This is a genomic window from Duncaniella freteri, assembly GCF_004766125.1.
Taxonomy (GTDB): Bacteria; Bacteroidota; Bacteroidia; order Bacteroidales; family Muribaculaceae; genus Duncaniella; species Duncaniella freteri.
The window spans coordinates 55,936-101,617 of the sequence record NZ_SJSA01000003.1 but is presented as its reverse complement, the minus strand read 5'-3'; the positions used below and the strand labels follow the sequence as shown (position 1 = coordinate 101,617).

Sequence of the window (45,682 nt, the reverse complement as noted above, 5' to 3'; positions counted from 1 at the left end):
CAAGGCTTTCAATGACTCGAATCTTGCTGAACGCCTTAAGGAAAACCCGGAAGAAGAAAATCTCTTGTGAAAGAATATTTCCACTGCGGATAATAAACAACTACATGTATAAATTATGGATGTGTCGTGATCAATACAATTGCGACACATCCTTTTAGATTACAACATTAATGACCCCATCAGAACGAATCAAAGAGCTGAGAGAACAGCTCAACCGCCACAACCGACTCTATTATGTAGAGAATGCGCCCGAGATAGATGACCGCCAATATGACATGCTCATGAAAGAGCTTGAAAAGCTTGAGCATGACAATCCGGATCTCGATGATCCGCTGTCACCAAGTCATCGTGTGGGCTCGGACCTTTCCAAAGGATTCACCAGGTAACGCATTCACGCCCCATGCTGTCGCTCGGGAACACATATTCTCTGGAGGAGGTGAACGACTGGATCGACCGATGCAATGATTCGCTCGGAAACTCGGGAGGACTGCTGTCGGTCCCTCTGGTGGGAGAGATGAAATATGACGGCACAAGCATCTCGCTTACCTATGAACATGGCAGACTTGTGCGTGCCGTGACACGTGGCGACGGAGAAAAAGGTGACGATGTCACTCTCAATGTCAAGACTATACGAAGCATACCTTTGGTACTTCCGACCGGTGACTGGCCTGAGACATTCGAGATACGCGGCGAGATCGTGCTCCCCTGGAAAGAGTTTGACAGGCTCAATGAGGAACGCGCATTCAATGAAGAACCTCTTTTCGCAAATCCGCGAAACGCTGCCGCAGGGACACTCAAGATGCTCGACTCATCAATCGTTGCAAAACGCGGGCTTGACGCTTACTTCTACTACTGCTGTCGGATGAACTCCCTGTCGACAACCATTACGAAAACATGCTTAAGGCACGGGAATGGGGCTTCAAGGTAAGCGACGTGATGACTCTTCTACACAGCGCGCAGGAGGTCGATGACTTCATAAACAGATGGATATCGAACGGCGTAATCTTCCGGTTGCAACGGATGGTCTTGTGTTCAAGGTCAATAATCTGCGCCAGCAACTCAATCTCGGATACACAGCCAAATCCCCAAGATGGGCCATAGCCTACAAGTTTGCCGCCGAGAGAGCCCAGACACGGCTCAGAGAGGTGTCGTTTGAGGGTAGGACGTATGGGGGTGATCACTCCGGTAGCAAATCTTGATCCGGTCCTTCTATCAGGCACAATAGTAAAGCGCGCATCGCTCCACAACGAGGACATAGTCAAGAACCTTGACATCCACGAGCATGACATGCTATATGTGGAAAAAGGCGGCGAGATAATCCCCAAGATCACAGGTGTAGATACAGACGCCCGCGAAGCAGGAAGCAGACCGGTGGAATTTGTGACACATTGCCCGACTGCGGCACTCGGCTTATAAGAATTCCGGGAGAGGCCGCATGGCTGTGTCCTAACAAATATGGGTGCCGCCCACAGATAATAGGCCGTCTGGAGCACTTCGTGGGGCGCAATATGATGGATATCGAAGGCGTCGGCGACGAAAACTGTTCGCTGCTATATGACGCAGGACTTGTAAAGGACATAGCCGATTTCTATACACTGACCACACCGGCTCTCAGGGAACTGGACCGAGTGGGCCCGCGCACTGCCGACAGGATTCTTGAAGGAGTGGAAGCCTCAAAATCAGTCACATTCGACCGTGTGCTGTATGCCTTGTCAATCCCTATGTTGGAGCCACCCTGTCAAGAAAGGTAGCGCGAGCCGCAAAGAACATAGATGCCATCATGTCAATGAGCCGAAGAGCTTATAGCCATCGACGATGTGGGACCGCGAATCGCTGACTCGATTATAGAGCATTTCGCCTACCAACCCAACCGTGTACTTGTAGAAAGGCTGCGTGAGGCAGGAGTGCAGATGAGCATGCCTGAAGAGGATACCTCCGACCACACTACAATCCTTGATGGTAAGAGCATAGTTATAAGCGGCGTGTTCGCATTGCATTCCAGGGATGAATATAAGGCACTCATCGAAAAGAACGGAGGCAAAAACGTAGGATCAATCTCAAAAAAGACTGACTATGTACTTGCCGGGGACAATATGGGTCCATCCAAACTGGAAAAAGCCCAAAAGCTCGGAATCCGATCATCAACGAGAGCCAGTTCCTTGAAATGATCGGCCAAGCATAAAACGGCAACATATATTATAAAGCGTCAGCGGTATGGGTAAGGCTGTTAGCCATTCCATACCGCTGACGGCTTTTATTTATCAAACAATATTACTTCACAGCCTTGAAGCTCATATCAAGTCCCTTGACAGAATGAGTGAGGGCACCCACTGATATGAAGTCCACTCCACATTCACCATATTCACGGAGAGTGTCGAGAGTTATACCTCCTGACGACTCCACTTCGGTGCGACCATTGATAAGCTTCACCGCTTCCAGAGTACGCTCAGGAGTAAAATTATCAAGCATAATGCGATCGACCTGAGCATCAAGAGCCTGGTTGATCTCATCGGTGTTACGCACCTCTACCTCAATTTTCAGATCCTTGCCTTAGCCTTGCAATAATCCTTAGCCGCCTTCACAGCCTGAGGAATGCCTCCGGCAAAGTCAATATGATTATCCTTGATAAGAATCATGTCAAAGAGGCCTATACGGTGGTTGCATCCTCCGCCGATACGTACAGCCTCCTTTTCGAGCATACGCATACCGGGAGTGGTCTTGCGAGTGTCAAGCACTTTAGTCTTTAACCCCTCAAGACGCTGCTGATACTTTGCAGTCTGGGTGGCAATACCGCTCATACGCTGCATGATGTTGAGCATCACACGCTCGGTCTGAAGGAGCGAGCGCACTTTGCCCTCCACCTCAAATGCTACATCGCCAGGCTTCACATGCATACCGTCATTGATGTAGACTGTCATATTAAGCTGGGGTCGAATTTCTCAAACACTTTTCGGGCTATTTCGACACCGGCGATTATGCCCTCTTCCTTCACAATGAGACGCTGTACTCCACGCTCAGTATCGGGGATAGTGCTTAAAGTAGTGTGATCACCGTCGCCCACATCCTCGGCGAATGCCAAGGTGAGCAGATCATCGATAAGTTGGTCGGTTGTTTTCATATTTTTTGATTAACTTTGAAGCATGAAAATAGTATTGATAGCTGTGGGAGGACATCCACACAATATATCGCTGATGCCACAAGCGAATTCCTCAAACGAGTGAACCGGTATGCACCGATGGACATTGTCATCATACCTGATCTGAAATCCACCCGCGGTATCACAGAAGAGGTCCAGAAACAGAAGGAGGGAGCCGGAATAATGGCTTCACTTCAACCGGGCGACCATGTGTGCCTGCTTGATGAGCGCGGCATTGAAATGACTTCAAGGGAATTCGCCACCATGATCGACCGCCGAATGAACCAGGGGTTAAAAAAGACTCGTTTTCGTTATCGGCGGACCTTACGGATTCTCGCAGGAGGTGTACTCCCGGGCTGACAGTAAAATGTCGCTTTCACGAATGACATTCACCCACGAAATGGTGAGGCTGTTCTTTGTCGAGCAAGTGTACCGGGCAATGACCATACTGCGAGGAGAGCCGTATCATCATGACTGACATGTGGGTATAAAAGGCGAGAAAGCCTTTCATAGGTCATTTCTTTATCCCGCCTTTCACTCCGCCTTTGACGCCTCCGGAGAGGGAGAATATATTCTGGTCGTAGCTCACGGTTTTCTGCCTTGCTCACGCTTACGCTTAAGAGCGAGCTTGACAAGTGTATCCATAAGAGCATCAAACGACAAGCCTGTAGCTTCCCAAAGATAGAAAGAAAGAGACCCCGGAATAGTGTTTATCTCATTGACAAAAATCTCCTTGGTGTCATCGTCAATGATAAAGTCAATCCTGCTCACACCATGGCAACCGAGCACTCGGAATGTCTCACCGGCAAGGAAGCGGATGCGTTCGGTCATCCCGGCTGGGAGATCGGCTGGGATACGTTTCTGCGATGCCTGCATACCTTTGGCTCCCTTCGTTCCGCCCATGTACTTGTCCTCATACGAGAGGATCTCAGCACTCTTGATTGGCTCTTCGAGCACAGATGAGCGATATTCGTCACAATCACCGAGCACCGAACAGTTGATTTCCTTAAGATTGTCGACCATATGCTCCACAATGATACGTGAAGAATATTTCTCTGCAATCTCAATCTTCCCGATCAGCTGCTCGCGATTTGCAGCACGACCTATGCCCACACTCGATCCGAGATTGGCAGGCTTGACAATTACAGGATAACCGATCTTATCTTCAATCCGGGCGATCAGCTCATCACGTTTCTTGAACCACTCCTTGTCAGTGAACCACACATAATCGATCACAGGGACACCACACTCCCGAAGAATCATCTTCATGGTGATCTTATCCATACCGTTGGCACTTGCAAGAGTGTTGCATCCTGCATACGGAATACCTATGGTCTCAAGAACCCCTTCAAAGATTCCATCCTCGACGTTGGAGCCATGAAGCACAGGGATCACAACATCAAGCGTGGTAAGCACAGCCGATCCGAACATCGGTTTCTTCACCCGGTAGAGATTGTAATCGCCATATGACGGCTCCATATACACCTGGGTGCACTTGGCAAGAAGCGATGGAATATCACGATAATTAGCCACATCAAAAAGAGCGTCACCTGTGTAGAAACGTCCCTGCTTGGAGATGTATATAGGTGTGACATCATACTTGTCACGATTGATGGCGTGCATTGCCTGCGATGCCGATATCACCGAGATCTCATGTTCGGTGGAACGGCCGCCGAAGAATACTCCTATATTGGTTTTCATAATTTATTCAGCCCATGGCTGAGGATTATATGTTTATTTATCTTTGGAAATTTAAGCTACTTGAAGGTGTCAGGAAGATCATTCTCATAAAGCACCGTGTCACCTGGACGGAGAATGGAACCCAACAGACTCTGTGAGTCAAGGAATGTAGGAACAGTGTGGACCTCAGTCGCCGACGATGCATCTTTCTCTTTACTTTCATTGATGCCGTCGACTATTGCTTCCCTGTTGTATTCACCCACGACAATGGCAATGTCAGCTGATGCAGCAATCTTTTGCCCGAAATTACGGTTCAGCTCCTCCTGCCTGTCACCAAGCTCAATCATACCAGGAGTGACCACAATACGCCTTCCCTGTGTCATCATTGCGAGCACATCGAGAGCCATTGAGGATCCGGTGGGATTGGAATTGAACGCGTCGTCAATAATGGTGACTCCTCCGGGGGTACGTTTCATGTTCAGGCGATGTTCCACTTGCTCTATCTGTCCCACAGCATATCTTATCTTATCCTCAGGTACACCAAGACGCATGGCGACAATGACTGCCGCAAGGAGATTGCTCACGTTGCACTCCCCTACCAGACGCGTGGAGAATTCCAGAGACGCACCCTGAGGTGTCCTTACAGTGAATTGCGTCCCGGCAGGTGTATAAGTGATGTCAGTGGCAACATAACCTGCATTACCAGGATTGGACACTGCATAACGCACACACTCCACATTGCTTACCGGACGATTTGCCACATATGGGAAATCATCATTGATGACAGCAAGACCTCCGTCGGAAGGGAGCGAGTCAATAAGCTCAAACTTGGTACGCTGCACATTCTCTATGCTCTTGAACGATTCAAGATGCTGCTCGCCGACTGCTGTCACAATCCCCACAGAAGGATGAACAAGGTCGCAAATCTCTTTGATATCCCCTATCTGCTTGGCACCCATCTCAACGATAAACACCTCGTTGTAAGGCTTCAGGTATTCGCGCACAGTACGTATCACACCATTGTTGTGTTATAGCTTCCGGGAGTCATCATGACATCGAAATGCTCGGAGAGTATCCTGTTAAGATAATGCTTGGTGGAAGTCTTGCCGTAACTTCCTGTCACTCCTATTATCTTCAGGTCAGGCATTGAGCGCAGAATCCGTTCGGCATCCTTGTAATAACGTTGTTGATATGCTTCTCCACCGGCTTGAGAAGCCAGTTGGCTGACATTGAGAAAAGATGAGAGAAGCAGAACACACAGAGCGATGCCACTGCCGCATATTCGAATCCTTTACCGTACTTCCACCCTACAATTCCGGTCGACACAACAATCACAACCGCAAGGATAAGCATCACCGAGAAAATACGCCAAGCCCTGTTGGTCATCACAAGCGGCTTCTTGTACCTGCGTCTGACAAGGATAATAACATTGACGGCTGAGACAAATGCTATAAGCGACATCGACACTACAGGCACTGATAGTGTCGACATTGATGCGAGAACCACAGCTCCACTCACAAGACGCATGGCAGAGGTGGTGTCCTGCGAAGCACGCAGCCAACGGCTGTAACGTTCGTTGCGGTAGGAGTTCTGCTGAAGCATCATAAGATCACGCCTAAACTCCACGAAAAAACAGGCTATGGCGAGAAGAGCAGCAATTGCGCTTAGGATTGTTTCATGTCTTTTCCTTAATACTTATGACTAAAATCTATACTATTTTTTTGCAATCTCTCCAAGAAAACTCCTCAGGACTGCGGCGAATTGAACCGGATTATCAAGGAAGCTGTAATGACCGCATCCCGGAACGAAACAAGTCCGGCATCGGGTATCAGACGCTCCATGGTGCGGGCATCAGACAGCGGTGTGGCTGTGTCATTCTCGCCCCATACAAGCAGCACAGGAACCTTGACGAGCGGAAGACGGTCAGTAAGGTCCTCATTAACGACACGTGACAGTATGCGACGCATCATCGGTGAAGCAGAGGCATAGTCACTCGACCCGGCTTTGGCACGGCGTGCATCAAGTTTCAGCTCAGCCTTTGACTTGCCATATATGAGATACATCATCCGCTTTATAGCCTTGAAAGTATACACTTTCCGATAATAACTGAACGAACGTCTGGGCTTTATCCCGGCTGCATCCACAAGTATCATAGCCTTGACTCGGGATGACGAGAGGCATAAAGAATGCCTACACGTCCACCGAAAGAGTGACCTAACAGCACAGGATTCCTGATGCCGAGAGCCTCGATGAATTCCTCCATGGCACAGGTGTAATCCTCCACCCCCCATACCGCACAAGGCTCTTCAGATTTGCCGAACCTTGAAAATCCACATTGACAACGCGATATCCGGACTTAAGAGCAACACTCTCCACCGAAGCCAAAGTGGTGTGGTCACACCCCATCCGTGCATAAGGATGATGGTCGGCTCCCAAACACCGCGGTCAGATGTCACGACGGTCGCCGCAGGACCTCCGGAGGGACGGTTGTCGGTATAATGGAAGCGCAATGAACGTATTGTTATGTCCTTTTCCATAATCGACAACAAAATTATAAAAATCCGCCACGTTATGCAAAAAAAATAGAGTACAGAGTTTAGAAGTGCCGAAGCACATGTACAGGTTTTATCAAACAGTATTCTCATCTTACAAGCCTGTATATTTCCGATGTTAGAGGTCGCCCTGTACATGGGTCAGTGAGAGTGAGGCTGCGGAGCTGATAATAATAGTACCAGTACTGGAATAACTGATTGATATAATCGCAACGTGATTCATCATTCCTGATATGTGAATCATTGAGATCAAGTACCGACAACTTACCTATCATGAATGTCTCCACATTGGCGGAATAGCGTCGGCCGGCTGTCTCACCAGCCTTAGAAGCTATCGCCACTTGCTCGCGCTGGTTGTTGTGATCGCTCCACAAGCACGAATATATCCTGACTGAAATCGAGAGATTCCCTGACATGTTTCACAATCTCTTTTCCGGAAATATAATAAGCCGCTATATCGCGGTCCATCCGCCGTCAGCGGCAATTATCTGACCTGTGATATACTTCGCTCCATCCGATACGAGGAAGAGACACAGCGGGGCTATGTCGTCAGGATTGCCCATACGTTTCATGGGACAACGGTGATTATAGTTCCTTACGAATTCCTCACGCTGGTGATCCCATATGCCGCCCGGGCATACGCAGTTGACTCGGATACCGTATTTCCCCAAATAGGATGCCATATATGCGTGTGAAATTTATTATTCCACCCTTTATGGCGCAATATTCCACAGGGGATGTGCCTCCGTAGTCCTCATAGATCGTGAAATCATTGCCTACGATACCGTAAATGGAACCGAAATTGACTATAGAGCCGTAGCCCTGACGCTCCATCACGAGCGACACCTGACGATCGATGTAGAACACAGAGTTCAGCTGCAATCTCACATTCTCCTCCCAGTGCTCAAACGGCGTATCCTCAAACCGGTATCTCCCCCAATCCTTGGTGTGTGGATATGCAGCATTGATGAGTCCGTCGATACGTCCGTAATTATTGACTGTAAACTCTATCAGACCGTCAATAGACTCATTCGATCCCATGTCAAGTCCATAAGTGCCTTTATCGCATCTGTCTCACAGTCTCACAGAGATATCGGCATCCACCACTCTTGCTCCGTGGTCATTCAATTCCCTGACTATCTCGCGCCTATCAGGCCGCGTCCGCCTGTAACTATGATTACTTTATCTTTCAGATTCATCGTCCAAACATATTTTAAGCACACTGAGAGCATCACCCACAGTGTTAAAGGATTCTTTCTTATTGTTTCTTACAAGATCTGCAAAATATCTTAACTGCGCCTCGTACGTATCAAGTATTGAATCATCCGACCGGAACAACACTTGACCGTCGGATGTCCGGACGACCATATTCCGGGCGAGATCACATAACCATGTCTCGTCCTCCCATACAATCTCCAAAGTCCGTTTATAGTCACGCCGATAGTAATTCAACACCACACTCGCACAGAAGTTGCCGTAGTCCATTGTATAGTTGGCATAGTCCACGGCTCTAATGCCAAGAGAGGAACCGTTCCTAAGGACCTTGACGACGCTTTCCGGTATGCCAAATATCCAGTAAAGGTAATCAATCTCATGAATAAGATCAATATTGACACCTCCACCCATCTCCGGGACAGATGAATACACCTTCCGGAAATCGGCATCCTTACGCCATTCTGGCAGATAGGACCCGCAATATACGTTCACCTCATTGACTGCCACTCCACGTGTCTCTACGGCGTTCTTGATGAAACGGATGGAATCAAGAAAACGAAGATTGCACGCAACATAGGTCAATACACCTGACGACATGAGCTCTCGCACAACAGATTCGCATTCAAGCGTATGATGCACAGGCTTCTCTATAAAAAGAGGACAATCCAATTCTCGTGCAGCCATAAGCGACCTTAGATGCTCGGAAGTAGGAGTGGATATGATTGCGAAATCTATCTTTGTCCCCTTTATCGCAGAGATGTCATATATATCACGCACACCATCACAGGATGGTGCTCCAATGGATGAGCGCAGAGCCAGGATCTCTGCTTCCGGATCAATATTCCTCAGGGCTGCGATGTGCTTACGTGCAATTGAGCCTAAGCCTATTACGAGCACCCTCATCGTCACAACTCTATTTTACCTGTCTCTATAAGATAGGCGAGGTAATCATAATCGGACGGTTCGTCAAGATCGAAACACACATGGTCCATAACATAAAACAATGACTTATCAGTCACGGCTCTGGGATGCTCACACATCAGTGCCTCGGGACGGTATACATAGATCGACGCGTTCATATCATATACCTTCGGAGCACTTTGGCGCGTGGTGTATTTTCCTCCAAGCACCACTTGGCAATATCCATTCCCATCTTCCTGGACCTGATTGAAATAAGGATTGCGGGCACATGGATTAACCGAAAATATCGTCTTGGCTTCAGGATTGGCAATAATAAGCCTGAGACAGGCCTCAACATCTTCGACCGTACGGATGGGTGACGTCACATCAAGATCTATCACATAGTCGTAATTCCTGCCATAGTGTTCCTGAGCATAGCATAGCACATCACGGATGGCATCAGGCTTACCACAGGTGTCATTCGCAAGATAGTCAGGACGTACATAATCGGTAGAAAGTCCATACTCCCGCGCCACACTCTTGATAGCTTCAGAGTCGGTGGAAAGCACTGTGTCCACACCATTATTCCCATCCGAGTCCTTTTGCGAGGCAAAACGATCGGAAAAACGCCTTGCCGTCTCAACAGAATATGCCAGCAACGGTTTTCCTCCAACCGGTTTTATATTCTTACCGGGAATCCCTTTCGACCCCCTCGCGCACATATGGTAATCAGAATATTCATAATTCATCTATATTTTCTGTAGGAATGCCCAAAAGGCTCATCCCATACAGCTTGCAGGAAACAAAGTTATACACATTCCGGCGATTATGCAAATGTTGGAAATGCAAAACTCAATAACACACATGTACGTTATTATTAGAAACAACCGTTTCAACCATGCCAACCGACACCCCTAACAACACCTGCGACAACACATATGCCGAGCCGCAATGGCAGCTTGGATCTTTGCCTCCGTCTGTATCGCTGTATGTACTTGCGGCACTCGTAGGACTTATCACTGGTGGATGCGCATTTCTGCTTAAATCCATCATCAGATGGCTGTCTATACTGGTTGTCAACCATTTCAGCATTGTCGGTGTCAACTGGGCACTTCTCATTGTGCCACTCGCAGGAATCGTACTCACAGTGGCACTCCAACGCTACGGTTTCAGACGTAATATCGAGCATGGTCTCGATAAGATCGATGCAATGGTGAAACAGAAAATCTGTGATATCCCGGCCACATATACCTATGGTCCGATAATGGCATCCACACTGACCCTTGGATTCGGAGGGTCAGCAGGAGCCGAAGGTCCTATAGCCTCCACCGGAGCAGCACTCGCGAGCCAACTTGGGCGATGGGTGGGACTACCGCCTCGACTGATGATGATAATCATAGGATGCGGCGCAGGAGCAGGAATCGCTGGCATATTCAAGGCACCGATAGGAGGGATGATGTTCACGCTCGAAGTCATGGGGATGTCAATGTCCACTGTATCGATGATAGCTCTGACCATAGCATGTGTCATAGGCGGTATGACAAGCTATGGCCTCACAGGATTCACTCTCGACGTCCCATTGACTCATCCTCAGTACTTCGACCCTCACATGAGCGGATGGATCATTGTGCTGGGTGTGCTCTGCGGCGTATACTCGATATTCTATTACCGGATGGCAGGATGGACCGGCACACTACTTGAAAAGTTACGCTCGCCATGGGTAAGAGCCCTGGTATCCGGCGGCATCCTTTCGGTGCTTGTATTTATGTTCCCATCACTCTATGGCGAGGGATATTCCACAATGGCTAATCTTATCGACGGAGACCTGCACACAATGACCGAATTCTCATTCTGGCACAAGCAAGGAATGCCCACTGTTGAGACTGTGATGATAGTGTGTGGTGCGGTTGCAGCTGTGAAGGGTGTAGCATGTGCAGCCACTAACAGCGGAGGCGGTGTGGCAGGAGACTTTGCCCCACCCTTTTTGCAGGGTGTATGGCAGGATTCTTTTTCGGTGGACTGCTCAACCATCTTTTCGGGCTTCAACTGCCTCTCGGCAACTGCGCACTTATAGCAATGGCGGGCACTATGGCGGGAATAATCCAGGCTCCGCTCATGTCAATGTTCATTGTAGTGGAGATGACCGGATATTATGGAATGATGTTTCCTGTGGTCATATGCTCCGTGGTATCATATGCCACAGTATGGTGCCTGTCAATCCGGAATAAAAGATAAGGCACAGATAATAAATATATCGGGACAGACCGCCACTGACCCGGTCTGTCCCGATTGATTATTGCTGAGACTGCTGAACGTTAAGAGAGATTTTTCAGCAAGATTGTACGAAAAAATCTAACCTTTAATTATATCTGATATATGATTAGGTTTGTACTAATCCTGTGTCCAGCGTTAAGTATTCTATTCATCAGCCTGGCTCTTCTCGGCGTACTCCTTGAGAAGCTTGTCCTGAACATCGGAAGGAACAAGTTCATAGGATGCGAACTTCATGGTGAATGCCGAACGCCCGCCTGTGATCGATGACAGAGCTGTAGAGTAACTGCCCATTTCCTTGAGAGGAACTTTAGCAATAATCTTCTCAAAACCGTTATCACTTTCCATGCCCATGATTATGGCTCGACGTCCCTGAAGATCGCTCATCACATCGCCCATCACATCACCCGGCACCATAACCTCCACATCATAGATAGGTTCAAGTACCTTAGGATTGGCATTGCGGAATGCTTCGGAGAAAGCGTTGCGGCCTGCCAGACGGAAAGAGATCTCATTTGAGTCAACAGGATGCATCTTGCCGTCGTAGATACATACTCTTACATCACGGCATAGCTACCTGTCAGCGGACCCTGTTCCATACGGTCCATAAGCCCCTTGACTATGGCAGGAATAAACCGGGCATCAATGGCACCACCAACAATACAGTTGTGGACCACAAGTTTGCCACCCCATGACAGAGGTATCTCCTGAGTGTCACGTACACTCATCTTGAATTCCTGACTGCCGAACTTATATGTGTCAGGAGCAGGCATTCCCTCTGTATAAGGCTCAATGATGAGATGTACTTCACCAAACTGACCTGCACCACCGCTCTGCTTCTTGTGACGATAGTCGGCACGTGCTGCCTTGGTGATGGTCTCACGATAAGGTATGCGCGGCTCCTCAAACATGATCGGGAGCTTATCGTTGTTCTCCACACGCCACTTGAGAGTGCGCAGATGGAACTCGCCCTGACCTGAAAGAATAGTCTGTTTCAGTTCCTTACTCTGCTCGACAACCCATGTGGGATCCTCTTCATGCATACGGGTAAGAATAGTCATCAGTTTCTCGGCATCACTTTCAGTGACAGGACGGATAGCCCGGCGATACTTAGGTTCGGGATAACGGATGAAATCGAAACGATAATCGCAATCCTTGGCATCAAGAGTGTTGCCGGTGCGCACATCCTTAAGCTTGACCGTAGCTCCGATGTCGCCGGCACAGAGCTTATCCACCTGAGACTTAATGCCTCCGCACACACAATAGAGCTGCGCGATACGTTCTTTCGAGCCTCGTGTCACGTTGTCAAGATCGACACCTGGAGTAAGCGTACCCGACATCACCTTGAAATAGCTGACCTCACCGATATGAGGCTCCACAGTCGTCTTGAAGAAATATAATGAAAGAGGTGCATTGCTGTCAGGCTTGACCTCGACATTGTCTGTAGTTACCGGAGCAGGCATATCATTGACAAAAGGCACCACATTGCCAAGGAATTCCATCATACGCCTCACACCCATGTCCTTAGCTGCACTTACGCAGAACACAGGGTAGATCGAACGGTCCACAAGACCTTTACGGATGCCTGCACGCATCTCATCCTCGGTAAGATGTCCCTCTTCAAAGAACTTATCCATCAGGGTCTCGTCATTCTCGGCAGCAGCCTCGACAAGAGCCTGATGAAGTTCACGGGCATGCTCCATCTGATCGGCAGGGATCTCCTCTATAGTGGGGACACCGCCGTCAGGACCCCAGGAGTATTTTTTCATAAGCAGAACGTCGATCATAGCATTGAAGCCGGCTCCGCACTGAATCGGATACTGCACAGTCACGACCTTATTGCCGAAATGCTCACGCATCTCTTCGATCACGTTTTCATAATCCGCTTTCTCACCATCAAGCTGATTGAGAGCGAATATCACAGGTTTCTTGAGTTTCTGAGTTGTGCGGAATATATTCTGTGTGCCCACCTCCACACCATATTGGGCATTAATGAGAATGACACCGGTGTCTGTGACGTTAAGAGCTGTGATGGCGTTACCCACGAAGTCATCGGCTCCAGGGCAGTCAATCACATTGAGTTTCTTGCCGAGAAATTCAGCATAGAACACAGTAGAGAATACCGAATAGCCATATTCCTTCTCAACCGGGAAAGAATCGGATACGGTGTTGCCCGCTTCAACGGTGCCACGACGTTTTATCACTCCACACTCGTAAAGCATAGCTTCAGCGAGCGTGGTTTTACCCGAGCCCTTGCTTCCGAGAAGGGCAATGTTTTTAATCTCGTTGGTTTGATAGACTTTCATATTCTCCTGAGATGTCGTTGTGGTAAATAATAATTAAAGAATATGCTTTAAGCAAATAATTAAAGCGTCCGCAAATTAGTGATATTTTTCTACAATCTATCACTTTTGCCATGTGTTTTAAAACATAATTGCACAAAACAACAAGAATTCGTCCCGAATTTGGTTAGTTCATTCAGTTTTGTTAAATTTGAGGGTTATTTACCAATCTTCATTTCACAACAATGGCAAAACGTTACGTAGTGGGCATAGATATAGGCGGCACCCACACCGTATTCGGCATCGTGGATACAGACGGACACATCGTAGCCTGCGACAAGATAATGACAGGCGAATATCCTGAATTGTCCGACTATATCTCATCACTCGCCAAAGCTGTCACTGAACAGATTTCAGCCAACGGCCTGGAAGGACAGATCGAAGGCATAGGCATCGGAGCACCGGCAGTAAATCACAATACTGGAGTGATCGAGGGAGCTGTAGATCTTCCATGGCCATCACCCATCCCGCTCAAAGAGATGATGGAAAGTGCCACCGGACTCCCTGTATCAGCCACCAACGACGCTAACGCGGCAGCTATAGGCGAACAGATATACGGTGCAGGAAGAGGTCTGTCAGACTTCATAATCCTTACTCTCGGAACCGGAATCGGGAGCGGCATTGTCAGTGACGGACATCTCGTGCACGGACACCGCGGACTCGCTGGAGAACTTGGTCACACCATCATACGTCCCGGAGGACGCCAATGCAGCTGCGGGCGCAAAGGATGCCTTGAGACTTATGCATCCGCCAGAGGGATAGTGCATACTGCCATCGAAATGATCGCAGAATTCCCCGACATGAAATCCGTACTGAGTGAAATCCCTCCAAAGGACCTATGCTCGGCAGATATAGGCAATGCGGCCGCCAACGGTGATCAGCTTGCCATACGTGTGCTCAAATATACAGGTGAGATTCTCGGAGAAGCTTGCGCCAATTTCTGTGCCTATTCATCCCCTCAGGCAATAGTGTTCTTCGGAGGTGTAACCAAAGCAGGCGACCATCTGATAAACCCCATACGAGAATCTCTCGCAAAGCATATACTTTACATATATAAAGACCAGGTTGAGATCACCACATCACAGCTTCCACACAATGATGCGGCAGTGCTCGGTGCAGCAGCGGCAGCATGGTGAAGACCGCACACCTAACACCACAACAGTGCCTTAATCCGAGACAATAACAAATCTTATCTCTTATATCCAAATTAGTAGTGGTGCGATAAAAATCCAACCACTGTGATTAATATATTAGTATTTAGTCAAATACAAGAGTACATTGATTTTTTGATTTGAATTTGGTTTATTAGTCTTGTTGTTCAGAAGCATCAAGATTATGAATCAAGGAAAGTTCGTGTTCTCCCAAGTCATCGAGTTTATACCGCGCTACTGGTTCGATAAGCTGGTAAAGCAATATAAAGGCGATTGGCATGTAAAGAATCTCACCAGTTACAACCACCTCCTTCATCTGCTCTTTGGTCAATTGACAGGGTGTGATTCACTTAGAGACATTTGTCTATGTTTGGAAGCCCACTCGAAAATCCTATATCACCTCGGTTTTCGCAACACAGTGAACCATACATCATTGTCTCGCGCAAACGAAAGCAGGGATTATCGTATTTTTGAGGGACTTGGGTTTTATCTTATCGGATTGGTTAGACCAATGTATTCAAAGGTTCAACTCTCAGAGATAACCATAGACAACGTAATTTATGCGTTGGACTCCACGACCATATCCACAAGCATAAAACTCGCAGCGTGGGCGTTGGGCAAATACAGCAAGGGGGCAGTTAAAATGCATACTTTGCTTGATTTACGAGGAAGTATACCCACCAACATCCATATCACTGATGGTAAATGGCATGACAGTAACGAACTCGACATGCTCACACCGGAACCATTCGCTTTTTATGTAATGGACAAGGCGTATGTTGACTTCAAGGCACTGTTCAAATTCCATCAGTCGCAGGCATTCTGGGTGTCACGCCCAAAAGAGAACATGAAGTTCACAACCATAGAGCAGTTGGCTATCCCCGATACGACCCCAAGTATCATAGAAGACTCTCGGATTCGTGTCACCGGATACAAGTCCTGCAAGCTCTATCCTGAGGATATGAGATTCGTAAGAGTATATGACATGGACAATGATGCCATTGTTGATTTCATATCCAATAACTTTGAAGTCAGCGCATTGGAAATCACCAATCTTTATCGTCACCGTTGGGATATAGAGGTTTTCTTCAAGTGGATTAAGCAGAACATCGTCGTCAAGAATCTTTGGGGATTCTCCGAAAATGCCGTTAAAGTCCACATTTGGACTGCCATCATAGCCTATCTGACGGTAGCAAGAATAAAAGCCAATTATAACAGCTGCTATTCTATTACCGAGGTGGCGACCTTGATCAGAATCTCTGCCTTGGAGCGTGTCGACCTGCGATGGCTTATGACCAAACAAGACCCATCAACCAATTCAGACCAAAATGTCAAAGAACTCTCTTTATTTGATGATTTTTAAACTAACGCGATTTTTATCGCACCAGTAGTATATCCAAATGAAAAAAATTTTATTCTCAGCTCTTGCCGCATTGGCATTATCAGCCACTACGGCATATGCCGCCGACAAATACATACCGTCCGAAGAGGTAAAGCGTTCTCAAAAAGAATTTTCGGCCGACCGCTTCGGCATATTCATCCACTGGGGCATATACAGCATGTTCGGTCAAGGGGAATGGTATCTCAACTACGGCGTAAAGGCCGACGAATACGCCAAAGCCGCCAAAGGGTTCTACCCTATTGACTTCAATGCCGAAGAATGGGCCCGCGCCATCAAAGGTTCGGGAGCAAAATATATCTGCTTCACATCACGGCACCACGACGGATTCTCCATGTGGGACACAAAGCAAAGCGACTATAATATAGTAAAGTCCACCCCTTTCAAACGTGATATCGTAAAGGAGCTGTCAGAGGCTTGCCAGAAAGAGGACCTCAAACTTCATCTCTACTACTCTCACATCGACTGGACTCGCCCCGACTATCCGCGTGGGCGCACCGGGCTCAGCACCGGACGCGACTCAACTTACTCCGACTGGGACAATTACTACAAGTTCATGAATGCCCAGCTCACAGAGCTTCTTACAAATTACGGACCTATACGTGCCATATGGTTTGACGGAGTATGGGACCACGATCAGGACACAGTGCCTTTCGACTGGCAACTCGGACCTCAGTACGAGATGATACATCGCCTGCAACCGGCATGCCTTGTAGGAAACAACCATCATATCACCCCATTCGAAGGTGAAGATATACAGATATTCGAGAGAGATGCTCCAGGAGAGAATACAGCAGGTCTGTCCGGACAGGAAATAAGCCGGCTTCCGCTTGAGACATGCCAGACCATGAACGGCATGTGGGGCTACAAAGTAATCGACACAAATTATAAAAGCACTACCGAACTGATCCGTTTCCTTGTAAAGACAGCCGGACTCGGAGCCAATCTGCTACTCAATATCGGTCCGCAGCCTAACGGCGAACTTCCAGCAACAGCTCTTGATCGACTTAAGGATATGGGAGAATGGCTGAGTGTCAACGGCGAAACCATCTATGGGACTGAAGGCAGCCCATTTGCCGAACAGTCGTGGGGCACCGCTACCCGCAACGGCGACAGGCTCTTCCTTCATGTCATAAAGCCAGGCACCACCGAGATCATTATTCCGTCTGACCTGAAAGTAAAAAAAGCGGAGACCTTCGCATCCCGCACTCCTGTGGAGACAAAAAAATCCAAAGACGGTACCATCCTCCGAATGGACGCCACTCCCGATGTGCCTGACCATATCATAGAAGTGACTATAAAAAAGTGATATAACAACCGGGTAACACATTTACATAAACGGTAAAATGAAACAAATCACTCTTGAAATCTGCGCCGGAGATATCGACAGCGTAAAAGCAGCCGTTGCCGGAGGAGCCGATCGCGTAGAACTATGCAGCGCACTCGGTGAAGGTGGCGTCACTCCGTCATTAGGATTCATAGCCGCCGCAAAAAATATACGAGGCATCAGGGTGCACGTGCTCATACGTCCGCGAGGAGGCGATTTCATATATACCCCCGATGAGGTGGAATGCATGCGCTCCGACATCGCCATGTGCCGGAGTCTCGGAGTTGACGGTGTGGTAATAGGGGCACTCACTCCAGGAGGTGATATTGACATGGAGACCTGTAAAAGACTTGTGGATGAAGCCGACAACATGAGCATCACTTTCCATCGTGCATTCGATATGGCAGAAGACCCCGACGAGGCTCTCGAAGATATCATCTCACTCGGATGCGACCGCCTGCTCACTTCGGGAATGGCACCTACTGCTCTTGACGGCATCCCTACCCTCATGCATCTGCGTGAGCGTGCAGAAGGCCGCATAAGGATTATGGCAGGAGCCGGAGTGTCACCAGCAACAGCCCCAGCCATACTTAAGGCGGCAGCAGCGGACGATCTGCATGCATCAGCACGAACCAAAGTCACCTCCCCGGTAAAATTCCGTCGTGAAAGCGTGAAGATGGGCACACCTGATGCCGACGAGTTCTCACGTCTCACCACATCCGCCACAATAGTGCGCAACCTTAAAGACATAATCACCGAATATAATACCATACACTGATGCGACACATATGCCGTATATTCTCATCCGCTATGCTACTGTTCGCCACAACAGCATCCATGTTTGCAGTAGACAGGATAGAGACACCATTATCAAGAAACGATTTCGAGAAGCGTTACAAATCATCCATGCCTTCTCAGCTAAAGGCCCTGCTGGAGAGCGATACAGTCACAGCCCTCGAAAAAGAGGGACTGCGCTTTATGTATGCCTATATGACACTACCTGACATAATGGACCGGACTCCGCAATATTACCTCCAAAACATCCGAGGAGCCATACGAGCATCCGAGGAGATGCCGTGGGGCAAGGATGTCCCCGACCGTGAGTTCCGGCATTTTGTGCTTTCCCCACGTGTTAACAACGAGAATCTTGACGACTCACGCGACTATCTCTATGCCGAACTTAAAGATCGCATAAAGGGAATGTCAATGGAAGACGCCATATTGGAGGTGAATCACTGGTGTCACGAAAAAGCGACTTATAGACCTTCAGACGGACGCACCAACTCGCCAAGCGCGACAATACGCTCCGCCTTGGGCCGATGCGGAGAGGAAAGCACATTCGGAGTCGCAGCGTTACGCTCAGTCGGCATTCCTGCTCGTCAGATATATACTCCGCGATGGGCACACACTGACGACAATCACGCCTGGGTAGAGGCATGGGCTAATGGGAAATGGTACTTTCTGGGAGCCTGCGAGCCTGAGCCAGTACTTAATCTTGCCTGGTTCAATGCACCCGCATCACGCGGCATGATGATGAATACCAGAGTCATAGGGCGTTATGACGGTCCTGAAGAAGTGTTGCTCACAAACGCTGCTTATACCGACATAAACGTAACAAGCAATTACGCCCCGACAAGCACCATCAATGTTACTGTGAAGGACAAGAACGGTTCACCGGTACCCGGAGCAAAAGTACGTTTCTGTATCTACAATTATGCCGAATTCTTCCCTGTGTGCACAAAGGAGGCTGACGCCAATGGCAAAGCATCAATAGTTGCCGGCAAAGGGGATATGATCATATGGGCATATGACGGAGACCGTTTCGGAATATCCAAAGCTTCGGCATCAGCTCCCGCTACTGTCACCCTTGAGTACTCTCCGGAAAGTGTGGCCGAATTTGATTTTGACATCGTGCCTCCTCCGGTAAGAGCATCCATGCCTCCGGTCACAAAGGAACAAACTGCCATGAATGACATGCGCAAGGCTCAGGAGGACTCAATACGTATCGCATATATGAATACGTTCTATACCCCGGAACAGTCAGAAGTTCTTGCCAAAAAACTTGGTCTTGACTCCGAAAAGGTGAAAGATATAATGACCGATGCAAGAGGCAACTGGCGCGTGATAGAATCGTTCCTGAACGAAGTCCCGGAAACGGACCGCAATAAGGCGATCGACCTTCTTAGCGTCATAGCGGTAAAAGACCTCAATGACATAAATGCAGAGACATTGCGCGATCATGTTGCGACTCCTGACGTGAACAGCTGGCATTTCAAACAGAGCATACTTAACCCACGTGTATGGCTGGAGCAGCTCACTCCATATAAACATGTTTTCCGCAATGCATTCTCAGAAACTGAACGCAACAGCTTCCGTGCCAACCCGGATAAATGGAGCAAATGGGTATCAGACAATATAACCATTGACACTTCATGGAATCCTCTCGGATTCAGCATGCATCCTGAAGGAGTACTGAAAGGGAGAAAAGCTGACACCCACTCCGCGGCAATATTCTTTGTAAGCGGAGCTCGCAGTTTCGGCATTCCGGCGAGACTCGATCCTGTGACTTGCAAAACACAATACGCCGACAATTCAGGGAAATGGATTGATGTAGACCTTTTCGGAAAAGTTGTCACGCCAAATAATCCTAAGGGCAGAATCAATATCAGCTATACCCACGACGGAGGGCTTGAGCCGAAATACTATCCACAATTCACCATCGCAAAGATCTCTGACGGCATCCCGTCGACACTTGAATTGGGAGAACTTCTTCCTGTGTCACAAATAGCTTCCGAGCCCATCGAAGTGGATGCCGGACAATATATGATGGTGACAGGAAGGCGCATGGCTGACGGAAGCGTGCTCGCCAAGATACGTATCTTTACAGTCCAGGAATCCGCCATAGCAAACGTCCCTCTTACTGTGCGTCATGCGACAAACGGAGTAGAAGTAATAGGCAACTTTGACGCTGAAACACGCTATAAAGATCCGTCGGGCGAACTTCGCAGCATACTTTCCACCACAGGACGCGGGTATTATGTACTCGGACTGATAGCTCCAAGCCACGAGCCATCGGCTCACGCCCTCAATGACATATCGGCAATAAAAGATGAATTTGAGAAATGGGGGAAAAGCATTGTACTGCTTCTGCCTGAAGAGAGTGCCAGCCGTTTTGATTCCTCACTCTACAAGTCACTGCCATCAACAATCAAATGGGGCTCAGATCCGGATGGTAAGATAGCGAAAGCTCTGAAAGATGGGCTTAATCTGACTACTTCAGATCTGCCGATATTTATTATCGCCGATACTTTCAATCGTGTCGTGGCTGTACAACAGGGATATACCATCGGACTTGGAGAAACACTACTCAACACTATTCTTCAACTCTCCGAATAACTCACTTATCAGAAACCAATTTATTAACTATTTAACCACATAATTACAACACCTGACATGTCATACAAATACAGAAAATCAAGCCGCAGGAAATCATCTCGTAAATCACTCTCTTCCCTCATTCTGACCTTTGTATTACTCGGTTGTTTCTGGGTAGCCAATACTCTCACTTGCTGCAACAATCCGGAACCGGAAATGCAGCAAGTACCTGGAGAGTATGGCAACCTTATGAAAGTCGTCACCAATCCGGACGTACCCTCTCAGCTAAAGAGCTACACAGGAATGGATGTTTCGTTCAATGCCGACTGTCATATCCCCAACTGGGTGTCATGGGAACTTACTGAGGAAAAGACCAATGGGACGGTGCCACGCGGAGATGAATTTTTTGTAGATCCCGAAATCAAAGGTTGCGCTTACGACTATGACTACCGTGGATCGGGATATGACCGTGGTCACATGGCTCCGGCAGGTGACATGAAATGGAGCCAGAAAGCAATGGACGAATGCTTTTCATTCGCCAACATGTGCCCGCAGTTACATTCTCTCAACAACGGTTCCTGGAAATCACTTGAGGAGAAATGCCGTACATGGGCTCAAATAGATGGAAAAATCTATATTGTATGCGGTCCTATTATGGATGAGACCCCATTGGAATATATAGGAGACTCCAAAGTATGGGTGCCGCGCAGGTTCTTCAAAGTAATCATAGCCCCCTACTCTACTCCGGCACGCGGCATAGGTTTCATAATGCCGAACGGCACTGTGGTCGGAGGAATGCAGAACTGTGCTGTATCCATTGACGAGGTAGAGAAACTTACCGGTCATGATTTCTTCTCAACGCTCCCCGACGATGTTGAGGAACAGATTGAGAGCCAATGTAATTTTCACCAATGGAGCACTCTTAAAAAGTAATGATGGACCTCTACCTTGCTGAAGATACCATCTGTGCGATATCCACGCCTGGAGGCACGGGAGGTATAGCCGTGATTCGCGTGAGCGGACCGGAAGCGGTCAGTATAGTTGACTCTTTGTGGAAGGGAGCACCGCTCTCCTCCGCAAAGAGCCATACAGCACATCTTGGAGAAATAATCGACAAAGAAAGATCCGACGAACCTCTTGACCAATGTGTGGCCACCGTATTTCGCAGGCCCAATTCATATACAGGAGAGGACATCGTTGAAATTTCTGTACACGGCTCACGATGGATACAGCGTGAGACAATCGCACTTCTCATACGTTCAGGATGCAGAATGGCACAACCAGGAGAATACACCCGACGTGCTGTGATGAATGGACGCATGGACCTGTCGCAAGCCGAAGGTGTGGCTGATGTCATAGCCTCGTCGTCACGTGCCGCTCATCGTATAGCCATGAGCCAGATGAAAGGAAGCATCTCGAAAAAACTCTCCACACTACGTGAGCAATTGATACAGCTATCTGCTCTTCTCGAACTTGAACTTGACTTTTCGGAGGAGGACGTAGAGTTTGCCGACCGTAACCGATTGCTCCAGATAGCTACCGATATCCATAATGAACTCCAACGCCTACACAACTCATTCCAAGGAGGCAATGCCATAAAGGAAGGAATCCCTGTAGCAATAATCGGAGCGACAAATGCCGGAAAATCATCACTACTCAACACTCTCCTTGATGATGAACGAGCAATAGTAAGCGACATACATGGCACTACACGCGACACAATCGAAGAGACTCTTGAAATCGGTGATTACCTTTTCCGTTTCATCGATACCGCAGGACTACGCGACACATCCGACCCTATTGAACAGATAGGCATCAGCCGTTCACGTAAAGCCATCAGCAGATCTGTCATAGCGCTCCTTATCATCGATGCAACGACCGTTCCGGATGACAGCCTTGATATGACCGCTCTTAGAAACCACCTTCCGGAGGAATTATTGTCCGACACAGGAATATCACCAAGCATAATAGTTGTACTAAATAAGGTCGACCTGCTTGACTCATCATCCAAAACGAAACAAGCAATCAATACAGACAAGATATCCATTGAAAATGTGATACCCATATCCGCAAAACATGGCACAGGGATATCCGACCTGAAACATGAGCTGACAAAGATTGCAAAAAATAAAGACACCACCGATCAAAACGACATCATAATCACCAATCTGCGCCAGGCTGAAGCTCTTGGTCAAGCCATTGAATCAATCCGACCTCTAATAAATGGGCTCAACAACGGACTTGAAAGCTTCCTCATAGCCGAACATCTACGCGAAACCATTTCCCACCTCTCCACAATAACAGGCACAATCCCCTCCACCGAAATCCTCAACACCATCTTCTCCCAATTCTGCATCGGAAAGTAGTGTGTGAAATTCAATGCAAATAAAAATGACACGCCGACAACATACGCGCAACATATAGACACCATAAAATATATAAGGTGTAGTGCGTTTTAAGAAAAATGAAAATAGTGGCTTTGTTATGGTGTGCGTATGGTAGGAATATGTTACCTTTGTGTTGTTATTTTGTTACTCCAAGAATCGGAGTCACAAAAGTAACAAATAACGACAACGCAAAATGACTGATACAAACAAATCTCCCATTAGGCTGCGGAAGCGCAAATTGCTCAACGGCAACATAAGCCTCTACCTCGACATTTACCATAAGGACGGTAAGCGTGACTATGAGTTTTTGAAACTCTATCTCATCCCGGAGAAGACACGCGCAGACAAAGAGAAGAATAAACAGACTATGCAGCTTGCACAGTCGATTCTCGGCAAACGGCTTGTCGAGATGCAGAATGGCGACTACGGATTCAAATCACAGTTTGCCGAAGATACTCTATTCTTCGACTACTACCGCGCAATAACAGAAAAACGACTCGGAAAAGAGAGTCGTGGAAATTGGGGCAACTGGCTCTCGTGCCTGAAGCATCTCGAAAAGTACGAGCGTAACAAGCGCATCACATTTGCAGAGATTACGCCACGTTGGGTTGAGGGATTCAGAACATTCCTTGACAAGAAAGCTGAAGCGTTCGGAAATGACAAACGAGAGAGAGCGGAACGCCGTCCATTGTCGCAGAACTCGAAGCAGAGCTATTTCAACAAGCTCCGGGCGTGTCTTAACCAAGCCTACGAGGACAGAATAATACAACACAATCCAATGCGCGGCATTGACGGCTTCAGCGGCGAGGAAGGGACACGAATGTATCTGACGCTTGAAGAAATCCGAAAGCTCGTTGATACGCAATGCGACTACCCGGAAATCAAACGCGCCTTTCTCTTTTCGTGTCTTACCGGTTTACGCCGTAGTGACATTGTAAAGCTCACATGGAGCGAAGTGCAGAAGCAAGGCGACTTTACACGCATCATTTTCCGGCAAAAGAAAACCGGCGGTCAAGAATATCTCGACATCACGCCTCAAGCTGCCGACCTACTCGGAGAGCATGGAAAACCGGGCGAATACGTCTTTGGCGACATTCATTCGCCGAGTTGCACCAACTACGCGATAAAGATGTGGGTACTACGAGCCGGCATCAACAAAGACATCACGTTTCATTGCGGCCGCCACACATTCGCAGTCCTCATGCTTGACATCGGCACCGACATCTACACAGTCAGCAAGCTACTCGGACACCGGGAGCTATCGACTACGCAGATATATGCGAAAGTCCTTGACAAGAACAAACAAGCCGCCGTATCGAGAATCCCGGATATATTCAACAAAGACAAAGCGGATTGAGTTGTCAAGTATAATTTGACAACTCGAACTTAATTTCCCCGGATTCGGGGGAATTAAACTTATATGTCATTAGCACTCAATGTCTAAGAGCGACAAAACCATTTCGGCATCAACAACGAAATGGTTTTGTCATGTCGGTGCGGTTAACGCAATGACAGCTACTCGGCGAACATCGAGCCTACGCCGGTCATAAGCCAACGAGCCGACACGCCACAGTCTTTTATCAACGGAACGAGCCAGCCGACTTCAAAGAACCCCCTATTTCTATCCTTACGTTGGGTGTAGAAGTGGGGAGGCTCGATTCCAGCTTTTTCAAAATACTCTTTGAGCGTTTTGAATAGGTCATTTTGCATACAAGCGTCAAGAGCGACAAAGAACCTATCCATTATCGCAAGTGTGTCATTGCTGTAAACTCGGCGGCGGCTCATTTCTCAACTTTTTTAATTGTCATTTCTTCGAGGATATAAGTGCCGAAATCAAACGAGGCACCGATTCTATCAGTAACAGAAAACACGTCCTTTGCATCCCACGCATGAAGAATGCCACTTATGCTATATCGAGCGTTTCCGTCTAACTTCGCAGCCATTTCAGAATCCACCTTACCAAGAACACGTATATGGATGTTTGTCATAAGATGTTTTGGATTGCCATTTGGGTTGTCAATATCTGACATACAACCGTCAGATACGAATAATGCAGAATAGCGTCCGTCATTCTGATTCTCAATGAGCCGAATAAACTTAAATTTGACTCCGCTCAAATCTGATGCGAGCTGTCCTATCGGTCGTTGATGATTAGCGATGGAGTCTAAAATTGCAGATTCTGCAATTTCGTTGCTTCGATAGTTCGGGTACATTCCCACAAGACCATCGACATAGTTCACGACCTCCGACTTTTCGAGATTGTTTGAGCAAGCGCAAAGAAAAAGCATTGCGCAAATACCGATATTTCTCATTCCTCCATAATTTTAGATTGAAGCCACTTCGCCGTATCGTAGAGATATTCAAGGTCATCTGTCGGCTCGTTACGGGAGTTACAGTTCACGAGTTGGCGACCAATTTCAAAGAGTAATACGTCCGCTTTGTCATCGAGCGGAAAGTCACCAACGATATAAGACTTCATCAAGTCTATCAAGAAGTAAGGTAATCGGTTAGACTCTTCCATTCTTTGATTGTTTTTCAAGTTTGACCTTTGTCTTTTCGAGCCGAGCAACGTATTTGTCACGTTCCGGCTCATTCATGCTATGATTAAGCAACGCCTCTATGTAGTCTATTTCTTCCGTGTATCGCTTAACCTTATCGAGTAACACGATGATTCGGGTATAAGAATATCCGAATGCGTGAAACATATCGTTTTCCGCGTTTTCTCCGAGTCGGATTGATTCGGCATATTCGATAATAGCCTCATCAATATCTCCGTTTCCCTCATGCTCCATACCTGCGACACGATGCGTTGATATGTTGTTGTACTCGGCATCGCGCCTTTCTTGATTCAGCTTGTTGGATTCGATAGTGTCTACTATATTATCCGGCACCTCCATCTCAACAGCTCCAGAGAAAAAGCATTCGTTTCTCATCGCCCAAATATCTTCGGGGATATACAGACCATTGCGATATTCTTTGCTTCCATATTTAGCAAAGAAATCTTCTACGTTAACTCTCATACAGTCTTATTTTGCATCATTTCGAGCAAAGCCATGAAGCGGTTGAATTGCTCTTGATTTTGCTTGATTAATGTGTCTATTTGTGATTGGGCCGTGCGAATTTGCTCATCTCTTTGGCTCAACGAAGCTGAATATACTTCAAGCTGCCGTTCTGCAAGTTTGCGTTGAGCTTCAAGCTCCGCCATGAAGTGCTTATCGCCATACGGACACGGAGGATTGTGTATGTCACGTCCGGCATTTTGCCCGCTATTTCTTTTGATTGTTTGGCTGACGGTCATTCCGACTGTGTTTCCACTGCCGGAAATCTCGCCGACATTCGTTGTCGATTCTTTCAGCATCTGCCCCTCGCCGGTAAGTAACCACGCCGCGCTCACATTCAAGTATCGCTCTTGAATTTTAGTTGCAAGTTCTTTTGAGATTCCGCACTTCTCGGCTTTTATGTCGTAGAAAATTTGCGGATTTTTAAGACCAAGCGCAAGAGCTAATGCCCTCGCGCTCATGTTGAGGTGTTTTAGTAATTGCTCAATGCGTTGATAATCTGCCATATAGCGTATTTACGATTATTTAGTTCAAAAATTTTTCTTGAATTATTTGCCTATTCAAGAATTATTCTTTAACTTTGCATCACAATCACGAAAGTGATTGCCACAATCAAAATAAAAATTGTGCAAAGATAAAAACTTAATACTTATTAAGCAATAGCAACCCTCAAAAAACAACGCAATATGACGAAGAAAGAATTTGAAGAACGTACCGGGTACACCATCCCCGAAGACCGATACAAAGAGATAGAAGCAATGTATCTCGAAGCCGGAGAAGGCATCGACAAAGACGCATTCTGCAAAGACTTCAAGCATCACTCTGATAGCGTATTGCTTTACAGATATTATCAGCAGTCAACGAATCTCAAAGAGAAGCTCGACGACCTCCGAGCCGAAAGACTCGAAACCGCACGACTTCTCATTAAGGAAGCTGCCGATATAGATAGCGCAACGCTCCGCAATCAAGCAATCAAGTTGCTCGGTCATAAAACATACCTCCGAGAGAAAATCAAGCTCGGAATCGAGTTTGACGCATACGACTACGAACTTGTAACTGAATTTCTCTGAATACAATACAAATCAAGATATGGTAAAGCAAATCACATTCAAAGACCTCTATCAGAGAGAAAAGGACAAACCTACGCCGGTGCAGTCTTTCATCGAGAGAGTTGCAACCGTGACGGAGAAATCTCCTAACACAGTCCGTCAGTGGGCGACCGGTCAGCAAGTGCCGGACGCTCTGACAAGAAAGCATATCGCCAAGGAATTTGGCGTTGACCCCGAAACATTATTCCCTAATAATTAACAACTATGCGAAGAATCCTAATGGCTTATCTGTGGGCGCAAGTCATAGCGTCTGTGATTATGATACTTTTCGGTGTATCGTATGCAATAAGGTGCTTAATAGAAACTATAAATAGCGATGATAGCCGTCCGGGATTCATCTTTGTGTGGCTCTTCTCGATAATGGCTTATGTCGGCTGGAAACTCTTGTTTAAGGCAAGCGTTGAAGAACTCCGAGCCGAGCGCAACAAAAGAAAGGAGGTCAAGCGATGAGCATAGAACAACGACTTGAACGACTTGAACGCATCATGCTTATTCAGTTCAAAAACGTGCTGAATGTCGATGAGGTTGCAATGATTCTTTCAGTATCAGCCGACCGGGTGCGTCATCTCGTAAGTGCGCGAAAAATTCCTCATTACAAGCAGGGCAACCGCACATTCTTCAAGAAGTCAGAAATCGAGGATTGGCAGTTGTCAGACCGCATCCCGACTAATGATGAAATCAACTGCAAAGCAGCCACCCACATAGCAATCAACAAATTCTAATAATAACGCAAAAATGAAGAAAGAAATCATCATCAAATCTCTTTCGCTCGTGAACTTCAAGGGCATAAGAGAACTCTCGGTCAGCTTTGACGAGAGAGTGACGGACATCTTCGGTCGAAACGGAAGCGGCAAGACTACGTTGTTTGACGCATTCACTTGGCTACTCTTTGGCAAAGACAGCCAGGACCGCAAGAAATTCGACCTAAAGACGCTCGACACTAACGGAGCTATCATTCCACAGCTTCCGCATGAGGTATCGGCTATCATCACCGTAAACGGCGAGGAAATCAAATTGTGCCGCCGATTCACAGAGAAATGGGTTAAACGTGCCGGTCAGACCGAGCGAGTGTTTACCGGCAATGAAGAAGAACGCTTTTACAACGATGTGCCTTGCAGCGCACGTGAGTATGACGCGAAAATCGCCGGCATCTGCAACGAGGATGTATTCAAGTTCATCACGAATCCGGCATACTTCCCTTCACAGTCAGCCGAAGCGCAAAAGGAGATGTTGCTCAAAATGGCAGGGTCAATCTCCGACACCGAGATAGCCGCCGGAAATGCCGATTTTGAAGCTCTCCTCGCGATGATTACCGGCAAGACCATGAACGAGTTTAAGAAAGAGATTGCATCGAAGAAATCACGTTTGAATGCTGAAATAGTCGGCATCCCCGGGCGCATTGATGAAAAGAAACGCGACCTTTCAGAGCCGGAAGATTGGGCAGCGATAGAGTCCGAAATCAAAACTAAGATAGCCGAGCGCGATAAGATAGAATCGCAGATGGCAGACGCTTCAGAAGCTCAACGAGCCGCAGACAACGAGCGCATGAAAATCCAAGAGCAAACCACGGCTCTACGCCGCAAACGCGCTCAAAGAGTGGCAGACATCGAAGACGAAGCTACTGCGGACTATCGCAAAAAGAAGCGTGAGCGCGACAATGTGCAGTTTCAGATTGACAGCCTAACGAATCGCATACGCTCGACCGAAAGCGCAATAAATGCGCGAAAAGAGGAAATCGAGCGACACAATAACGCACGAAAAGTCCTTATCCAAGAATGGCAGTCGCTCCAAGCTGAAAGCATAGCAGTCAATGCCGAGCAAGTTCAGTTCAACGAAAGTGACTTTTGCTGCCCCACCTGCCACCGTCAATTTGATGTTGAAGACATCGAAGCGAAAGAAGCTGAAATCATAGAGAACTTCGAGAAGCAGCGCAAAAAGAAACTCGCAGCTATCGCAGAGCGAATCGCCGCCAATGAGCAAAAAGGAGGGGCAGTAAAGATGCAGAAGCAACGTAGCATTGTCGCGTTGGAGGCTTCCGAAGCGTCTATCAAAGCCGACAAAGCATCAATCGAGCAACTGAAGTCAAGCGATGTTTACCGCGTAGAACTCACGATGCCGGACGTTAAGCCTCTTATATCCGCCGATGCGCAGCTTGCAGAGATAGACAAAAAGATATCGGAGCTTGAAGCGAAGTCCTCAATACCGGCTGCACCGGCTAACAGCATCGAGCTTAAAGAGCAACGCAACGCACTCTCGACAGCGATAGACAGCCTTAAATCGCGGCTCAAAAAGCGTGACGATAACGCCAAAGCCCAAGCGCGTATTGATGAGCTTGAAACGCAGCTCTCAAAGCAAAGCGATGAAATTGCCGAGCTTGAAAGAATCGAGTTTACGATGCTCGAATTTTCAAAGGCTCGTAGCGCAGCCATTGAGCAACGAATCGACGGACTTTTCTCTCTCGTGCGCTTCCGTTGGATAGCTCCCGCAATCAACGGCGCGGAAAAAGAAACGTGCGAAGCCACACTCAACGGCAAGCCGTACAGCACTTGCAGCAATGCAGAGCGTATCATCATCGGACTTGACATAATCAACGCAATCTGCAAGTCGCAGGGCGTATATGCTCCGATATTCGTTGACAACGCCGAATCAGTCAACGACATCATACCGATGCAGTCACAAGTCATTAGCCTCATTGTGTCACGCGATGAGCAGCTTGTAATCGAGAAATCCCCGGCTCAAAAGAGCCTATTCAATAATCATTAATCAACGCAAATCATGGCAGAAAACAACCAAGTCGCGACCACCGGGCAAACCGGACTCGCGAAGCTGAAGTCAATCCTCAGTGCGCCGAGCGTGGTAGAACAGTTCCAAAACGCGCTTGCAGAGAACAAAAACCTATTCATCGCGTCAATCATCGACCTCTACAACGGCGATAAGTCGCTTCAAGAGTGCAACCCTACGGCAATCGTACAAGAGTGCTTGAAAGCCGCCGTACTCGACTTGCCGATAAACCGCGCTCTCGGATTCGCCTATGTCGTAGTCTACAAAAACAAGGTTAAGCGTACTGACCCACAGACCGGGCGCACCATAGAAGTTAAAGAGCCGACACCGACATTCATACCCGGTTACAAGGGCTACATTCAGCTTGCTATGCGCACCGGCAAGTATCGCACAATCAACGCAGATGTGGTGTATGAGGGCGAATTACGCACTGCAAATCGACTCTCCGGCGAAGTGTGCCTTGACGGACAAAAGAAGTCCGACAAAATCATCGGCTACTTTTGCTATTTCGAGTTGCTTAACGGCTACTCCAAGACGCTCTATATGTCGGTTGAAGACATGGCGGCATACGCAAAGCGTTACGCTCCTGGCATCAAGTTCAAAAAAGAAGTCACAGTCGCCGACCTTATCAAGAAAGCCAACAGCGGCATCGTGTCAAATACTGTCGGTTGGGAGGGCAATTTCAACGATATGGCTCTGAAGACAGTCATTCGCCGACTTCTCTCAAAATACGGCTATCTCTCAATCAAGATGCAGTCAGCACTCGGACACGACACCGAAGCCGAGAATCGAGCAATCGCCGCGCGAAATGACACGCTTCAGCTTGCAGATGCACAACCGCTCAATCTCGACGCTTCCGAAGTGCCATACGAGGAAGTCGTGAACGAAGAAACCGGCGAGGTTACAGAGCAGCCAAAAGAAGCTCCGGTGACTGAAGAAGCTCCAAAAGAACCGAACTATTAACCCAAGCAGATACGCGAATGAAACTCTTTTGCATCGGAAGCTCGTCACGCGGCAACGGCTATGTACTGCAATCTTCTAACGGCGGCGCATTACTGATTGAATGCGGTATGCCTTTGGTCGAGGTTAAAAAAGTTCTCGGTTGGAAGTTGAGCAGCATTGCCGGATGCGTAGTGAGCCACCGCCACAAAGACCATTCAAAGTATCTGCCGGAGTATCTGAAATTCGGAATCCATGCTCTTGCTCTCGAAGATGTGTTTGCTTCATTCCCCAAGCTAAACCGCACGTTCTGTAAATCCATCGAGCCGATGCACGGCTACAAAGTGGGCAGCTTCAAAGTCTTTGCGCTCCCGGTAGTCCATGATGTGCCGTGCCTCGGATTCGTCATCGAACATGACGAGATGGGCAAATTGCTATTCGTAACCGACACGATGATGCTTGAATATCGGGTTGCTAACCTCAATCACATAATGATTGAAGCCAATTACTCCGATGAGCTTCTTGAAGACGCTATAAGCAGCGGAAGTACGGTCAGCAGCACACGTGAACGATTACTCGAATCACACATGGAGCTGAAGACAACCGAACAGATACTCCGTACCACCGACCTCACAGCCGTAAATGAAGTGGTATTGCTCCACCTATCGGGCAGGCACAGTAATGCTGAACAATTCCGCGCCTTGATAGCGGAAGCCGTAGGAAAGCCGGTTTATGTGGCAAATCCGGGCATTGAAATCAACGTATCTAAAATCCCATACTGATGAGAAATGTGCCTAATGATGTTGTCGCAACGATATGCCGGAGCTTGCCGCAGATTCTTGACAATCTCGACACTGCGGCGATACGTAAAAGTTTACGACTGACTAATGCAGTTAGATTACTCAAACATGAAGTTTTACCAAAATTAAACAAAATCAACAATGCGAAAAATTGAGCCAACAAACTCAGTAAAGTTTGAGCAGCCGACAATCGAAAAAGTCCGTGCAGCTTACAACAACACAGAGAACCCCGAAATCAAGGCGTTACTCTGCAACTTATACGGCGAATCAGCCATGACAGCAGACAACCGCCCGATAACAGAGCGCGTCAAGACCTTTGAAGACGCTTGCCGTGAACTCGGCAATCACGCTCTCGTCAATCAGTATCGCCGCATTACCGAGGAGCAGAATCCCCCGATGGATGAAACGGCGAAAGACCTCGTAGCGTATCTGAAGCTCCGCATCATCGCCGCCGCTCTCAACGAGGGATGGACTCCCAAATACGTCAAGGGAGAAAACAAGTGGTATCCGTGGTATTGGCTCTATACTCAAAAAGAGATAGACCAGATGGATGATGAGCGCAAAGCCGAATGTGTCCTTTTCGGCGGTGATGCGCTTAACGGCGCGTATGCCGGTTTTGCGTATGCGGACTCGGCTGACGCGCCCTCGGGTACGGATGCGTATATCAGGTCCCGTCTTTGCGTGAAATCTGAAGCTCTTGCAGACTACTTCGGAAAACAGTTCATCAAGATTTGGCAAGACTTCTATTTCGGTTGAGCGAATAGACCATGAACGGTTGGATTAAGATTAGCCGGGAGTTGCCAAAGCATTGGATTTGGCAAGATGCCGAACGCCTCAAATGGTGGCTCGACTTGCTCCTTATGGCTTCTTGGGATGACGGTCAATCGTTATCCGGCGGCTCTCGGCTAATCGAAATCAAACGCGGTCAACTTGTTGCATCAATCTCTTTCCTCTGCCAGCGTTGGCACAAAGGGCATAACACAGTCATTGCCTTTTTGAAGATGCTTCAAGAGGAAAAGATGATAACGAAAGAAACTATTGGCAATACAACTATCATTACAATTTGCAAATATAATATGTATCAAGCAGCGGACAACCTAAAGGACAGCTTAAACGGCAATATAATAAGCGGTTGCAATGGTAGTGCCAATAACAACCCGGACAACATAGCGGACAGCCCAAAGGACAACTTAACGGACAACATAGCGGACACAAGTAAAGAAATAAAGAATAAAAGAAATATTATCTCTAACGAGATATGTCAAAATTCGGAAATTTCTGAATTGGAGTTGGCTTTTGAATCTTTCCGAAAAGCATACCCAGGGAACAAGCGCGGTCACGATGTGGAGTTTCAGAACTTCAAAAAGAAAAATCCGAAGACTTGGCGCGAAATCGTCCCTTTGCTGATGCCGGCTCTCGAAAGAATGACCGCCTACCGCGCTGCCGCGAAAGCAGCCGGAGAGTTTGTTCCCCAAGTAGCAAATCTTTCGACTTGGCTCAATCAGTCAAGATGGACTACCGAATACCCGGAAATCAAGGCTGAATCCAAGCTGCCGGAAGCTCCGGCGCAACCGACATCAAAAATGAACTATTCCGGCGGTTTCGGTGGAATGAATTACTAAGCAGCGCAACATGAACGAAGAACTGACACCCGAAATCATCGCGCAAGTCGAAGCCAAGCGCAAGCGTGAAGCGGCTGAAGTTGCAAGATTGAAAATTGCACCGGTCATCAACAAAGTTATGAACGATGCGAGGAAACAAATCACGCAGTTTGAAGACTTATCGGTTGAATCGACATTTAACGCCCACAGCAATCTCGTTGTGCAAATCGCCAACTCAATCTGCCTTGCCGGACAGCGGCGCAGATTCGTGATTGACGAACACAACGCGAAAGTGCTACGCTTTTTGCTCTACTACTTCAACAACTGCCATCTTGCCGAGCAGATATTCCCGGATGAGGGGCACAAGTTGGAAAAGCATATTTTGCTTATGGGCGAAGTCGGCACCGGCAAAACTCTGATGATGCAGATTTTCTCCGAATATCTGAGATACACCAACAATCCGAATTTCTTTCACAATGTATCGGTAACGCAGATGGTGAATTACTACACGATTCACAACAACATCGACCGCTACACATACAACGAAGAAAATTCAGTCGGATTCCAATGCAAGCCGGTTAATCTGTGCTTGAACGACATCGGCGTTGAAAATCGACCTTTCTACGGAATCGACACCAAAACAATCGTCAATGACTTCCTGCACGCAAGAAATGAGATTTGGACAATGACAGCACCCGACCGCCGGAAATTCGCGCATCTGACAACAAATCTCGATGTTGAAAAACTGAAGAAAGAGTTTGATGATGGGTTTGGTCGATTGGCAGACCGATTCAAGACGTACAACGTACTCTACTTGACCGGCGCAAGCCGAAGATGAAAATAACCGCTCCTAACCGCGATAAAAATGCGAAGATATACAAACTATCATTTTAGAGCAATAAACGCGGTGAGGCGCAAGGAAACAATAAAAAACGATAACTCTAACGCAAATGAGTGAAATGAAGAATCAAGAAACGCGGAAATGCGAGGTTTGCGGCGAAATAAAGCCGGTCGCCGACTTCTCGAAGTCATACCGCAACCGCTGCAAAGCGTGTGTCGCCGCTGAAGCTCGGATGCACCGGGCATCACAAAGCACGGCCGTAGAAAAGACAATGAAGTGGTCAGAGCTTAATCTCTCTGATGCTCTAATCGGTAAGCACGTACTTGTCAAAGGCTATAACCGTAACACCGGCAAATACTTTTACGCAATCGGTTACATAGACAAATACAGCAATCAGTACGCACTTCTCCGAGAAGAAGACAAGGAACGCAACTATATCGAGAACGTGCGCTTATTCAATCGCTCACTCTCGTATTGGTACATAGACATCGAAGAAATCCAATGAGATACGCACTTCGCAATCAAGACAAGATAGCGGCGGCATACAGCCCCGAATATCTCCAGCAGCATCTAATCGACAGCCTTAACAAGTTCTTTGGGTATGTTGAAGAAGCTGAACTTGAAGACTTTTGGATTGTGCGCATTCCAAATGAGCGATACCAGATACTAAGAATAAACGACATTGCCGATGAAAATTGTATGCTCGAATTTGCAATTATAAGCTGTCAGTCTGATGTGCTGAAACTCGCTTTTCTCGGCAGAATGAAAGGTTAACGATATGGAAACTCAAACGACTAATCAAATAGCTCTCCGTGAGCCAATGCAGCTTACCGCCGCCAACGTAACAGCGGTGTTCAAAGACTGCCTCGCAGAATCAGTACAAGCCGCAACGCAAATCGTTGACGGTGTAAGAATCAAAGCCTGTTTTGACCGCGATAAGGTCACGGCTAACCGCGAGAACATACTCTCGATGTTATCTTGCTTGCCCGAACAATTCCATGCGCTTAAAGGCGGCGGCTGGACTTTCCTCAATATGTGCATGACAGCAGACAGCATTCAGTGGACCGACTTCCACGAAACGTGCGACAATCTCGTGTGCCTCGGCATAGCGATAGGCGCAGTCAAATTCTTACTCACTCGTGAATTTTGGCAGTGCTTCCCCGGTGGTATGCCCTATCTCACAATCGACACAAATATCTGAACATGGAAAATCAAAAACAAAAATCAATCATCGATTGGAATGCTGGCAAAGTCAGCATCGAGGGCGGCACTTCATTGCTGAATGACCTCACTAAAGGTCAGCGCATGAAGTGGCGAGATGCAAAGAGTGAACGCCCGAATCACCTACAAAGATGTATTTGCTACGATAGTCACCTCAAAGAAGTACGGTGCTATGTCTATGACAACCAAGGCAAATATTGGTGTTCAGCAACGACCGAGGTACATGACCCGGACGGCGATAATCATGTTTCGGATTATGCAGACTATCGGATAACGCATTGGATGCTGATGCCGGAGCCACCGAAAGGAGGTGAGGCATGAAAGCGCGACTTATCGGAAGTAACACAGTCGTAGAAGTCTATGAATGTGGCTACCAAGACTTGGGAGGAAAATATTATGACTGCCCGGCTCATAAATGCTACTATCGGGAAGACCGTTTGGACTTCAACGTAAATAAAGACGCAATATTCTCAGTAAGTCAGAGCATAGAAAATGCAGCTTGGGACTATTCACGCAGCCAACCGTTCAACAAGCCGTCAAGATACCGCGACTTCCTTGCCGGAGCAAATCATGTACTCCAAACACCTCTCTTTGAACGATGCACTGATGCAGAGCGAAAACGAATCATTGAGATATACAAAAACGCTAAAAGCGGTAATGGTGTAGGAACTCCGATAACAAAAGCCCGAAATTGGGAACGAGTAGCAACTCTTGAACTCGTATTCGGCATCGAAACATTCAGAGACATAAAGCTATGAGCGGACTACGATTAAAACTTGCCATGCTTGACAACAAGCATAAAGCAGAACTCGGACAGCGTAAGCGGCCAAAGAATCTACGAGTTTTCTACGGATGGGCGAAAGTCGGCAAAATCCGTAAAAAAGAGGCTATCTCGGTCATCTTCGAGAATGAAAAGATGAGAGATGAAAAGACGCTCCGGGCAATAGCCAAGTATCAGCATACAGTCTATGTAAGACAGCAGACCGACACCGAAATACAAGACGCGATAGGCTCAACTCGAATGTTCTCGGAGTATTCGATTTTCCTCTCTGAAAAACGACTGCACGGCAGTTTGGAATTAGCACTCAAAGCCAACTCCGATGCCGACAAAAATCACGTTTCGGATGATGAAAGAGCCAAGATTGCAGACGCTTTACGCTCACACTACATAGAGAATCATCCCGGCTACAAAGAGCCGACAATACAACAAGAAATCAACTTTTAATCAACGCAATGATGAATAAAGAATTTGACGAATCCGCACTCTTGGCGTTGTTTTATGACAGCGACTATTTCAGAGAGCAAATAAAGGCTCCGTTTCTCTCTGACGGCTACGTGTGCGCAACTGAAACTCACCGCTTAATAATGATTAAGCCGGAAATCTGCAAAGGCGATTATAAGCCAAACAACCTCCACGTTCTGAAATCTCTCAACCCTAACAACATCGACATCACACTGGCACTTGCCGAACTCAAAGATGCAGTTGAGCGTGTATCGACTGAAAAAGAAATGAAGACTATCCGTCCGGCTATTGAGTGCGAGGATTGTGATGGTGACGGCGAAGTCGAATGGGAGTATGAAGACAAACACAACTTCACGCACAGAGAATATCACACGTGCCCGGTATGCAAAGGCACCGGAAATTCATCTCCGGCAATAGAGAAACCAACCGGGCGACTGATACCTCCGTATGAGGCTTCAATCGGTATCTATGAGCAAGTTTTCAACGCATATCAGTTGCTTGCTCTTTGCGATGCAATGGAGTTGCTTGGTATCGACAAATGCAACTACGTTGCAAGCGGAAACACAGGCGGTAACACTTTCATTCTGACTGAAGAAATAACAGTCGTAATCTGCCCTTACAACGTGATAAAGCCTACCGTATGGGTCAACCGCAAAAAGAAATAAAGATGAATACAGCTTATCAAGACTTCCTATCGACAAAGATACAGCGCGTGGCTGATAGTGGCTTCGACATCGAAGAATCGCAGCTAAATCCGCAGCTTTTCGACTTTCAGCGTTATTGTGTGCGCTGGGCGTTGAAGCGCGGTAGGTCAGCCATATTCGCCGGTTGCGGTAACGGCAAAACAATCATGCAGCTTGAATGGGCGCAGCAAGTCGCCAAACGCGAATCTCGCCCGGTGCTGATACTCGCTCCGCTGTCGGTAAGCCGTCAGACAATAGCAGACGGCTCGGAATTTGGCTACGAGATACACCGATATTCCGATACGCTTCCGGCTGATGCTAAACTCGTCATAACGAACTACGAGCAGTTAGATAACATTGATGAATCTCGCTTTATAGGCGTGGTGCTTGACGAAAGCTCGATACTGAAGAACTTTACCGGGCATTATCGCAATGCCATAACGGCAAAGTTCAAACATACGCTCTACAAGCTATGTTGCAGCGCGACACCCTCACCAAACGACTTGAACGAAATCGGCAATCATTCTGAATTTCTCAACGTGCTTGACGCGCAGGATATGCGCTCGAAGTGGTTTGTCCGCGAGGATGGCATGAACAACTACCGCCTTAAAGGTCATGCGAAAGCTGATTTTTACGGCTGGATAGCATCGTGGGCTATCGTCTTCGAGAATCCGGCAGATATCGGATTCATCGAAACCGGCAAGCGTTTCAAGCTGCCACCGCTGAACTACATTACGCACATGGTGGAAACAGCACCCCAGGCAGGGCAGTTATTCGCCGGTGGCATAGTGAACGCGACAAACTTCAATGCAGAACTACGCAAGACGAAGACAGAACGCCTTGAAATCGCTGCCAAGATTGCCAATGAAACCGAGGGGCAAGTTCTGATTTGGATTAAGCAGAACGAGGAGGGCGACATTCTCCGTCAGCTTTTGCCGGATGCAGTTGAAGTGCGCGGAAGCGACAAAGACGATGTGAAAGAACGCCGCTTGCTCGACTTCGCAGACGGCAAAATCCGAATACTAATCTCGAAAGCCAAGATATGCGGCTACGGCATGAACTTCCAAAGCTGCGGAACGCAAGTTTTTGTAGCTCCCGACTTCTCTTTCGAGGACTTCTATCAACAAGTGCGCCGCTCGTACCGATTCGGGCGAACTGACGCAGTGAATATCCACCTCATAATAACCGATACGATGCAGAATGCAAGGGCTATCATCGAACAAAAACAAGCGCGGTTTGAAGAAATGCAGCGCGAAATAAACCGAAACGTGAACGAACACAAGTACGGACTTCTCAACGATTACACCTACGAGGAATACCGCGATGATTACGTACTTCTGATGAAAGGAGATACGACAATCGAAATCTCGCGCATTCCCGACAACAGCGTTGACCTCATAATCTTCTCGCCGCCGTTCAGTTCATTGTTCACGTACTCGAACTACATACACGACATGGGTAACAACGAGAATCACGAGGATTTTTTCAAACAATACGCATTCTTGCTGAAAGAACTCTACCGAATCTTGAAGCCCGGACGGCTCATGTGCTGCCACACAAAAGACCTCGGCGTGTATAAGAACTCTTCCGGCTATACCGGAATGTATGACTTCACCGGCGAACATACACGCGCCGTACTCGCCGAGGGATTCAAGTTGCACTCCAAAGTCACGATATGGTGTGACCCGGTGTTGGAGATGCAGCGCACGAAGACACAGCGACTTCTCTACAAGCAAGTGACATCCGACAGCTCGAAGACCGGCATCGGAATGGCTGAATATATCACGATATTCAAGAAATGGGAGGGCGATGAAGCCGATTGGGAGCCTATCAAGAATCTCAACCGTGACAACTTCCCTCTTGAAACGTGGCAACGCTGGGCATCGCCGGTGTGGATGGATATAAAGCGTACTGACGTGCTGAACGGAGCGGAGGGTACGGCGCAGGGCGATGAAAAGCACATTTGCCCTCTGCAACTCTCGGTCATCGAGCGACTGATACACCTTTGGAGTAATGAGGGCGAGGTCGTATTCACTCCGTTCCTCGGCATCGGCTCTGAAGTATATGTCGCCGTGAAGAATAACCGTAGAGGCATCGGTTGCGAGTTAAAGGACAGCTACTTTGCGACAGCAGTAAAAAACATCAAGAATGCCGAGCAAGAAGTTAACACCCCATCACTCTTTGACTTCTGAAGTATGGAAAAAGTAACCGCATATCGTTGTCAGTATTGCGGCAAGGTGTATCTCCGCGAATGCGCCTGCAAGAAGCATGAAGAAATGCGATGCTCACAGAATCCGGAAATACGGCCGCTATGCTACTCGTGCCAACATTACGAATCGTCTTTTGACGAAAACGAGAAAGAGAGCATCGAATATTGGCAGAGTTATGGGTGGGATGGCTCGGAGTATTCATATACAAAGCTATTCTCGCCGAATCGCTGCAAGCACCCGAAAAAGCAATGCAAGCTATTCAACAACGTCAAGTTGTCAGCCGAAATGCGAGAGGGTTTATCTGAAGCTAAATACGAGCCTATGCCTAACCGCAGGAGTGGCGGTTGCGGCTACTATGACGCAATACCCGAACATCCATACGCTACGAAACTATGAAGTGCCACTATATCGTTGACAAAATCGCAGGGCGCGTGCTGATACCAGGCTGCATGGCAGTCGCAGTCAGCGGCGACATCGAGCGTTGCACTTGCAGCGATTCTGACCTCACATTCTCACAGTTTGAGAGGAAGCGATACAACGAGGAAATCCAACGGCGCAATGCTGAAATCAAGGAATTGCGAGAAGAAAACAAGTACCTCATGCGAGAACTTGAACGACACGTTGAATTGCTTGCTGAGTATGCAGCCGAGAAAGAAAAGGCACTTGAATCAAAGCACAGAGCGAATAAAATAATCAAAATAAACCTATCCAAACAGCAATGAAGCAATTACTATATATCGACTTGTTTTGCGGTGCCGGTGGTACTTCGACCGGCGTTAACTCCGCAAGGCTTGACGGAGAGCAATGCGCCGAGGTCATTGCGTGTGTGAATCACGATGCAAATGCGATAGCTTCCCACGCATCGAATCATCCGAATGCCTTACACTTCACTGAAGACATCCGAACACTTGAATTGTCGCCGCTCGTTGCGCATCTCGACAAATGCCGCAGAGAGAATCCAGAAGCTCTTACAGTTCTTTGGGCATCTCTCGAATGCACTAACTTCTCGAAAGCGAAAGGCGGCCAGCCGCGCGATGCAGACAGCCGTACACTTGCCGAGCATCTATTCCGATACATTGAAGCTATCGACCCGGATTATATACAGATTGAGAATGTCGAAGAGTTTATGTCGTGGGGCGAGGTAGACGAAAACGGAAAGCCGCTCTCGACCGACAAGGGACGCTCATATCTCCGTTGGGTTAACAATGTCAAGCGATACGGCTATAATTTCGAGCATCGCATCCTAAATGCGGCAGACTACGGCGCATATACTTCTCGCAAACGATTCTTCGGCATCTTCGCGAAAAAGAACTTGCCGATAGTGTTTCCCGAAGCTACACACAGCAAGACCGGCGAAGCGGCATTATTCGGCACTTTATACAAGTGGAAGCCGGTGCGTGAAGTCCTTGATTTGGAGGATGAGGGCAATTCAATCTTCAACCGCAAGAAGCCGCTCTCCGATAAGACGCTTGAACGCATATATGCCGGACTGATTAAGTTTGTCGCCGGTGGCAAGCAGGCATTCATGGTAAAATACAACTCCATGAATCAACGCGGCCGATATGTCGCTCCCTCGCTTGAAGACCCATGCCCGACAGTCGCGACACAAGGGCGGCTTGCACTCGCTTCCGTTCAGTTCCTTTCAAAGCAGTACAGCGGCGCGCCTGACGATAAGAACATATCTCTCGAAGCACCGGCAGGGACAATCACGACAGTAGACCATCACGCATTGATACACACTGACTTCCTTTGCAGCTACAACTTCAAAGACGCAGGTAAAAGCATTGACCGCCCCTGCCCTACGTTGCTCACACGCGATAGGCTTGCTTTGATTCAGACGCAGTTCATAGCAAACGAGTATTCCGGTGGCGGTCAACTTTCGAGCCTCGACAGCCCCAATCCGGCAGTACTCACTAACCCGAAACAAAAGCTCATAAGCGTGTGCCCTTGGGTAATGGATACCAACTACAACAATGTCGACAGCTCCATCGATGAGCCGTCAAGGGTCATCACAGCCAATCGCAAGCATCACTACTTGATGAATCCGCAATTTTCATCGCCTGGCGGCTCGGTCGAATCTCCTTGCTTCACACTTATAGCCAAGATGGATAAACGACCGCCATATCTCATTTCTACCGAATCCGGCGACTTCGCGATTGCGGTATATGACACCGACAGCCCGATAATGGTTAAAATCAAAGAGTTTATGGCACTCTATCGCATTATCGACATCAAGATGCGAATGCTCAAAATATCAGAACTCAAACTGATTATGGGCTTCCCGGAAGATTACGTGCTGATTGGCACACAAGCAGACCAAAAGAAGTTCATTGGCAACGCGGTTGAGGTCACAATCGCCCGCGCTTGGTGTGTCGCTCTATGCGATTCAGTGAAACGATTAATTCGACAGACGGCATGAAAGCGGTAAAGACACATACCTCTGACGGTTACGTTGTGAGTTGGATGGACGGGTACAATGTTTCTCCACTTAAATGCTTTGGCGACTATCAGAACGCGGCGATTGAGTTTTGCAACATTCTCAATTCGGTTGAAGCACAAAAAGACCAACAAAAGTTTGAAAGGCAGATAAAATTGTGGATAAGCACTTTCAATCCGCAAGACAAATACAGTTACCCCGAATGGGATAAAGCAAAAGGAATATTCTCATTGAAACTCAAAAAACAGAGGGTATGAATCAAGATGACGTTAGGAAGAAAATCGCGGCAATGTCCGAACAGCAAAAGTCAGCTATGGCAGATATGTTGTTTGCAGATGCAGAGAAAATTGCAAACGCCGCACCGCGAATGCTGGTAGAATCGCTCTACCGCGAAACGCGAATGCTCAATACCAACTACACGCCTGAATCGGGGTTTGATTTAGTCAGAGAAATTGAACGCCGTAAGGCATTAGCCGCACAGCAGCGCGAGGAACGCGAAACTCTGAAGCTCTCAAAGATACTCGACCACGATACGCTTTTCAGATTCGCGTATGTGCCGTTTGTCATCGCCGAACTTGTGTGGGACTACGCCGACACAATCATAGACCTGTCAATAACAATGCAGCTTAAAGAAACGAAGAAACTCAGCCGAGCAATCCGCGAATTACGCCGTGACTACGACCGTTTACGCTCAACGTACATAGACCAGCAGCACCGCGATTCAGAAACGCAGAATATGTATATGTTTGAAGATGGAGTAAGTGACATCTTCAAGACGTTACTTGTTAATCTCCGTTGCGACCTCATGCACGAATATCCGCAACTCTCGCCGGATTCTCTCAACTATCTTTTAGCCGTATATCAGTGTGATATTCTCTTGAAGTCGCTATTGAGATATGTCAGATGGCAGACTGAAAAGATAGAGAAGATAGTCGGGCATAAAATTGGGCGAATACTCCCGATAGAGATATATCGACTTGACAAGCTCGTATTGGAGTTTGTCGGCGACAAGCCGGTATCGGACCGCTTCGCCTCTCTCAAAGAAACATACATAAAAACATTCGCGACACAAATCGCGATTATAGAACTCAACGAAATATGACACTTGAAATCGAACATCATGCAGCTTTTTGCTTAGGCATCGAGTTTTGGTATGTGCTGACTGTAATCGGCAGACCTCGCCCGGCTATAAATCGAAGAAGACAGAGCGCGAAACCGACAATCCGTGCGAGATTGCCGTACCATTAGCAGTTAACTACAACATGAGATAATATCTATATAACAATATAATAACTACTATCAAATGACAATAAACGAATACCAGGCGGCAGCACTCACAACCGCCGTCTATCCCGAAGACAAGCGCATCATCTATCCGGCACTCGGAATGTGCGGAGAAGCCGGAGAGGTAGCCGATAAGGTCAAGAAAGTAATTCGCGACAACAATCAGAGTTTCGACACAGTGCGAAAGATAGAAATCGCGAAAGAGATAGGCGATGTTATGTGGTATTGCGCTACGCTTGCAAACGACCTCGGCTTCACACTTGAAGCAATCGCACAAATGAACATCAACAAGCTGCAATCACGAAAGGAGCGCGGAATGCTCGGCGGCTCTGGAGATAACCGATAACTCAAACATCTATCAACCTCAAAAAAAGAAATCAATCATGGCACTATGGATTGAAACAAAAGTCCGTTTCGACAAGATGATGGAGAACGGCACCGTAAAGAAAGTAACCGAACCTTATCTCGTTGACGCGCTTTCATTCACTGAAGCTGAATCGCGTATCATCGAGGAAGTAACGCCGTTCATAAGCGGCGACTTCACCGTGTCGGCAGTCAAGAAATCGAATATCGCTGAAATCTTCCGCGATGATAGCGGCGACAAGTGGTATAAGGTCAAAGTCAATTTCATCACGATAGATGAGAAGACGGCCGTAGAGAAACGCAAAGCGTCTTACATACTCGTGCAGGCTTCCGACTTCAAAGGAGCTTATGACAACTTCATCGCCGGCATGAAAGGCACAATGGCAGACTTCGAGATTGCCGCCATCACTGAAACCGCCCTAATGGACGTGTATCCGGCTAAACTCACGAGCAAGTCAGACAATGGATAACCGGCAGTTCTTCGACCTTGTGAGGCGTATGAGAGTCAAGCAGCGTGATTACTTCAAATATCACCGCAAATCTGACCTCGCTGAAAGCAAGCGAATCGAAGCGCAGGTTGATGCCGAGATTAGCCGCGTAGAGCGGCTTCTCGGCTTGCCTGACGCGATTCCGCAAGCTCCGAGTATATTCGACTACCCAAACGATAAAACGCCGTAAAAACCGCGCCTATGACATTTCAGATAATTTGCCTTGTCATCAACATCGCTCTCGTGCTGAATCAAGTGCGCATAGCGAGAAGAAACGAGCGCACAAAGGCATATCTCGAACACAAGATGAATCAGATTCGCGAAGAATACGAGAATCTGCAAAGCATCCATTGCGAGATTAACAAGCGAGGCAGAGCGATACACCTCAAGATTCGACTTGATGAAATCGACATTGACGTGGTTAAAGACCCTGCAACGCGCAACTATCTCGCCAAACGTAAACTGATAACAACATTCAACCCGAACTGAAGAAATGGCAAAGAAGAAAATTTGCATCACTCTATCGAGAGTGTTTCCGGCAACATTGCCGAGAGCCGGAGAACTGACCGAGTTTGAAACAAAGCTCAAAGCCGGCAAGAAGATTCACACGATACGCCGCAACTTCGACTTGTGGGCGGTCAACGCTGAAAAGATGCAGCGTGGCGACTTCTACCTATCCGTAAGGCAGTGGTCCGGCAAGCCGTACCGCTCGAAGCAACGAGAAATCCACACGATAGATAAGCCGATAGGAGTGCAGCGCATTCAAATCAGCTATCATCACGACTTCCACGCAAACAAGCCGTACTTGACGGCAAGAATCATCGGAGGCAACAATATTGATGTGGCAGAACTTGCAAAGAATGACGGTTTGTCGCTCTCTGACTTCGC

The 45,682-nt window shown here is 47.6% G+C and carries 52 protein-coding genes and 5 pseudogenes (1 of these 57 cut by a window edge); 39 read left to right on the top strand and 18 right to left on the bottom strand.

Translation table 11 applies throughout. The features are described from left to right. Positions 1-170 precede the first annotated feature (170 nt). Positions 171-2,182, top strand: a pseudogene (gene ligA, locus EZ315_RS16890) (NAD-dependent DNA ligase LigA). A gap of 89 nt (positions 2,183-2,271) precedes the next feature. On the opposite strand, the pseudogene nadC reads toward ligA, so the two are convergent. Beyond that, positions 2,272-3,118: pseudogene (gene nadC, locus EZ315_RS15845) on the bottom strand (carboxylating nicotinate-nucleotide diphosphorylase). 22 nt (positions 3,119-3,140) lie between these two features. On the opposite strand from nadC, the pseudogene rlmH reads away from it, so the two are divergent. Further along, positions 3,141-3,614: pseudogene (rlmH, locus tag EZ315_RS15840) on the top strand (23S rRNA (pseudouridine(1915)-N(3))-methyltransferase RlmH). A 107-nt stretch (positions 3,615-3,721) separates the two neighbouring features. On the opposite strand, the gene EZ315_RS15835 reads toward rlmH, so the two are convergent. The 12 genes from EZ315_RS15835 to EZ315_RS15785 all read right to left on the bottom strand — a co-directional run bounded on the left by EZ315_RS15835 (position 3,722) and on the right by EZ315_RS15785 (position 10,232). Further along, positions 3,722-4,837, bottom strand: coding sequence for a D-alanine--D-alanine ligase family protein (locus tag EZ315_RS15835; RefSeq protein ID WP_242452636.1), 1,116 nt, complete (start codon positions 4,835-4,837; stop codon positions 3,722-3,724). Positions 4,838-4,893: 56 nt separating this feature from the next. Beyond that, entirely contained in the window at positions 4,894-5,832 is a 939-nt protein-coding gene (locus tag EZ315_RS16885; protein WP_135472934.1) for a Mur ligase family protein, read from the bottom strand. Further along, entirely contained in the window at positions 5,829-5,963 is a 135-nt protein-coding gene (locus EZ315_RS16880) for a Mur ligase family protein (protein WP_135472933.1), read from the bottom strand. The genes EZ315_RS16885 and EZ315_RS16880 overlap by 4 nt, the downstream gene beginning before the upstream one ends. Continuing rightward, complete coding sequence (locus EZ315_RS15820) at positions 5,951-6,421, bottom strand: hypothetical protein (RefSeq protein ID WP_135472932.1); 471 nt, start codon at positions 6,419-6,421, stop codon at positions 5,951-5,953. The genes EZ315_RS16880 and EZ315_RS15820 overlap by 13 nt, the downstream gene beginning before the upstream one ends. 140 nt (positions 6,422-6,561) lie before the next feature. Beyond that, on the bottom strand, positions 6,562-6,969 hold the full coding sequence (locus EZ315_RS15815; protein ID WP_135472931.1) for an alpha/beta fold hydrolase: 408 nt from the start codon (positions 6,967-6,969) through the stop codon (positions 6,562-6,564). Further along, positions 6,966-7,100: an alpha/beta fold hydrolase gene (locus EZ315_RS15810; RefSeq protein ID WP_242452635.1), complete on the bottom strand. Its 135-nt coding sequence runs from the start codon at positions 7,098-7,100 to the stop codon at positions 6,966-6,968. Before EZ315_RS15810 ends, EZ315_RS15815 begins: the two co-directional genes overlap by 4 nt. Positions 7,101-7,122: 22 nt before the next feature. Continuing rightward, entirely contained in the window at positions 7,123-7,353 is a 231-nt protein-coding gene (locus EZ315_RS15805; protein ID WP_135472929.1) for a hypothetical protein, read from the bottom strand. Positions 7,354-7,457: 104 nt separating this feature from the next. Further along, positions 7,458-7,784: a TolC family protein gene (locus EZ315_RS15800; protein ID WP_135472928.1), complete on the bottom strand. Its 327-nt coding sequence runs from the start codon at positions 7,782-7,784 to the stop codon at positions 7,458-7,460. A 36-nt stretch (positions 7,785-7,820) separates the two neighbouring features. After that, positions 7,821-8,051, bottom strand: coding sequence for an SDR family oxidoreductase (locus tag EZ315_RS16945; protein ID WP_317129928.1), 231 nt, complete (start codon positions 8,049-8,051; stop codon positions 7,821-7,823). Then, the gene (locus EZ315_RS16940) at positions 7,975-8,409 is read right to left on the bottom strand and encodes an SDR family NAD(P)-dependent oxidoreductase (protein WP_317129927.1); all 435 of its coding nucleotides are present in this window, start codon (positions 8,407-8,409) and stop codon (positions 7,975-7,977) included. The genes EZ315_RS16945 and EZ315_RS16940 overlap by 77 nt, the downstream gene beginning before the upstream one ends. A 141-nt stretch (positions 8,410-8,550) precedes the next feature. Then, positions 8,551-9,486, bottom strand: a complete 936-nt coding sequence (locus EZ315_RS15790) for a Gfo/Idh/MocA family protein (RefSeq protein WP_135472548.1) — start codon at positions 9,484-9,486, stop codon at positions 8,551-8,553. 2 nt (positions 9,487-9,488) lie between these two features. After that, entirely contained in the window at positions 9,489-10,232 is a 744-nt protein-coding gene (locus tag EZ315_RS15785; protein ID WP_317129926.1) for an acylneuraminate cytidylyltransferase family protein, read from the bottom strand. A gap of 149 nt (positions 10,233-10,381) precedes the next feature. Between EZ315_RS15785 and EZ315_RS15780 the strand changes: the two are divergent. Next, a pseudogene (locus tag EZ315_RS15780) lies at positions 10,382-11,718 on the top strand (chloride channel protein). Between the two features lie 183 nt (positions 11,719-11,901). Here the strand turns inward: EZ315_RS15780 and EZ315_RS15770 are convergent. Then, positions 11,902-14,060, bottom strand: a pseudogene (locus EZ315_RS15770) (elongation factor G). 221 nt (positions 14,061-14,281) lie between these two features. Between EZ315_RS15770 and EZ315_RS15765 the strand changes: the two are divergent. The 8 genes from EZ315_RS15765 (at position 14,282) to EZ315_RS15730 (ending at position 25,092) form a co-directional block, all read left to right on the top strand. Next, positions 14,282-15,232 carry an ROK family protein gene (locus tag EZ315_RS15765; protein WP_135472552.1) on the top strand — a complete coding sequence of 317 codons (951 nt, stop codon included), beginning with the start codon at positions 14,282-14,284 and terminating at the stop codon, positions 15,230-15,232. 199 nt (positions 15,233-15,431) lie between these two features. After that, positions 15,432-16,610 (top strand): IS4 family transposase, encoded by a 1,179-nt coding sequence (locus EZ315_RS15760; protein ID WP_135472553.1) that lies wholly within the window; start codon positions 15,432-15,434, stop codon positions 16,608-16,610. A 37-nt stretch (positions 16,611-16,647) separates the two neighbouring features. Next, on the top strand, positions 16,648-17,955 hold the full coding sequence (locus EZ315_RS15755) for an alpha-L-fucosidase (RefSeq protein ID WP_135472554.1): 1,308 nt from the start codon (positions 16,648-16,650) through the stop codon (positions 17,953-17,955). Between the two features lie 37 nt (positions 17,956-17,992). After that, positions 17,993-18,751: a copper homeostasis protein CutC gene (locus EZ315_RS15750; protein ID WP_135472555.1), complete on the top strand. Its 759-nt coding sequence runs from the start codon at positions 17,993-17,995 to the stop codon at positions 18,749-18,751. Continuing rightward, positions 18,751-21,369 carry a transglutaminase domain-containing protein gene (locus EZ315_RS15745; protein ID WP_135472556.1) on the top strand — a complete coding sequence of 873 codons (2,619 nt, stop codon included), beginning with the start codon at positions 18,751-18,753 and terminating at the stop codon, positions 21,367-21,369. Before EZ315_RS15750 ends, EZ315_RS15745 begins: the two co-directional genes overlap by 1 nt. Before the next feature lie 195 nt (positions 21,370-21,564). Then, positions 21,565-22,281 carry a DNA/RNA non-specific endonuclease gene (locus EZ315_RS15740; protein WP_170957555.1) on the top strand — a complete coding sequence of 239 codons (717 nt, stop codon included), beginning with the start codon at positions 21,565-21,567 and terminating at the stop codon, positions 22,279-22,281. Further along, the gene (gene mnmE, locus EZ315_RS15735; protein ID WP_370463780.1) at positions 22,281-23,714 is read left to right on the top strand and encodes a tRNA uridine-5-carboxymethylaminomethyl(34) synthesis GTPase MnmE; all 1,434 of its coding nucleotides are present in this window, start codon (positions 22,281-22,283) and stop codon (positions 23,712-23,714) included. The genes EZ315_RS15740 and mnmE overlap by 1 nt, the downstream gene beginning before the upstream one ends. 214 nt (positions 23,715-23,928) lie before the next feature. After that, positions 23,929-25,092, top strand: a complete 1,164-nt coding sequence (locus EZ315_RS15730; protein ID WP_135472925.1) for a site-specific integrase — start codon at positions 23,929-23,931, stop codon at positions 25,090-25,092. Between the two features lie 158 nt (positions 25,093-25,250). Here EZ315_RS15730 and EZ315_RS15725 read toward each other — a convergent pair whose 3' ends face one another. From EZ315_RS15725 to EZ315_RS15710, 4 genes are all read right to left on the bottom strand, one after another. Continuing rightward, a complete protein-coding gene (locus EZ315_RS15725) occupies positions 25,251-25,520 on the bottom strand; it encodes a hypothetical protein (protein WP_135472924.1) in 270 nt (89 codons plus the stop codon). Further along, complete coding sequence (locus tag EZ315_RS15720) at positions 25,517-26,047, bottom strand: hypothetical protein (RefSeq protein ID WP_135472923.1); 531 nt, start codon at positions 26,045-26,047, stop codon at positions 25,517-25,519. The genes EZ315_RS15725 and EZ315_RS15720 overlap by 4 nt, the downstream gene beginning before the upstream one ends. Positions 26,048-26,242: 195 nt before the next feature. After that, positions 26,243-26,755: a hypothetical protein gene (locus EZ315_RS15715; RefSeq protein ID WP_135472922.1), complete on the bottom strand. Its 513-nt coding sequence runs from the start codon at positions 26,753-26,755 to the stop codon at positions 26,243-26,245. Beyond that, positions 26,752-27,300, bottom strand: a complete 549-nt coding sequence (locus EZ315_RS15710) for a hypothetical protein (RefSeq protein ID WP_135472921.1) — start codon at positions 27,298-27,300, stop codon at positions 26,752-26,754. Before EZ315_RS15710 ends, EZ315_RS15715 begins: the two co-directional genes overlap by 4 nt. Before the next feature lie 180 nt (positions 27,301-27,480). Between EZ315_RS15710 and EZ315_RS15705 the strand changes: the two genes are divergently transcribed. The 28 genes from EZ315_RS15705 to EZ315_RS15570 all read left to right on the top strand — a co-directional run. Then, on the top strand, positions 27,481-27,864 hold the full coding sequence (locus EZ315_RS15705) for a hypothetical protein (RefSeq protein ID WP_135472920.1): 384 nt from the start codon (positions 27,481-27,483) through the stop codon (positions 27,862-27,864). Positions 27,865-27,883: 19 nt separating this feature from the next. Next, positions 27,884-28,102, top strand: a complete 219-nt coding sequence (locus tag EZ315_RS15700) for a helix-turn-helix domain-containing protein (protein WP_135472919.1) — start codon at positions 27,884-27,886, stop codon at positions 28,100-28,102. Between the two features lie 5 nt (positions 28,103-28,107). Continuing rightward, entirely contained in the window at positions 28,108-28,353 is a 246-nt protein-coding gene (locus EZ315_RS15695; protein WP_135472918.1) for a hypothetical protein, read from the top strand. After that, positions 28,350-28,625, top strand: coding sequence for a helix-turn-helix domain-containing protein (locus EZ315_RS15690; RefSeq protein WP_135472917.1), 276 nt, complete (start codon positions 28,350-28,352; stop codon positions 28,623-28,625). The genes EZ315_RS15695 and EZ315_RS15690 overlap by 4 nt, the downstream gene beginning before the upstream one ends. Before the next feature lie 13 nt (positions 28,626-28,638). Then, complete coding sequence (locus EZ315_RS15685; RefSeq protein WP_135472916.1) at positions 28,639-30,666, top strand: ATP-binding protein; 2,028 nt, start codon at positions 28,639-28,641, stop codon at positions 30,664-30,666. 12 nt (positions 30,667-30,678) lie between these two features. Further along, entirely contained in the window at positions 30,679-31,647 is a 969-nt protein-coding gene (locus EZ315_RS15680) for a recombinase RecT (protein ID WP_135472915.1), read from the top strand. Between the two features lie 17 nt (positions 31,648-31,664). Then, on the top strand, positions 31,665-32,405 hold the full coding sequence (locus EZ315_RS15675; protein ID WP_135472914.1) for an MBL fold metallo-hydrolase: 741 nt from the start codon (positions 31,665-31,667) through the stop codon (positions 32,403-32,405). A 159-nt stretch (positions 32,406-32,564) separates the two neighbouring features. Next, entirely contained in the window at positions 32,565-33,179 is a 615-nt protein-coding gene (locus tag EZ315_RS15670) for a hypothetical protein (RefSeq protein ID WP_135472913.1), read from the top strand. Positions 33,180-33,190: 11 nt separating this feature from the next. Continuing rightward, entirely contained in the window at positions 33,191-34,045 is an 855-nt protein-coding gene (locus EZ315_RS15665; protein WP_135472912.1) for a hypothetical protein, read from the top strand. Between the two features lie 10 nt (positions 34,046-34,055). After that, positions 34,056-34,862 carry a P-loop NTPase family protein gene (locus tag EZ315_RS15660; RefSeq protein ID WP_238337400.1) on the top strand — a complete coding sequence of 269 codons (807 nt, stop codon included), beginning with the start codon at positions 34,056-34,058 and terminating at the stop codon, positions 34,860-34,862. Between the two features lie 121 nt (positions 34,863-34,983). After that, positions 34,984-35,370 carry a hypothetical protein gene (locus EZ315_RS15655; protein ID WP_135472911.1) on the top strand — a complete coding sequence of 129 codons (387 nt, stop codon included), beginning with the start codon at positions 34,984-34,986 and terminating at the stop codon, positions 35,368-35,370. Then, complete coding sequence (locus EZ315_RS15650; RefSeq protein ID WP_135472910.1) at positions 35,367-35,639, top strand: hypothetical protein; 273 nt, start codon at positions 35,367-35,369, stop codon at positions 35,637-35,639. The genes EZ315_RS15655 and EZ315_RS15650 overlap by 4 nt, the downstream gene beginning before the upstream one ends. 4 nt (positions 35,640-35,643) lie before the next feature. Beyond that, on the top strand, positions 35,644-36,066 hold the full coding sequence (locus tag EZ315_RS15645; RefSeq protein ID WP_135472909.1) for a hypothetical protein: 423 nt from the start codon (positions 35,644-35,646) through the stop codon (positions 36,064-36,066). A 2-nt stretch (positions 36,067-36,068) separates the two neighbouring features. Next, positions 36,069-36,407 (top strand): DUF551 domain-containing protein, encoded by a 339-nt coding sequence (locus tag EZ315_RS15640; protein WP_135472908.1) that lies wholly within the window; start codon positions 36,069-36,071, stop codon positions 36,405-36,407. Further along, complete coding sequence (locus EZ315_RS15635; protein WP_135472907.1) at positions 36,404-36,844, top strand: hypothetical protein; 441 nt, start codon at positions 36,404-36,406, stop codon at positions 36,842-36,844. The genes EZ315_RS15640 and EZ315_RS15635 overlap by 4 nt, the downstream gene beginning before the upstream one ends. Then, the gene (locus EZ315_RS15630; protein WP_135472906.1) at positions 36,841-37,311 is read left to right on the top strand and encodes a hypothetical protein; all 471 of its coding nucleotides are present in this window, start codon (positions 36,841-36,843) and stop codon (positions 37,309-37,311) included. The genes EZ315_RS15635 and EZ315_RS15630 overlap by 4 nt, the downstream gene beginning before the upstream one ends. Positions 37,312-37,319: 8 nt before the next feature. After that, complete coding sequence (locus EZ315_RS15625) at positions 37,320-37,994, top strand: hypothetical protein (protein ID WP_135472905.1); 675 nt, start codon at positions 37,320-37,322, stop codon at positions 37,992-37,994. 2 nt (positions 37,995-37,996) lie between these two features. Then, a complete protein-coding gene (locus EZ315_RS15620; protein ID WP_135472904.1) occupies positions 37,997-40,204 on the top strand; it encodes a DNA methyltransferase in 2,208 nt (735 codons plus the stop codon). Positions 40,205-40,207: 3 nt separating this feature from the next. Further along, the gene (locus EZ315_RS15615; protein WP_135472903.1) at positions 40,208-40,618 is read left to right on the top strand and encodes a hypothetical protein; all 411 of its coding nucleotides are present in this window, start codon (positions 40,208-40,210) and stop codon (positions 40,616-40,618) included. Further along, positions 40,615-40,944, top strand: a complete 330-nt coding sequence (locus EZ315_RS15610; protein ID WP_175577984.1) for a hypothetical protein — start codon at positions 40,615-40,617, stop codon at positions 40,942-40,944. The genes EZ315_RS15615 and EZ315_RS15610 overlap by 4 nt, the downstream gene beginning before the upstream one ends. Further along, positions 40,941-42,641, top strand: coding sequence for a DNA cytosine methyltransferase (locus EZ315_RS15605; RefSeq protein ID WP_135472902.1), 1,701 nt, complete (start codon positions 40,941-40,943; stop codon positions 42,639-42,641). Before EZ315_RS15610 ends, EZ315_RS15605 begins: the two co-directional genes overlap by 4 nt. Next, complete coding sequence (locus EZ315_RS15600) at positions 42,638-42,916, top strand: hypothetical protein (protein ID WP_135472901.1); 279 nt, start codon at positions 42,638-42,640, stop codon at positions 42,914-42,916. Before EZ315_RS15605 ends, EZ315_RS15600 begins: the two co-directional genes overlap by 4 nt. Beyond that, on the top strand, positions 42,913-43,761 hold the full coding sequence (locus EZ315_RS15595; RefSeq protein ID WP_135472900.1) for a hypothetical protein: 849 nt from the start codon (positions 42,913-42,915) through the stop codon (positions 43,759-43,761). The genes EZ315_RS15600 and EZ315_RS15595 overlap by 4 nt, the downstream gene beginning before the upstream one ends. Positions 43,762-43,962: 201 nt before the next feature. Next, entirely contained in the window at positions 43,963-44,289 is a 327-nt protein-coding gene (locus tag EZ315_RS15590; RefSeq protein WP_135472899.1) for a nucleoside triphosphate pyrophosphohydrolase family protein, read from the top strand. Positions 44,290-44,323: 34 nt separating this feature from the next. Further along, positions 44,324-44,776 carry a DUF4494 domain-containing protein gene (locus EZ315_RS15585; RefSeq protein ID WP_168184427.1) on the top strand — a complete coding sequence of 151 codons (453 nt, stop codon included), beginning with the start codon at positions 44,324-44,326 and terminating at the stop codon, positions 44,774-44,776. Then, positions 44,769-44,984, top strand: coding sequence for a hypothetical protein (locus EZ315_RS15580; RefSeq protein ID WP_135472897.1), 216 nt, complete (start codon positions 44,769-44,771; stop codon positions 44,982-44,984). Before EZ315_RS15585 ends, EZ315_RS15580 begins: the two co-directional genes overlap by 8 nt. An 11-nt stretch (positions 44,985-44,995) precedes the next feature. After that, positions 44,996-45,283: a hypothetical protein gene (locus tag EZ315_RS15575; protein WP_135472896.1), complete on the top strand. Its 288-nt coding sequence runs from the start codon at positions 44,996-44,998 to the stop codon at positions 45,281-45,283. 4 nt (positions 45,284-45,287) lie between these two features. After that, positions 45,288-45,682, top strand: partial view of a hypothetical protein gene (locus EZ315_RS15570; RefSeq protein WP_175577983.1) — the 5' portion only. The gene runs 82 nt beyond the window's last position; 395 of the gene's 477 nt are visible here — the first part of the coding sequence; the start codon lies at positions 45,288-45,290; the stop codon falls past the right edge of the window.

Bases quoted from the DNA above. Each gene is read 5' to 3' on its own strand.
- EZ315_RS15835 (WP_242452636.1), bottom strand. From the start codon at position 4,837: ATGAAAACCAATATAGGAGTATTCTTCGGCGGCCGTTCCACCGAACAT.
- EZ315_RS16880 (WP_135472933.1), bottom strand. From the start codon at position 5,963: ATGCCTGACCTGAAGATAATAGGAGTGACAGGAAGTTACGGCAAGACT.
- EZ315_RS15820 (WP_135472932.1), bottom strand. From the start codon at position 6,421: ATGATGCTTCAGCAGAACTCCTACCGCAACGAACGTTACAGCCGTTGG.
- EZ315_RS15815 (WP_135472931.1), bottom strand. From the start codon at position 6,969: ATGATACTTGTGGATGCAGCCGGGATAAAGCCCAGACGTTCGTTCAGT.
- EZ315_RS15805 (WP_135472929.1), bottom strand. From the start codon at position 7,353: ATGGAAAAGGACATAACAATACGTTCATTGCGCTTCCATTATACCGAC.
- EZ315_RS15800 (WP_135472928.1), bottom strand. From the start codon at position 7,784: ATGTCAGGGAATCTCTCGATTTCAGTCAGGATATATTCGTGCTTGTGG.
- EZ315_RS16945 (WP_317129928.1), bottom strand. From the start codon at position 8,051: ATGGCATCCTATTTGGGGAAATACGGTATCCGAGTCAACTGCGTATGC.
- EZ315_RS16940 (WP_317129927.1), bottom strand. From the start codon at position 8,409: ATGGGATCGAATGAGTCTATTGACGGTCTGATAGAGTTTACAGTCAAT.
- EZ315_RS15790 (WP_135472548.1), bottom strand. From the start codon at position 9,486: ATGAGGGTGCTCGTAATAGGCTTAGGCTCAATTGCACGTAAGCACATC.
- EZ315_RS15785 (WP_317129926.1), bottom strand. From the start codon at position 10,232: ATGAATTATGAATATTCTGATTACCATATGTGCGCGAGGGGGTCGAAA.
- EZ315_RS15765 (WP_135472552.1), top strand. From the start codon at position 14,282: ATGGCAAAACGTTACGTAGTGGGCATAGATATAGGCGGCACCCACACC.
- EZ315_RS15760 (WP_135472553.1), top strand. From the start codon at position 15,432: ATGAATCAAGGAAAGTTCGTGTTCTCCCAAGTCATCGAGTTTATACCG.
- EZ315_RS15755 (WP_135472554.1), top strand. From the start codon at position 16,648: ATGAAAAAAATTTTATTCTCAGCTCTTGCCGCATTGGCATTATCAGCC.
- EZ315_RS15750 (WP_135472555.1), top strand. From the start codon at position 17,993: ATGAAACAAATCACTCTTGAAATCTGCGCCGGAGATATCGACAGCGTA.
- EZ315_RS15745 (WP_135472556.1), top strand. From the start codon at position 18,751: ATGCGACACATATGCCGTATATTCTCATCCGCTATGCTACTGTTCGCC.
- EZ315_RS15740 (WP_170957555.1), top strand. From the start codon at position 21,565: ATGCAGCAAGTACCTGGAGAGTATGGCAACCTTATGAAAGTCGTCACC.
- mnmE (WP_370463780.1), top strand. From the start codon at position 22,281: ATGATGGACCTCTACCTTGCTGAAGATACCATCTGTGCGATATCCACG.
- EZ315_RS15730 (WP_135472925.1), top strand. From the start codon at position 23,929: ATGACTGATACAAACAAATCTCCCATTAGGCTGCGGAAGCGCAAATTG.
- EZ315_RS15725 (WP_135472924.1), bottom strand. From the start codon at position 25,520: ATGAGCCGCCGCCGAGTTTACAGCAATGACACACTTGCGATAATGGAT.
- EZ315_RS15720 (WP_135472923.1), bottom strand. From the start codon at position 26,047: ATGAGAAATATCGGTATTTGCGCAATGCTTTTTCTTTGCGCTTGCTCA.
- EZ315_RS15715 (WP_135472922.1), bottom strand. From the start codon at position 26,755: ATGAGAGTTAACGTAGAAGATTTCTTTGCTAAATATGGAAGCAAAGAA.
- EZ315_RS15710 (WP_135472921.1), bottom strand. From the start codon at position 27,300: ATGGCAGATTATCAACGCATTGAGCAATTACTAAAACACCTCAACATG.
- EZ315_RS15705 (WP_135472920.1), top strand. From the start codon at position 27,481: ATGACGAAGAAAGAATTTGAAGAACGTACCGGGTACACCATCCCCGAA.
- EZ315_RS15700 (WP_135472919.1), top strand. From the start codon at position 27,884: ATGGTAAAGCAAATCACATTCAAAGACCTCTATCAGAGAGAAAAGGAC.
- EZ315_RS15695 (WP_135472918.1), top strand. From the start codon at position 28,108: ATGCGAAGAATCCTAATGGCTTATCTGTGGGCGCAAGTCATAGCGTCT.
- EZ315_RS15690 (WP_135472917.1), top strand. From the start codon at position 28,350: ATGAGCATAGAACAACGACTTGAACGACTTGAACGCATCATGCTTATT.
- EZ315_RS15685 (WP_135472916.1), top strand. From the start codon at position 28,639: ATGAAGAAAGAAATCATCATCAAATCTCTTTCGCTCGTGAACTTCAAG.
- EZ315_RS15680 (WP_135472915.1), top strand. From the start codon at position 30,679: ATGGCAGAAAACAACCAAGTCGCGACCACCGGGCAAACCGGACTCGCG.
- EZ315_RS15675 (WP_135472914.1), top strand. From the start codon at position 31,665: ATGAAACTCTTTTGCATCGGAAGCTCGTCACGCGGCAACGGCTATGTA.
- EZ315_RS15670 (WP_135472913.1), top strand. From the start codon at position 32,565: ATGCGAAAAATTGAGCCAACAAACTCAGTAAAGTTTGAGCAGCCGACA.
- EZ315_RS15665 (WP_135472912.1), top strand. From the start codon at position 33,191: ATGAACGGTTGGATTAAGATTAGCCGGGAGTTGCCAAAGCATTGGATT.
- EZ315_RS15660 (WP_238337400.1), top strand. From the start codon at position 34,056: ATGAACGAAGAACTGACACCCGAAATCATCGCGCAAGTCGAAGCCAAG.
- EZ315_RS15655 (WP_135472911.1), top strand. From the start codon at position 34,984: ATGAAGAATCAAGAAACGCGGAAATGCGAGGTTTGCGGCGAAATAAAG.
- EZ315_RS15650 (WP_135472910.1), top strand. From the start codon at position 35,367: ATGAGATACGCACTTCGCAATCAAGACAAGATAGCGGCGGCATACAGC.
- EZ315_RS15645 (WP_135472909.1), top strand. From the start codon at position 35,644: ATGGAAACTCAAACGACTAATCAAATAGCTCTCCGTGAGCCAATGCAG.
- EZ315_RS15640 (WP_135472908.1), top strand. From the start codon at position 36,069: ATGGAAAATCAAAAACAAAAATCAATCATCGATTGGAATGCTGGCAAA.
- EZ315_RS15635 (WP_135472907.1), top strand. From the start codon at position 36,404: ATGAAAGCGCGACTTATCGGAAGTAACACAGTCGTAGAAGTCTATGAA.
- EZ315_RS15630 (WP_135472906.1), top strand. From the start codon at position 36,841: ATGAGCGGACTACGATTAAAACTTGCCATGCTTGACAACAAGCATAAA.
- EZ315_RS15625 (WP_135472905.1), top strand. From the start codon at position 37,320: ATGATGAATAAAGAATTTGACGAATCCGCACTCTTGGCGTTGTTTTAT.
- EZ315_RS15620 (WP_135472904.1), top strand. From the start codon at position 37,997: ATGAATACAGCTTATCAAGACTTCCTATCGACAAAGATACAGCGCGTG.
- EZ315_RS15615 (WP_135472903.1), top strand. From the start codon at position 40,208: ATGGAAAAAGTAACCGCATATCGTTGTCAGTATTGCGGCAAGGTGTAT.
- EZ315_RS15610 (WP_175577984.1), top strand. From the start codon at position 40,615: ATGAAGTGCCACTATATCGTTGACAAAATCGCAGGGCGCGTGCTGATA.
- EZ315_RS15605 (WP_135472902.1), top strand. From the start codon at position 40,941: ATGAAGCAATTACTATATATCGACTTGTTTTGCGGTGCCGGTGGTACT.
- EZ315_RS15600 (WP_135472901.1), top strand. From the start codon at position 42,638: ATGAAAGCGGTAAAGACACATACCTCTGACGGTTACGTTGTGAGTTGG.
- EZ315_RS15595 (WP_135472900.1), top strand. From the start codon at position 42,913: ATGAATCAAGATGACGTTAGGAAGAAAATCGCGGCAATGTCCGAACAG.
- EZ315_RS15590 (WP_135472899.1), top strand. From the start codon at position 43,963: ATGACAATAAACGAATACCAGGCGGCAGCACTCACAACCGCCGTCTAT.
- EZ315_RS15580 (WP_135472897.1), top strand. From the start codon at position 44,769: ATGGATAACCGGCAGTTCTTCGACCTTGTGAGGCGTATGAGAGTCAAG.
- EZ315_RS15575 (WP_135472896.1), top strand. From the start codon at position 44,996: ATGACATTTCAGATAATTTGCCTTGTCATCAACATCGCTCTCGTGCTG.